At 43.6% G+C, this 57671-nt stretch carries 50 protein-coding genes and 1 tRNA gene (1 of these 51 running past the window's edge); 18 read left to right on the plus strand and 33 right to left on the minus strand.

From position 1 onward, the window contains the following. From C8R11_RS13095 to purE, 7 genes are all read right to left on the minus strand, one after another. The coding region (locus C8R11_RS13095; protein ID WP_280523906.1) for a methane monooxygenase/ammonia monooxygenase subunit C at nucleotides 1-161 on the minus strand (161 nt) is incomplete at its 3' end. Nucleotides 162-513: 352 nt separating this feature from the next. After that, nucleotides 514-4056, minus strand: a complete 3543-nt coding sequence (locus C8R11_RS13100) for a UvrD-helicase domain-containing protein (protein ID WP_107796092.1) — start codon at nucleotides 4054-4056, stop codon at nucleotides 514-516. Then, nucleotides 4049-6856 (minus strand): PD-(D/E)XK nuclease family protein, encoded by a 2808-nt coding sequence (locus tag C8R11_RS13105; protein ID WP_107796093.1) that lies wholly within the window; start codon nucleotides 6854-6856, stop codon nucleotides 4049-4051. The genes C8R11_RS13100 and C8R11_RS13105 overlap by 8 nt, the downstream gene beginning before the upstream one ends. A 26-nt stretch (nucleotides 6857-6882) precedes the next feature. Beyond that, nucleotides 6883-7206 carry a ferredoxin FdxA gene (fdxA, locus tag C8R11_RS13110; RefSeq protein WP_090701152.1) on the minus strand — a complete coding sequence of 108 codons (324 nt, stop codon included), beginning with the start codon at nucleotides 7204-7206 and terminating at the stop codon, nucleotides 6883-6885. A gap of 171 nt (nucleotides 7207-7377) precedes the next feature. Next, nucleotides 7378-8274: a phosphoribosylaminoimidazolesuccinocarboxamide synthase gene (locus C8R11_RS13115; RefSeq protein WP_244907687.1), complete on the minus strand. Its 897-nt coding sequence runs from the start codon at nucleotides 8272-8274 to the stop codon at nucleotides 7378-7380. 22 nt (nucleotides 8275-8296) lie between these two features. Continuing rightward, nucleotides 8297-9439 (minus strand): 5-(carboxyamino)imidazole ribonucleotide synthase, encoded by a 1143-nt coding sequence (locus C8R11_RS13120; protein WP_107796094.1) that lies wholly within the window; start codon nucleotides 9437-9439, stop codon nucleotides 8297-8299. Between the two features lie 21 nt (nucleotides 9440-9460). Beyond that, nucleotides 9461-9949 carry a 5-(carboxyamino)imidazole ribonucleotide mutase gene (purE, locus tag C8R11_RS13125; RefSeq protein WP_107796095.1) on the minus strand — a complete coding sequence of 163 codons (489 nt, stop codon included), beginning with the start codon at nucleotides 9947-9949 and terminating at the stop codon, nucleotides 9461-9463. 174 nt (nucleotides 9950-10123) lie between these two features. On the opposite strand from purE, the gene C8R11_RS13130 reads away from it, so the two are divergent. The 6 genes from C8R11_RS13130 to C8R11_RS13155 all read left to right on the plus strand — a co-directional run bounded on the left by C8R11_RS13130 (nucleotide 10124) and on the right by C8R11_RS13155 (nucleotide 14627). Continuing rightward, nucleotides 10124-10555 (plus strand): ExbD/TolR family protein, encoded by a 432-nt coding sequence (locus C8R11_RS13130; protein ID WP_107796096.1) that lies wholly within the window; start codon nucleotides 10124-10126, stop codon nucleotides 10553-10555. Nucleotides 10556-10669: 114 nt separating this feature from the next. Next, the gene (locus C8R11_RS13135; RefSeq protein WP_107796097.1) at nucleotides 10670-11311 is read left to right on the plus strand and encodes a superoxide dismutase; all 642 of its coding nucleotides are present in this window, start codon (nucleotides 10670-10672) and stop codon (nucleotides 11309-11311) included. Between the two features lie 29 nt (nucleotides 11312-11340). Further along, nucleotides 11341-11985 (plus strand): ATP phosphoribosyltransferase, encoded by a 645-nt coding sequence (gene hisG / locus C8R11_RS13140; RefSeq protein ID WP_090701140.1) that lies wholly within the window; start codon nucleotides 11341-11343, stop codon nucleotides 11983-11985. Between the two features lie 43 nt (nucleotides 11986-12028). Beyond that, nucleotides 12029-13333 (plus strand): histidinol dehydrogenase, encoded by a 1305-nt coding sequence (gene hisD, locus C8R11_RS13145; protein WP_107796098.1) that lies wholly within the window; start codon nucleotides 12029-12031, stop codon nucleotides 13331-13333. Nucleotides 13334-13362: 29 nt separating this feature from the next. Beyond that, nucleotides 13363-14172, plus strand: a complete 810-nt coding sequence (locus C8R11_RS13150) for a TrmH family RNA methyltransferase (RefSeq protein ID WP_107796099.1) — start codon at nucleotides 13363-13365, stop codon at nucleotides 14170-14172. Nucleotides 14173-14273: 101 nt separating this feature from the next. Then, a complete protein-coding gene (locus C8R11_RS13155) occupies nucleotides 14274-14627 on the plus strand; it encodes a hypothetical protein (RefSeq protein WP_107796100.1) in 354 nt (117 codons plus the stop codon). 2 nt (nucleotides 14628-14629) lie between these two features. On the opposite strand, the gene uvrB is transcribed toward C8R11_RS13155, so the two are convergent. Beyond that, nucleotides 14630-16660, minus strand: coding sequence for an excinuclease ABC subunit UvrB (gene uvrB, locus C8R11_RS13160; RefSeq protein WP_107796101.1), 2031 nt, complete (start codon nucleotides 16658-16660; stop codon nucleotides 14630-14632). 83 nt (nucleotides 16661-16743) lie between these two features. Here uvrB and C8R11_RS13165 point away from each other — a divergent pair, with 83 nt between their 5' ends. Beyond that, nucleotides 16744-17940, plus strand: coding sequence for a pyridoxal phosphate-dependent aminotransferase (locus C8R11_RS13165; protein ID WP_107796102.1), 1197 nt, complete (start codon nucleotides 16744-16746; stop codon nucleotides 17938-17940). A gap of 78 nt (nucleotides 17941-18018) precedes the next feature. Here the strand turns inward: C8R11_RS13165 and flhC are convergent, their stop codons facing one another. From flhC to C8R11_RS13190, 5 genes are all read right to left on the minus strand, one after another. Next, nucleotides 18019-18558 (minus strand): flagellar transcriptional regulator FlhC, encoded by a 540-nt coding sequence (gene flhC / locus C8R11_RS13170; protein WP_107796103.1) that lies wholly within the window; start codon nucleotides 18556-18558, stop codon nucleotides 18019-18021. 32 nt (nucleotides 18559-18590) lie between these two features. Then, nucleotides 18591-18914, minus strand: coding sequence for a flagellar transcriptional regulator FlhD (flhD, locus tag C8R11_RS13175; RefSeq protein ID WP_107796104.1), 324 nt, complete (start codon nucleotides 18912-18914; stop codon nucleotides 18591-18593). A 289-nt stretch (nucleotides 18915-19203) separates the two neighbouring features. Next, nucleotides 19204-20922 (minus strand): putative bifunctional diguanylate cyclase/phosphodiesterase, encoded by a 1719-nt coding sequence (locus C8R11_RS13180; RefSeq protein WP_107796105.1) that lies wholly within the window; start codon nucleotides 20920-20922, stop codon nucleotides 19204-19206. 130 nt (nucleotides 20923-21052) lie between these two features. Beyond that, a complete protein-coding gene (putA, locus tag C8R11_RS13185; protein WP_107796106.1) occupies nucleotides 21053-24238 on the minus strand; it encodes a bifunctional proline dehydrogenase/L-glutamate gamma-semialdehyde dehydrogenase PutA in 3186 nt (1061 codons plus the stop codon). A 166-nt stretch (nucleotides 24239-24404) separates the two neighbouring features. Beyond that, entirely contained in the window at nucleotides 24405-28046 is a 3642-nt protein-coding gene (locus tag C8R11_RS13190) for a hydantoinase B/oxoprolinase family protein (protein WP_244907688.1), read from the minus strand. 250 nt (nucleotides 28047-28296) lie between these two features. On the opposite strand from C8R11_RS13190, the gene C8R11_RS13195 reads away from it, so the two are divergent. Then, a complete protein-coding gene (locus C8R11_RS13195; protein ID WP_107796108.1) occupies nucleotides 28297-30690 on the plus strand; it encodes a penicillin acylase family protein in 2394 nt (797 codons plus the stop codon). On the opposite strand, the gene C8R11_RS13200 is transcribed toward C8R11_RS13195, so the two are convergent. Further along, a complete protein-coding gene (locus tag C8R11_RS13200) occupies nucleotides 30675-31004 on the minus strand; it encodes a hypothetical protein (RefSeq protein ID WP_107796109.1) in 330 nt (109 codons plus the stop codon). The two genes, C8R11_RS13195 and C8R11_RS13200, sit on opposite strands and share 16 nt — an antisense overlap. Next, nucleotides 30994-31272 carry a hypothetical protein gene (locus C8R11_RS13205; protein ID WP_107796110.1) on the minus strand — a complete coding sequence of 93 codons (279 nt, stop codon included), beginning with the start codon at nucleotides 31270-31272 and terminating at the stop codon, nucleotides 30994-30996. Before C8R11_RS13205 ends, C8R11_RS13200 begins: the two co-directional genes overlap by 11 nt. A gap of 663 nt (nucleotides 31273-31935) precedes the next feature. Between C8R11_RS13205 and C8R11_RS13210 the strand changes: the two genes are divergently transcribed. Further along, on the plus strand, nucleotides 31936-33117 hold the full coding sequence (locus tag C8R11_RS13210) for a type III PLP-dependent enzyme (RefSeq protein ID WP_425320588.1): 1182 nt from the start codon (nucleotides 31936-31938) through the stop codon (nucleotides 33115-33117). A 90-nt stretch (nucleotides 33118-33207) separates the two neighbouring features. On the opposite strand, the gene C8R11_RS13215 is transcribed toward C8R11_RS13210, so the two are convergent. After that, the gene (locus tag C8R11_RS13215; protein WP_107796111.1) at nucleotides 33208-33741 is read right to left on the minus strand and encodes a dihydrofolate reductase; all 534 of its coding nucleotides are present in this window, start codon (nucleotides 33739-33741) and stop codon (nucleotides 33208-33210) included. Beyond that, nucleotides 33738-34532, minus strand: a complete 795-nt coding sequence (locus C8R11_RS13220; protein WP_107796112.1) for a thymidylate synthase — start codon at nucleotides 34530-34532, stop codon at nucleotides 33738-33740. Before C8R11_RS13220 ends, C8R11_RS13215 begins: the two co-directional genes overlap by 4 nt. Nucleotides 34533-34924: 392 nt before the next feature. On the opposite strand from C8R11_RS13220, the gene C8R11_RS13225 reads away from it, so the two are divergent. After that, the gene (locus tag C8R11_RS13225; protein WP_107796113.1) at nucleotides 34925-36394 is read left to right on the plus strand and encodes a M17 family metallopeptidase; all 1470 of its coding nucleotides are present in this window, start codon (nucleotides 34925-34927) and stop codon (nucleotides 36392-36394) included. A 13-nt stretch (nucleotides 36395-36407) separates the two neighbouring features. On the opposite strand, the gene C8R11_RS13230 is transcribed toward C8R11_RS13225, so the two are convergent. After that, nucleotides 36408-37637, minus strand: coding sequence for a cyclic di-GMP phosphodiesterase (locus tag C8R11_RS13230; protein ID WP_107796114.1), 1230 nt, complete (start codon nucleotides 37635-37637; stop codon nucleotides 36408-36410). 233 nt (nucleotides 37638-37870) lie between these two features. Between C8R11_RS13230 and acs the strand changes: the two genes are divergently transcribed. Continuing rightward, entirely contained in the window at nucleotides 37871-39841 is a 1971-nt protein-coding gene (gene acs / locus C8R11_RS13235) for an acetate--CoA ligase (RefSeq protein ID WP_107796115.1), read from the plus strand. Between the two features lie 51 nt (nucleotides 39842-39892). Continuing rightward, nucleotides 39893-40870: an MBL fold metallo-hydrolase gene (locus C8R11_RS13240; protein ID WP_107796116.1), complete on the plus strand. Its 978-nt coding sequence runs from the start codon at nucleotides 39893-39895 to the stop codon at nucleotides 40868-40870. 123 nt (nucleotides 40871-40993) lie between these two features. Here C8R11_RS13240 and C8R11_RS13245 read toward each other — a convergent pair whose 3' ends face one another. Together C8R11_RS13245 and C8R11_RS13250 are read right to left on the minus strand one after the other, a co-directional pair. After that, entirely contained in the window at nucleotides 40994-43210 is a 2217-nt protein-coding gene (locus tag C8R11_RS13245; RefSeq protein WP_107796117.1) for a UvrD-helicase domain-containing protein, read from the minus strand. Between the two features lie 225 nt (nucleotides 43211-43435). Continuing rightward, nucleotides 43436-44305: a phosphoribulokinase gene (locus C8R11_RS13250; protein ID WP_090701078.1), complete on the minus strand. Its 870-nt coding sequence runs from the start codon at nucleotides 44303-44305 to the stop codon at nucleotides 43436-43438. A gap of 236 nt (nucleotides 44306-44541) precedes the next feature. On the opposite strand from C8R11_RS13250, the gene C8R11_RS13255 reads away from it, so the two are divergent. The 6 genes from C8R11_RS13255 (at nucleotide 44542) to C8R11_RS13280 (ending at nucleotide 48136) form a co-directional block, all read left to right on the plus strand. After that, the gene (locus C8R11_RS13255; protein WP_107796118.1) at nucleotides 44542-45078 is read left to right on the plus strand and encodes a hypothetical protein; all 537 of its coding nucleotides are present in this window, start codon (nucleotides 44542-44544) and stop codon (nucleotides 45076-45078) included. Between the two features lie 22 nt (nucleotides 45079-45100). Continuing rightward, nucleotides 45101-45622, plus strand: a complete 522-nt coding sequence (locus C8R11_RS13260; protein WP_107796119.1) for a YMGG-like glycine zipper-containing protein — start codon at nucleotides 45101-45103, stop codon at nucleotides 45620-45622. A 130-nt stretch (nucleotides 45623-45752) separates the two neighbouring features. Then, on the plus strand, nucleotides 45753-46148 hold the full coding sequence (locus tag C8R11_RS13265) for a hypothetical protein (RefSeq protein WP_107796120.1): 396 nt from the start codon (nucleotides 45753-45755) through the stop codon (nucleotides 46146-46148). Between the two features lie 17 nt (nucleotides 46149-46165). Then, on the plus strand, nucleotides 46166-46720 hold the full coding sequence (locus tag C8R11_RS13270; protein WP_107796121.1) for a YMGG-like glycine zipper-containing protein: 555 nt from the start codon (nucleotides 46166-46168) through the stop codon (nucleotides 46718-46720). A gap of 406 nt (nucleotides 46721-47126) precedes the next feature. Further along, nucleotides 47127-47636 (plus strand): hypothetical protein, encoded by a 510-nt coding sequence (locus C8R11_RS13275; RefSeq protein ID WP_107796122.1) that lies wholly within the window; start codon nucleotides 47127-47129, stop codon nucleotides 47634-47636. A gap of 140 nt (nucleotides 47637-47776) precedes the next feature. Continuing rightward, nucleotides 47777-48136, plus strand: coding sequence for an exosortase system-associated protein, TIGR04073 family (locus C8R11_RS13280; RefSeq protein WP_090701062.1), 360 nt, complete (start codon nucleotides 47777-47779; stop codon nucleotides 48134-48136). 78 nt (nucleotides 48137-48214) lie between these two features. Here the strand turns inward: C8R11_RS13280 and C8R11_RS13285 are convergent, their stop codons facing one another. From C8R11_RS13285 to thrS, 13 genes are all read right to left on the minus strand, one after another. Then, nucleotides 48215-48712 carry a protein YgfX gene (locus C8R11_RS13285; protein ID WP_107796123.1) on the minus strand — a complete coding sequence of 166 codons (498 nt, stop codon included), beginning with the start codon at nucleotides 48710-48712 and terminating at the stop codon, nucleotides 48215-48217. 107 nt (nucleotides 48713-48819) lie between these two features. Beyond that, nucleotides 48820-49845, minus strand: coding sequence for a peptidoglycan DD-metalloendopeptidase family protein (locus C8R11_RS13290; RefSeq protein ID WP_107796124.1), 1026 nt, complete (start codon nucleotides 49843-49845; stop codon nucleotides 48820-48822). A gap of 19 nt (nucleotides 49846-49864) precedes the next feature. Continuing rightward, the gene (locus C8R11_RS13295) at nucleotides 49865-50527 is read right to left on the minus strand and encodes a protein-L-isoaspartate(D-aspartate) O-methyltransferase (protein WP_107796125.1); all 663 of its coding nucleotides are present in this window, start codon (nucleotides 50525-50527) and stop codon (nucleotides 49865-49867) included. Between the two features lie 112 nt (nucleotides 50528-50639). Beyond that, a complete protein-coding gene (surE, locus tag C8R11_RS13300; RefSeq protein WP_107796126.1) occupies nucleotides 50640-51383 on the minus strand; it encodes a 5'/3'-nucleotidase SurE in 744 nt (247 codons plus the stop codon). A gap of 171 nt (nucleotides 51384-51554) precedes the next feature. Continuing rightward, nucleotides 51555-51631: transfer RNA gene (locus tag C8R11_RS13305), tRNA-Pro, on the minus strand. A gap of 57 nt (nucleotides 51632-51688) precedes the next feature. Next, on the minus strand, nucleotides 51689-52078 hold the full coding sequence (locus C8R11_RS13310; RefSeq protein WP_107796127.1) for a MerR family transcriptional regulator: 390 nt from the start codon (nucleotides 52076-52078) through the stop codon (nucleotides 51689-51691). Then, on the minus strand, nucleotides 52056-52364 hold the full coding sequence (locus tag C8R11_RS13315) for an integration host factor subunit alpha (protein ID WP_107796128.1): 309 nt from the start codon (nucleotides 52362-52364) through the stop codon (nucleotides 52056-52058). Before C8R11_RS13315 ends, C8R11_RS13310 begins: the two co-directional genes overlap by 23 nt. 246 nt (nucleotides 52365-52610) lie before the next feature. Next, nucleotides 52611-54977, minus strand: coding sequence for a phenylalanine--tRNA ligase subunit beta (gene pheT / locus C8R11_RS13320; protein ID WP_107796129.1), 2367 nt, complete (start codon nucleotides 54975-54977; stop codon nucleotides 52611-52613). A 29-nt stretch (nucleotides 54978-55006) separates the two neighbouring features. After that, nucleotides 55007-56026 (minus strand): phenylalanine--tRNA ligase subunit alpha, encoded by a 1020-nt coding sequence (pheS, locus tag C8R11_RS13325; RefSeq protein ID WP_107796130.1) that lies wholly within the window; start codon nucleotides 56024-56026, stop codon nucleotides 55007-55009. 105 nt (nucleotides 56027-56131) lie between these two features. Next, a complete protein-coding gene (gene rplT / locus C8R11_RS13330) occupies nucleotides 56132-56491 on the minus strand; it encodes a 50S ribosomal protein L20 (protein ID WP_090701040.1) in 360 nt (119 codons plus the stop codon). 11 nt (nucleotides 56492-56502) lie between these two features. Continuing rightward, on the minus strand, nucleotides 56503-56700 hold the full coding sequence (rpmI, locus tag C8R11_RS13335; RefSeq protein WP_090701037.1) for a 50S ribosomal protein L35: 198 nt from the start codon (nucleotides 56698-56700) through the stop codon (nucleotides 56503-56505). 158 nt (nucleotides 56701-56858) lie between these two features. Continuing rightward, entirely contained in the window at nucleotides 56859-57431 is a 573-nt protein-coding gene (gene infC / locus C8R11_RS13340; RefSeq protein ID WP_090701035.1) for a translation initiation factor IF-3, read from the minus strand. A gap of 23 nt (nucleotides 57432-57454) precedes the next feature. Then, nucleotides 57455-57671, minus strand: the final stretch of a protein-coding gene (gene thrS / locus C8R11_RS13345) for a threonine--tRNA ligase (RefSeq protein WP_107796131.1). 1691 nt of this gene lie beyond the right edge of the window; the window shows 217 of its 1908 coding nt (coding positions 1692-1908); its start codon lies off the right edge, out of view — the gene reads right to left on this strand; the stop codon is at nucleotides 57455-57457.

Genomic DNA, 57671 nt, shown 5'->3' on the forward strand with positions numbered 1-57671 from the left:
TCCATGCCATGTGAGTACGCAAACGTACGCTGATACCAGATCCAGAATATCGCGACCGCCAGCATGATACCCATGCCCAGTTTGTAGTACTTGGAGTCGTACCACAATGACATGTCGTAGCCGGCACTTGCCGCACTGCTCGTTCCCATTGTTGTTGCCATGTTTATTCCTCCTTACTTACTTGTTAATTAACACTACTACTTCTCTTGTTCTTAATACTAATTAATTAGTACTGCTCTTTTTGCAACAGCTATTGACACCCCCATAGGCGCCTTTTTCACTGTAACCAACAGGCTAGTCGACCTTGATATATAAAGTCAAGTCATTTGTCATAAAATCTCCACCTGTAGTGTAGGGATTTGCATTATATTATTCGATAATATTTGCATTTTCAATATCCTAAATCAGCCTTAACATCTAAATATAAATTTACAGTGAATTTTATTTATACAGATATTATCCATTAGTCAGTTACAATTTTTTTACTACATTATTTTTAGTTGATCCAAGAATTCAATTACTCCAAGTACGCCACCCTTTCAGCATTGGAAAAAACAAACCCAGCCGTATGGCCCGCGTATCGATTTTTCGAAAAAAATTAGCGTAATTATTAAGCTGGTGTCGGTATCTTTCTTGCTCCCTGTCAAGAAATGATTCAACTCCAGAGCCCTCATGACTGCTTGTTTTATAATCGATAATCCATCGAATATTAGTTGCATCACAAAAAGTTCGGTCTATCACATAATCAACTACATTCCCATCAATCACGCCTGTCAACCTCAATTCATTCTGGGCCTCATACTGTTCACCAAGAATCCATCGTCCACGTCGATCCGATATGGAATTGGTCAGCGCAATCACAATACGTTCAACCGCTTGCTCCAGCGTTTTATCATCAGCACTCAGACCGTTCTTTAACAACCCATATGCAAACTTTTTACGCATTGATTGCACACGCTCAGCATCCCATCCTTTCAGTTTGTCTTCTGCAATTTGTTGCAACCAGCGATGCACAATACTGCCGACATGCTTCGCCACTTCACTAGCCCATGAGAACTCGATTTCATGATTCAAGTTTGTAATAATATGTGATCGCTTCCAGCTAACCGCTTTTGGCGCCACCGGTAGCTGCCAAGCTGTTGTCAATCTTAAAATAGACTGATCAACACATTGTTTTTTATAGCCATCACCTGCTTTTTCACTCTGACAATGCTGCAATTCCTGCGGCTGCATTCTAGCTGCATTGATATAAACGTGCTCAACTGCCGGCCAGAGTCTTTTTAATAAACTGCCTGACCGCGGTTGATGCAATTCTGGCTCGCCATCTTTCGCATTGATTTGAGTATGTCCAAACAAATGCAAGTATTTTTTTGCACGTGTTGCCGCGACATACAGTAAACGCTCCGCCTCATAGTTTTCTTTTTTGCGCTCAAGTGATTCCATCCATATATTAATGGAATCATTTTCTTTTCCAACTTTCTGAATAGGTGCCAGAAATAAATCAGTTTCGCTGACGTCATGTGAATTCAATTCGTCATTATCCGTGTTCTCACGGCGTGGCTGCTCCATCCAATTGAGCAGTTGTCTACCTCTTGTTTTTGAGGTATAACCTAGTCCTGGCACCAACACCGTATCAAATTCAAGTCCCTTAGACTTATGGATGGTCATAATCTGCAATTGCACATCCGCATTAAAATCTGCAGACGCAAAAAGCTTTGCCAACTTTTCCTCAAACTTTACAAAATCCAGTATATTTCCAGCTTTCTCATGTTTTTCAAGATATTCAAAAAAAATCATTGCGTCATTCAGCGAATCTCTAATCGATTTATCCTGCACAATTTGAGCATCCGCAGTCGCATTCACATTCGTGCCTCGTAGATGACTTATGGAAGATTTATCAATGCAACCGGGCCCACCCAGCGCCTTCCAGGCGAACTCAACCGTTGTGCGCAGCAATTGACGATATCGATTTTGCATACATTGCACGAATACTTTACTGACACGCCGCAATCTTTCAATACCATCACGTGAAAGGGAGTGCCAACAGTTTTCATCACTCACAAGCTCCCAGATTGTCTCTGTTTTCCACGTTGATTGCCCATCATGATCAATTGTTTGAACAGATATCAGTGACTGCAAATCGTCAAGCTGCAAACCACACCATGGCGCACGTAATACTGCCAGCCATGCCAGGCGATCAGCCGGGTTCGATAATGCACGTGTAAGCATCAACAGGTCCTGCACGATAGGCTTATGGTAAAGCGCATCAATTTCCACTGCATGAAACCGCAAACCAGATAATTTCAGAGTTGTAACAATTTCACTCAAATGACTGCGATTACGCACCAAAACCGCAATTGAATCTGTCGGATTACTTTGTCTGGATTGCAATATAACCGTCAGTACTTTGGCTGCCTCAGCAAATGACTCTTTCTCAAAAGCCGGATGAACGGTAACCGCCTGGCCAGACTGTTCAGCATGTACTGCTATTGACGGCGTATATGGCACCGCACCAACGGCAATATCCTCATGAGCGGGCATAATTTGCTTGAAAGCATTATTAATCCAATGGACAATTCCCTGTTGTGAACGGAAATTACTGCGTAATGTAATCGGATGTAGTTTCACACCTCCGATTCCTGTCTGGCGTGATTGTAAAAACAGGCCTACTTCCGCTTCCCGGAATCGATAAATCGATTGCATGGGATCACCCACTGCAAACAAACTTCGGCTGTCACCAAATTCCCATGCAACCACCAGTTTTTCAATCAGCTGATATTGACTAATTGAAGTATCCTGAAACTCATCAATCAATAAATGTTTAATACGATAGTCCAGCGCTAGCGCAAGATCTGTAGGCATCTCAGAATCGCCAAGCGCTGCAAGCGCACTTTGTGATACCTCAATAAAGTCTACTTGACCGGTTAACTGAAATATTATTTTCAGTTGCGCCACTGCATATGGCAGCAACCGTGTGATAGCACCCAGTATCTCCCATTGACTATCACTGTAGACAGGTAATGGCAACTGTCGTATATCCTGCAGAGCCTGCTGCAAAACATTGTTCGTTTTAAGCGCATTGATTACATTTATAATGCGTATTTTCCACGCTTGCGCGTTTTCTTTCTCCTTTTTGGTCTTACCTGCCGGGAAACCCTGCCTTGTATCCAGTTTTTTACGCCACTCGCCATTGGCTTGTAACAATAAATCTGCAATAGCACACCATTGTTCAACATTTTCCGGCAATGCAATAAGATCACGGCCAGCAATCATCACAGAAGATTGTTGTAGCGTTGAGAGATTTGCCGCGGCATAACGCACTAACGCAAGCAGTTCATCCTGTATTTCACCGGGAATCAAACCGCACAGATGATCAACAACATTCTGGCGAAAGTTTTTAAGTGATGTTTCCAATTCATCGCGTGTTTTTCGGTGAATATGCCGTAACCAATGGTCGCGTCGCGCCAGCATACCTACTAACAGATTCTCAATACGAGCCATATCGTTATCCAGATGCGTCAGCAACATTTCAATATCATCTGCGATGTCGTGATCTTGATTCAACAACGCGACTGTTGCACGAACCGCTTCAAGATAGTATTCCTCAGGGTTTTCTGTTGTTTCAGGTTGCGAGCCAAATTTTGACAATACCGGCATTTGCTGTGTTAACGAGGCACATAATGAATCGATGGTTTGTATCCGCAATCGTGCCGGATTTTCAACTATATGCCAACCTGCCTTGCGATCCCGCTGTATAGCAGCAATGGCAAGTTCGCAGGTCAATCGATCAAATGCATTCTCGGGTCGGGCTAAGGTATTGTTTGCTTTTTTTAGTGCATTCAGAATACGTTCACGCATCTCGGCGGCAGCTTTCCGGGTAAATGTAATTGCTACAATTTCTTCAGGGTTGTCAACGCATGTTAAGAGACGAAGGTAACGTTGTATTAACAAACCAGTCTTACCTGACCCTGCCGGCGCCTGAACAATAAATGAACCTGCCGGATCAAGTGCGCGCAAACGATCAGCTGCATCAGGTGCGCTTTGAAATTCAGTCATGCTCAGTATCTTGTTCTTCGGTGATTGACTCAATACGCTCATAAATACGGCAAAATGGCTTAATTTCGCAATACTGGCAGGTGAGCGGATAATTTTTTGGTAAAACACTGGCATCACCATTCAAAAAACCATCTGCCAGATTTATAAAATCCTGCTTCCATCTTGCGATTAATTTATCCCACGTTGAAAAATTTGCGCATGCTTTTATTTCGTTAAATGCTTTTACACCCGGTAACAATTCCTGTTCGCGCGCAATTCCTGAAAAATCCATTTGCCCTGGTTTTACCGAAGCAAATACTACGCCTGCTGCATCAGGTATGTCAGGCTGTACCATAACCAGATAAAGTGGCAACTGGGGCTCGTCAGGACGCTCTCCCAGCATTGTATTAATTCCATGCAAACGGGTTTTGTAATCAATGATGAGCCGCTGCCCATCATCGAGTTTGTCTACTCTGTCCAATCGCACTTTCAATACCAGTTGCCCTACCTGGACGGTGCTTTGTTCCTCAGTCGCAACAACACTGAAACCCCCACGCTTTCTTTCTTTATCCAGCCATTCGCGCACCAGATTTATTAATCGTCGCTGTTCAATTGCTGCTAAACGTTCCGTCAAAGCAAAAGGCCGTCGTTGTTTTATTACCAGAATCGCTTTATTGGCCGCATCTGTCAGCATCCTCGTTAAATCACCAGAAGCAATAGTATCGAGCGATTCTTTTGTTTTCAGTTGTCGCCATATCAGGCACAAAGCATGATGCACTAGTATTCCACGTTCCATCGCATTAAATCCCACATGCGGCTCTTCTCTACTTTTGATTTTCACTCGGTGACGCGCCCACGCACGAAACGGACAAGCCGCATAATCTTTAATAACTGTCACACCACCCTTGATTTCCCGTTTACCGGCCGGCTGTACAGCATAATCCACAATACTTTCAAGACATGCTGTTGCTATGATTGAGTCAAGATGATTCATATATTGAGGCAAATCAAGCGAGCAATCCGGAATTGACCGTATCATCTGACTCGGCGCCATTTCCTGCGCATCGGCGCGATTACTGAACTTAGGGTGACTTAAAACCACTTCTCCGGCACAGGACAGCCAGCCGTCTTTCAATTGGCGTGAGTAATTCAGTGCTTCGGCTGTCGACGCCATGGGTATCCGAACTTTTTTTTGTAGTTCGTATGGCAGAAATGGATTCGGTCGTGGACGCAATGGCCATTGCTCGTCCGACAGACCCATGACCCATAGATGATCAAAAGTCATACCTGCCGCTTCCAATACGCCTAATATTTGAATAGGAACACTTGGTGTTTGCGGTTGAAACAAAGTATTCTGTGCCATATATTTCAACCGTTTGAATGCTTCTTTATATAGCGATGTGGATATTACCCGATCCAGCGTTGCAAAATCTGCCAAGACCTCATGCCATTTTTGTAACGTCTGGTACTCTGTAGAATCCAGAGTACGCTCTCCTGGAAACCCCATTATCTGCAATACTTGGGAAATTAACTGCGCATAAACGGCATGCTGACCCTTGCGTGGCAAATTATGCTGACGGAAAGCGCGAAGTGATAACAGATTTTTGATGAGTATCGGGCACTTGGGTCCACTACTTTTGGCACTCCCCTCGTCTGTGCTCTCTATTTGTTGAATGAGCATCACTAGTTGTTCCAGTGTAATGAACGGCTCAGCGTATTGACACAGTTGCATGTCCAATAAAGCCCGATGATTCAATTCAGACTCACCACCTTCCAGAAAAGGGGAACGCAACAAACAACCAGCACGATCAAACGGCAAACCCTGTCCCATCAATTCCAATATCGAAAAAGCGGTATCAACAAGAGGATAAGCAGTCAGCGGCAAACCCAACGATATATTAAAAGGCATATTCTGCCGTTGTTGCGAATTTTTTTGTGGCAATGCATCCTGCACATCCGGTTGCATTACCTCACCAAAAATTCGCAGAACAGCATTTCGATAATTTCCCAATGCAGGCACGATTACACCGATTGATGCCGCATGATTAGCTTCGAGTCGCGATCGCGCCCATACAGCCGCTCGATAAATTTCTTCCTGCCCGTCAACATAACAGGTACGGCTAATACCTGCGACTCCTGATTGGTCCTGTAAAATAATCTGGGGTTTTACCTGAATGACTTCACAACCTGCTTTCTGCAATTTATCCAAGAAAAACAATTGTTGCGGCGTCAAATTTTCGAAACCATAGCAAAACAAGTAGTTAAATTTTGCCATGTTCATCTGTTCAAATGAATTGACAATCAGATCAACAAGACAGGCTGGATCAATCAGATGTTTTTCTGCAAGTAGCGTTTCGTAATTATCAGCCCATATTTGAAACACTTTGCTGTCATCATTCAGCACATAATGTTTGCCTTCAGCTGATAAACGCCAGACATGACGCAACTGCCAGGCTTCATAGGCATGGCGGGCTGTCTGTGTAATATTTAATAATGCTCTGCCAATGTCAGAAGACTGAATCACCTTTTCCCACAGCACATGTGCTTGCGCTGATGTTAATAGCAGCGGTATATCCTGAAAATCGCTGGAATAAAGTACATCCAGATAAATACGCTCAAGAAAAGATGTAAATGGAAGTATATCGGCTGAGTGCCAGACTGCTTTGTGTTGATTGGTCTGGTGCTGATTAAAGCTGTCTTTAAGCGCCTGAGCAAGTCTGCGGTTTGGCGTTACAACTGTTGTTGTTACCGTTATACCGCTATTCAGGCGCTTAAAAAACGCATCAAAAGGAAGTTGTGGAAATTGAGATAGGTCTAGCATGCGGCACTAAGATACCGCAATTCTGGTTAACGCTGCAATTCATCCAGTTTATCAGTCACGCTGGCCCACTCATCAGCATCGGGCAATGCGTCTTTTTTTTCAATAATTGGCTGCCACTCTTTAGATAGCTCAGCATTTAACGCGATAAAATCCAGTTGCGAGTCAGGCACATCATCTTCTGCATAAATCGCCTCAACCGGACATTCAGCAACACATAACGTGCAATCGATACATTCATCTGGATCAATTACCAAAAAATTAGGTCCTTCACGAAAACAATCAACAGGACATACATCTACACAATCAGTATATTTACATTTTATACAATTTTCTGTTACTACATAAGCCATGAAACTATTCCTTGCGTGACACTAATAGAATCCGCTATTTTAGCAGAATTTTATTCTTCATCGCCAATATATGTAAGGCAATAATGAATAACTGTATAGCCGCAAACGTTTAGTGATAGCGACAATAGTTCTCAGCTTTGTCAGAAGCAGCATCAGTGATCAGTGGTAATTCTATGCGGTTAATAATCTAAGCGCTTCCCAATACTTTTCTACAGTCTGCCGAATCACCTCATCCGGCAAAACTGGAACAGGGGGCTTTTTGTTCCAATTCTGTTTTTCCAGCCAATCTCGTACAAACTGTTTATCATAGCTGGGAGGACTGATGCCTGTCTGATATTGGTTTACAGGCCAGAAACGGGACGAATCCGGTGTCAGCACTTCGTCTATCAGATATAATTCGCCAGCATCATCGAGTCCAAATTCAAATTTGGTATCCGCGATGATAATACCTCTTTGTACAGCATATTCTGCTGCTTCAGTGTAGAGCTGAACTGCTTTGTTCTTGACTCGGGTGGTCAACGCTTGCCCCAGCTGGCGTTCCACTTCTGGCAATGCAATATTTTCATCATGCGCACCCACTGCTGCTTTGGTAGACGGCGTAAAAATAGCACCGCCAGGTAATTTTTCCGCCTGTTTCAGTCCTGGAGGCAACGGGATACCGCAGACTGCAGCGGATTGTTGATAATCTTTCCATCCTGAACCGGCGATATAACCACGCACAATGGCTTCGACCGGTAACGGTTTGAGTTTTCGAATGACAAAAGCGCGGTCAAGGACCTGCTCGCGTTCATTTGCCGCCACAATTGATTCGGGTGCAATACCGGTCAGGTGGTTGGGAATGATGTGGGATAATTGCTTAAACCAGAATGCAGATAAAGCGGTTAGCAATTTTCCTTTGCCGGGCACCGGATTAGGCAATATCACATCAAATGCTGAAATTCTATCTGTCTGTACAATCAATAATTTGTCATCGTCTACTGCATAAATATCTCGCACCTTGCCGCGATGCAGGAAAGTCAGACTTTTGATATGCGTTTCAAATAACGCGCATTCCTTTGTGGATATCAATACAGATTCCTTTGCGTTTAATCTAGTTAGATTCTATTACCTGTTTAATATGCAACGCTTTTGTTAACGCCTGATCAGCGGTTTCACCAAGCACAGTGAAATGCCCCATTTTACGTCCCGGCCGCGCTGCCCGCTTACCATACAAATGCAGTTTAGTGGATGGTTGCTGTAACACAAGCAACCAATCCGGTTCGCCATTTTGCCACAAGTCACCAAGCAGATTAACCATCACGCTCGGCTTATGCAATGCTGTATTACCTAACGGCAACTCACATAATGCGCGCACTTGTTGTTCAAACTGCGAGGTTATACAGGCATCAATGGAAAAATGCCCGCTATTATGCGGGCGCGGTGCAATTTCGTTTATAACCAGCTGACCATCTTCAAGCAAAAAAAATTCAACACATAACACGCCCCGGTAATTCAAGGTATCGGCTACATTTCCGGCAATTTCCAGAGCCTGCTTTGCAGTTTCTGCAGAAACCCTGGCCGGCACAATGCTGATATCGAGTACGCCGTTCATATGCTGATTTTCCACAACAGGGAAACACACCATTTTGCCGTCACCCCCCCTTGTCAACACAACGGATACTTCACATTTCAGTGGTAATTTCTTTTCCAAAACGCAGGGAACCGACTTCATTTCAACAAATGCTGCACTTAGCTCGGTCTCATTATTTACATGCTTTTGACCTTTGCCATCGTAGCCAAACTGGCTGACTTTCAGTATGCCTGGAAACAGACCGGCAGTAGAATTTGTGAAATTCCTGAATTGCCCAGCTTGTTCAATGATTGCAAATGATGCAATGGAAAAATTATTTGCCTGTAAAAATTGTTTTTCGGAAATTCTGTTTTGCGCGATTGACACACTTTTTGCATCCGGACTGACAATACAAAATTCTGATAATTGTGCAAGTACCGCAGCAGGAATATTTTCAAATTCTGTCGTAATGGCGGCGCACTGTTTGCCAAGCCGTTGTAATGCTGCCCGATCAGTATATTCGGCGCAGATGAATTGATCGGCTATCCGACCTGCCGGACTATCAGGATCAGAATCCAGCACAGTTACTTGATACCCCATCTGGTGAGCAGCCATGACAAACATACGACCAAGCTGGCCACCTCCTAATAATCCCAGCATTGCGCCTGGTAAAATAGACCTCATTCAGTTCATTCTTTCTGTATGTTATTCCGGCAATTGCATAGCCGCAACACTGTCAGCCTGTTTCTCACGAAACGCGCTCAATTGTTTTCTTATTTGATCATCATTATTTGCGAGGATGGCAACTGCAAACAGCCCGGCATTGGCAGCGCCCGCTTCCCCAATTGCGAAGGTCGCCACAGGGATACCTTTGGGCATCTGCACAATCGACAACAATGAATCCATTCCTTTCAAATAGCGTGAATTCACAGGAACACCCAATACCGGCACTGTTGTTTTAGCAGCAATCATACCCGGTAGATGCGCTGCACCACCGGCACCGGCGATGATACATTGAATCCCGCGTTTACTGGCATTTTCTGCGAATTCAAACATAGTGTCCGGCGTACGATGCGCCGAAATCACGCGTGCTTCGTAAGAAATATTGAAATCTTTTAAAATGGCGACAGCATATTGCATAACGTCCCAGTCACTGTTACTGCCCATGACCACGCTAATCAGTGAATCTTTCATTAAAAAGGTCGGTGTTTAGTAATTTGAAAAAATGAAACAAAAACAGTTGAAAATTTATATGTATTAAGACATGCAAAATATCTTTCAATTATTTCTTTTATAACTTGCTTGTTTATAATACTTGCTTCAAGCTATATAATTTTAAACCATATCTATAAATAAAAGCGTATTACTATGAATTTTCAACGTGGCCGACAAAAAGAGGAACCGGAAATCAACCTGGTTCCGATGATTGATGTCTTACTGGTCATATTGATTTTTCTGGTCATTACTACAACTTATTCAAAGTTTGCCGAACTTGAAATCACGTTACCTGAAGCCAATACGGAAGAGGTCGACAAAAATATAGAACAACCCAAGACCATTGATATTACTGTCAATGCGATGGGAGAATACACTATTAACTTAATACCTGTTAAAGCAACCAGTATTGAAAACCTGCGCGATGCGCTAAGCGCCGCCGCTGAAAATCAGCAAGATCCGCTGATTATTATTAACGCTGACGCAAAGGCAACACATCAATCGGTCATTACTGTGATGGAAGCCGCCCGTCTCACAGGATACAATAAAATCACCTTTACTACAGAAATGAAGCGTAATGATTAATTTCATTATGGCCTTACCAACAAAATTAAACAACAACACCCATAAAAACAGACATAACAATAAGAACAACGCTCGTTACATTTTAATTTGAAACTATTAACATAGGAGATTAGCATGTCAACTCAAAATCTTGATAATTTTTCAAGCGCCGCATTATCGGGTTCTCAATACGTTTTAGCCCCCCTGCCCTATGCAGATAATGCATTGGAGCCTGTTATCTCTGCAAACACACTCAGCTTTCACTATGGCAAACATCACAAAACTTATGTCGACAACTTAAACAAACTCGTCACAGGTACCGATTTTGAAGGTCAGTCACTTGAACAGATTATCCGTACGGTTGCAGGAAAAGCCGACAAAACAGGTATTTTTAACAATGCCGCACAGGTATGGAATCATATGTTCTACTGGCATAGCCTCAGCCCAAATGGCGGTGGCGAACCTTCATCAGATCTTAAGCAAAAAATCGAACAGTCATTCGGCAGCCTAGACGCCTGTAAAAAAGAATTTGCAAATGCTGCCATGACACAATTTGGCAGCGGCTGGGCCTGGCTGGTACAGGACGGTGACAAAATCGCTGTCGCCAAAACCAGCAATGCCGAATCGCCCATTACACAAAATATAAGACCCCTGCTAACGATTGATGTCTGGGAACATGCGTACTATCTTGATTACCAGAACCGCCGCGTAGATTATGTCAATACAATCCTGGATAAACTGATTAACTGGGAATTTGCGCAAGCTAATCTCGGATAATTGCACGATATAAAATTAAAACAGGTTTTATGACTGATATAACCATCGCTCTTTCAAAGGGGCGAATTTTTGACGATACAGCACCGTTATTAGCAGCCGCCGGCATCATAGCTCAAGATGATCCTGAAGCATCACGCAAACTGATACTCTCAACCAACCGTGCTAACGTGCGGTTGGTAATTGTACGGGCTTCCGACGTACCAACCTACGTACAGTATGGAGCCGCTGATTTGGGCATTGCGGGCAAGGATGTTTTACTTGAACATGGCGGCGACGGCCTTTATCAGCCGCTTGATCTAAATATTGCTCGCTGCCGGATGATGGTTGCTGTACCCGATGGGTTTGATTATGAATCAGCTGTTCGTCAGGGCGCACGGTTAAGAATCGCTACCAAGTATCTGCAAACAGCCCGTGAGCACTTTGCCGATAAAGGGGTGCATGTCGATCTTATCAAACTATATGGCTCAATGGAGCTTGCGCCATTAGTCGGACTTGCAGATGCTATTGTTGATCTGGTATCAACCGGTAGCACACTGAAGGCTAACTATCTGCATGCTGTGGAAGAAATCATGCCGATTTCCTCCCGGCTGATTATCAATCAAGCAGCCTTAAAACTGAAACGCAAAGCGATTCAGCCCATATTGAATGCATTCTCGAATGCCATCAAAAATTGACTTGATATAGCTTCTCGCTAACCTATCTGGACGCCTTATTCGCATGGTACAAATAAAACGACTCAATTCAACCGACAGCAGCTTTAATCAGGCGCTGCAGCAGTTACTGGCTTTTGAAAATGCGATGGATGAATCAATTGACACCACCGTCGCACAGATTCTGTCCGAGATAAAAAAACGCGGAGATGAAGCGCTGATTGAATTTACCAATCGGTTTGACCATGTAAATGTCACTTCAATGACAGAACTGGAGTTAACGCAGGATAATCTGCAACAATCATTGTCATCCTTGTCGATAGCACAACGCCAGGCGCTTGAACATGCAGCCGAACGAATCAAAACATACCACGATAAACAGGTCGCCGCTTCATGGCATTATCAGGAATCTGACAATACCATACTCGGCCAGAAAGTCACCCCACTGGATCGTGTCGGACTCTATGTTCCGGGTGGCAAAGCTTCTTATCCATCTTCAGTACTGATGAACGCTATTCCTGCCAAGGTTGCAGGTGTTCAAGAACTCATTATGGTCGTACCAACACCCAATGGTGAAAAAAGCGACTTGGTTCTGGCAGCAGCGGCAATTAGTCAGGTCGATCGTGTTTTCACCGTTGGTGGTGCTCAGGCCGTCGCCGCACTTGCTTATGGCACGAAAACCATACAACAAGTCGATAAAATCGTGGGACCTGGCAACGCCTATGTCGCTGCCGCTAAACGCCGCGTTTTTGGTATTGTGGGTATCGACATGATCGCCGGTCCATCTGAGATTCTGGTTATTTGTGATGGTAAAACCAATCCGGACTGGATAGCAATGGACTTATTTTCTCAGGCTGAACATGACGAAATGGCGCAGTCGATTTTGCTGTCGCCCGACGCTGGTTTCCTCAATCAAGTCGCACAAAGTATTGATAAACAGATCAATGACATGCCTCGGAAAAATGTAATTCGTGTTTCGCTCGAGAACCGAGGTGCATTGATACAGGTCCAGGATTTAGATGAGGCGTGTGCAATTGCCAACAGAATCTCTCCTGAACATCTGGAGCTCTCCGTTGATAATCCTGATAAATGCCTAGAAAAAATCAGGCACGCTGGCGCCATATTTATGGGACGGCATACTTGCGAAGCATTAGGAGACTATTGTGCGGGCCCCAATCATGTGTTACCGACTTCACGCACAGCACGTTTTTCTTCCCCACTGGGTGTATATGATTTTCAGAAACGCAGCAGCCTCATACAGGTTTCCGAGCAAGGCGCCACCAAGCTGGGTAAGATCGCTTCCATTCTGGCCAATGGCGAAGGACTATCGGCACATGCCAGATCGGCCGAATACCGCTTCAAGGTTGAGTAGCCTACAACAACCCTGCGGCAGTAGCAGAAATGCATCTGATAACTTCTCGCGAACACCCGGTCGTAAAACAATTCGTCAAGCTGCAAAAATCCGCTCAGTTACGTAAAAAGTGTGGCGCCACCATCCTTGATGGCGTGCATCTAATACATTCTTGTCTCTTCACTGCTGGAACACCGGTAGTGCCGAATTATCTTGTGGTCAGTGAGTCCGGTCAGAACAACAAGGAAATCAAATCGCTGCTGGAAGTCTGTATATATCACAAAGAAACACAAGTGTTTTTGGTTATTGATAGTCTTTTTCAAAGAATATCTCCAGTAAAAACGCCCACAGGCATCCTGGCACAGATCACCATTCCCGAGCCGGAGAAACCGCCCATTTCCACTAATCGGGATTCAATTTTCTGCGTTTTGCTTGAAGCAATTCAGGATCCTGGTAATTTAGGCACAATACTGCGTTCTGCTGCCGCTGCCAACGTCACCGATATCTATTTATCCAAAGATTGTGCTGACGCTTGGTCTCCCAAAACGCTACGCGCAGGAATGGGCGCGCATTTCTTGCTAAGGATTCATACTGATTGCAATCTCGTTGAAATTGTCAGGCATTTCCGAGGACAAATTTTAGCTACATCACCCCGTGCACCCAAAAGTCTTTATCAATCTGATTTAACAAAGCCTACTGCTTTTATTTTCGGGAATGAAGGAGCAGGATTGTCAAATGAAATCCTTCGGGCCGCAAATGAGATTATTTCTATTCCGATGCCCGGAAAAACGGAATCTCTCAATGCCGCAACCGCCGTAACGATTTGCCTGTTCGAGAAAGTACGCCAAGATATATATTAGCAACCCGATTATCAAACCCGGCATAGACATATGGATTGGAACTTAAAATCGTTGCGGTGTATCATAACTGTGATTCATTTATGCATTAATTTGGAGGAAACATGAGATTTACTGTTGCATCAATCGCGGTTTTAATAAGCAGTTTGCTTTTTTATCCCTTTAATACACTGGCATTACATCATGAGGAATCGCGCACAGCCGCAGCCGCAGCCGATAAACAATATCCCAACAATGAGGGTAAAGTTGTTGATGTCCTGGACACCACAGGCTACACCTATATGGAACTTGAAAACGGAGACAGACGCTTCTGGATTGCCGCACCGACAACAAAAGTCAATAAGGGCGATCATATCCGCTTTGTAGAAAGCATGTCGATGGAAAATTTTACAAGCAAAACTTTAAATCGCACATTTAGACGCGTTATTTTTGTCTCATCTACAATGATTAAAAAATAAGCTCATTCAATTTCAGCAGCACCAATAAATAATTTGTTCTTCAAACGTTTGATTTCATCCCGATACTGTGAAGCCTGTTCGAACTCCAAGTTTTTGGCTGCATTCAGCATGAGTTTTTCCAATCGTTGAATTTCCTTGCTGACTTGGCGCGCATCCATTGATTTATAATTTGCCAGCAGTTCACTTGCTTTCAGTTCTTTTTGCGCTGTATCGAAACTGTAGACACCGTCAATTAAATCTTTAATACGCTTGTGTACAGTACGGGGTGTAATTTGATGCTGCTGATTAAAAGCGCATTGTTTTTCGCGGCGACGATTTGTTTCATCTATTGCCAAACGTATCGACCGTGTAATCCGATCTGCATACAGAATAGCAGTCCCGTTAATATGACGGGCTGCTCTGCCAATGGTCTGAATTAAAGAACGCTCTGAACGTAGAAAACCTTCTTTGTCGGCATCAAGTATCGCCACCAGCGAGACTTCCGGAATATCCAGCCCCTCGCGCAACAGATTAATGCCTACCAGCACATCAAATTCACCCAGCCGCAAATCACGAATAATTTCTACACGCTCTACAGTGTCGATGTCCGAATGAAGATAACGCACTTTGATCTGGTAGTCCGAAAAATAATCAGTTAAATCCTCAGCCATTCGCTTAGTCAATGTTGTCACCAACACACGTTCATTCTTGGCAACGCGTAGATTTACTTCAGACATAAGATCATCCACCTGAGTGGTTACCGGGCGCACCTCTATGACCGGATCGACAAGCCCTGTCGGACGCACCACTTGTTCAACGGTTTGTCCGCTATGTTTGTGCTCATAATCCGCTGGTGTTGCGGATATAAAAATAGTTTGCGGCATCATTTTCTCAAATTCTTCAAATTTGAGCGGGCGGTTATCCAATGCCGAAGGTAAGCGGAAACCATATTGAACCAGGTTTTCCTTACGGGAACGATCTCCTTTGTACATGCCGCCAATCTGAGGCACTGTTACATGACTCTCGTCGATATACATGAGTGCGTTTTTTGGTAAATAATCGATTAGTGTAGGCGGCGGTTCGCCTGGTTTTTTACCCGAAAGATGCCGGGAATAATTTTCGATACCTTTGCAAAAACCGAGTTCGTTCAGCATTTCAAGATCAAAACGAGTTCGCTGTTCGAGACGTTGTGCTTCAACCAAATGATGATTCTGGTAAAGATAATCCAAACGCGCTCTCAATTCGATCTTAATGGATTCCATTGCGCGTAGCGTTGTGCTTCTAGGTGTCACGTAATGACTGGAAGGATAAACGGTATAGCGTGACAATTTTTGCAAAACACGCCCGGTCAATGGATCAAATAATGACAGGTCTTCGACTTCATCATCAAATAACGAAATACGCACAGCAGCCTCAGAACTTTCTGCCGGAAAAACATCCAACACATCCCCTCTGACACGAAATATTCCGCGCGAAAATTCCAGTTCATTACGGTTGTACTGCATTTCAATCAAACGTTTGATAATGTCACGTTGCGAATATTTTTCGTTCACCCGCAAATGCAAAATCATGCCATGATAATCAACAGGATCGCCTATACCGTAGATGCAGGAAACGGTGGCTACAATAATGACGTCTTCTCGTTCGAGTAACGATTTGGTCGCCGACAATCGCATTTGCTCGATATGCGCATTGATACTTGAATCTTTTTCTATGAACAGATCTCGCGATGGTACATATGCTTCGGGTTGATAGTAATCATAATAGGAGACAAAATATTCAACAGCATTTTCCGGGAAAAATTCGCGCATTTCTGCGTACAGCTGCGCCGCCAGCGTTTTATTCGGCGCAATCAGTATCGCTGGTCGACCCAGTCGGGCGATTACATTCGCAATGGTAAATGTCTTGCCCGAACCCGTAACACCCAACAAGGTTTGATAGGCTAATCCATCGTTAATACCATCAATCAAGTTTGTAATTGCATTCGGCTGATCGCCGGCTGGTTCGAACGATTGATGTAATTTATATAAACTATTGGGGAAGGTCTCAATCACAGGTATAATTCCAAAGTCTTGAATTTCGTTTACCAGTTTATTCTAACATGCCGGTCTGCCTATTTTAGAGTGAGGAATTTGTTGTGCAACTTTCTAACCGCGTACAAGCCATTAAACCTTCTCCAACACTCGCTGTTACAGCCCGTGCAGCGCGATTAAAGGCTGAGGGTAAGGACATTATTGGTTTAGGTGCCGGAGAACCTGATTTCGATACACCCCAACATATCAAAAATGCTGCGATCGAAGCAATCAACAAGGGGCTCACGAAATATACTGCCGTAGGTGGAACACCGGGCTTGAAAAATGCCATTATTGCAAAATTCAAACGTGAAAATAACTTTGAATATGAAGCCAAACAGATATTGGTTTCCTGTGGCGGCAAACAAAGTTTCTTTAACCTGGTATTAGCCACACTCGATCCTGGCGATGAAGTCATTATTCCCGCGCCCTATTGGGTCTCATACCCGGATATCGTCCTTATCGCCGAAGGCAAACCAGTATTTATCGAGACAGGTATTGAACAAGGCTTTAAAATTACAGCCGGGCAACTCGAGAATGCCATTACACCCCGAACTAAAATGTTCGTTATCAACAGCCCCAGCAATCCTACAGGTGCTGTTTATACTCTGGAAGAACTGAAATCATTAGGTGAAATACTAAGAAAACACCCACAAGTTCTGATTGCCACCGATGATATGTACGAGCATATCCTTTTATCTGATAATCAATTTGTCAATATTGTGAATGCTTGTCCCGATTTACACTCACGAACAGTTGTTCTGAATGGTGTATCTAAAGCCTATTCAATGACTGGATGGCGGATTGGATATTGTGGAGGACCCGCTGAAATCATTACAGCGATGGAAAATATACAGTCTCAAAGTACTTCCAATCCATGCTCTGTATCACAAGCTGCTGCCGAAATGGCACTTAATGGCGATCAATCCTGTATTAAGCCCATGATTACTGCATTCATAGAACGCAATAATTTTGTTACTGAGCATTTAAATCAATGTAACGGAGTTCAATGCTTAAAATCAGATGGCGCTTTTTATGCTTTTGCAGATGCACGTGAAGCGATTGAGCGTTTACATACAAGAGGGATTATTAAAAATAAAAACGACTTGGAATTCAGTGAATACCTTCTGGAAAAATCGGGTGTGGCGATTGTTCCAGGTTCAGCATTCGGCAGCGAAGGTTACATGCGATTATCATTCGCGACCTCCTTGGATAACTTAACAAAAGCACTTGAGCGCATAAGGAATGCTTTAAACCACTGAATTATCATATCTTATTAAACCATAATTTTTTTCCAATCGAACATCTTATTGAAAATTACCTTGCTGATAACTTACTCATTAACACAGCTCCGATTCGGCGGCCGCCTTCTTGGTCTTTCCTGCTCTGGAAGGAATATTACATAATCCGCATACATGATTTGAATGTATATCAAGCGAATGTACTAAGAATTTTCCACCACATTGTACACAGGGTGTCACACATAATACTTCGCTTTCTACGAAACGAATCAAGGTCCATGCACGCGTAAGACTTAACACCTGCTCCGGCTTATTTGCCTCAATATGCTCCAAGTATAATTTATAACTCTTTATAAGAGTATCAATACTATTCGTATCGGAGTAAGTAGTAATGTAATTATAAATATTAAAGAATAATGAAGAGTGCATGTTAGGCTGCCAACTCATAAACCAATCTTCCGAGTATGGCAACATACCTTTCGGCGGAGATACTCCTCTGATTTCTTTATATAATTTAACGAGCCTTTCGCGACTTAGGTTGGAATTTACTTCCAACACCTGCAGACGTGCACCCAGTTTGATCAGATCCGAAGCCAGTTGAATCTGCTTAGCTTCGGTAAGTATGCTTCGATTACGCATTTCTACTTCCTCATAGAAGAACGACCAAAAACTTAAGCAACCGCTTCAGCGAGTTGTCCAGCCATTAATATCGCAGCATGTGATTGAGAAACCGCATTATTATCATCTCGATTATTACCGGATAGTAATTCAGCAATGAGGGTATCATTGAATCTAAAACGACAGAGCAGGCTGTTGGATGAAGCCATTTTGAGGAGTTGACTTGTAGTTAGTTTCTCAATAATATCAGCGACATCTTGGTTGACACCCAGTCGATACATTGCTGCAACTTTATCTTCACGTATCAATTGTTGAGCCAATAACAAATAACCTAAATTGATTTCTCTGATTTCATCAAGAAGCTGCTTTGTTTCCATCTTAAATTTCTCCTGTTTACAAAACACAACGATCAATACAACTAATATGCGTGTATTTTCGATCCTCACAGAATATAAGTAAATGGAAACAAAACCAAAACAACACTAGGAAAATCTCTTATCACCCTATAGGAATTTTTCCTACATACTAAAAATAATCAAACGAATTTAATATGTTAAGTTAAATATTTAAGGTTAACTATAAGATAAATTGTTACAGCTTGATAGTTTATTGACATACTGATGACTGCAGCCAGATGCATTGTTATATAGAAAACCCCCAATAGAACTAGGAAAGGGTCCCGGTTTTTCGCCGTTCTAACAGCGCAAGAAAATCTTCAGCAATAATCGGTTCACTAAAAAGATTTCCCTGCGCATAGTCACATTGTATTTCACACAAATATTCAAATTGTTCCTTGGTTGCTACACCTTCGGCTATAACAGATATTCCCAGGCTTCTTGCCAATGCATTGATTGCAGTCACAATAGCAGTATTATCTGAATCAATTCCCAAATCTGAAGTCAATGCACTATCAATTTTCAAGCTATTAATTGGCAATTTTATTAACGATCCGATCGCAGAACCTCCTGTACCATAGCAATCAATCGAAAGCTTTATACCCATACCACCCAATTCTTGCAAATTATTCATGCTGATTTCAGCGTCTTGCAAAAAGGATTCGGTAAATTTTAATTCTAGCAAATTAGGGGCAAATCCGGTCTCAACAAGAACATCCTTGACATATTTTACAAACTGATTCTGATCGAGTTCAATGCTCGATATACCAATTGTTACAGATAAAGCGCCATGCCCCATTTCATTCCATAGCTTAGTCTGCAAGCATGCCTGTTTAAGCATCCATTTACCAATTTCGAGAATCAAGCCGGTTTCGTAAGCCAGCGCAATAAATTTGCTTGTCGACAGTAGATCAATTTCTGGGTGATTACATCGTAAGATAGCTTCTGTTCCCTTTATATCACCCGTTTTAAGATCGACAATCGGTTCGTAATACACAGCAAACTCGTTATTTAAAAATGCTTTTCGCAATATTTCTCCAAGTTTCAGTTGCCTTGTTGCAGTCTCACCAACCTTATTCATAAAATACCGACAGCTGTTACGCAGGTTATCCTGAGATTCAGAAAGCGTTTTTTCTGCAATTGCCAACAACATTGAAACATTACTGCCATGAGCAGGATACACACTTACGCCAATATTTATTGTGGCGCAAAATTCAAAACCGTTAATCAAAATAGGTGTTGATACCATTTTCATGATCCGATCTGCAAACTTCTGAATATCTGCCAAACTGCTTACTTCGCAATTGAAAAAAGCAAATTTACTGCTTTCTATTCGAGACAAAAGGCATTTACTATTCGCATAAACCGACATGCGATAAGAAAGTTGTTGAATCAACATGTCGCCAACATTATATCCATAGGTACTATTGATATAGGGAAGGCGGCCTATCTTTATAAAATATACTGCCGCCAGCTTGTCTGTATTAGATTCTTTGGACAAAATACTGGTAATCTTTTCACAAAACAAATTACGTTTAGGAAAACCCGTTAAGTCATCATAATAAGCCAGCCTATAAACTTTACTCTCAGCCTGCAACTTTGCCCGTCTTGTTTCTACATCCTTTAACTCTCTTTCGATTGCAAGCACTAGTCTAGCAACTTGACCCTTATAAATATAATCATGCACGCCATGGTGTATCGCAGAAATGGCTTTCACTTCATTCATTTCATCTGAATAAATAATAAAAGGTACATTACGACCAATCTGCTTCCAGATTTCCAGTGCATCCATAAAGTTAAAGGAATGTTCAGTATGATTACAAATCAGTACTTGCCAGTCATTCTCATAAAATACAGCCCGAATATCTTTTACATCCGTTATCGCTTTATAATGTATTCTGATATTAATCTTTGACAGATCAGCGTACAGAAGAGAAGCTTCAGCTTCTGAATACCCAACCATTAAAATCTTTAAATTAATCCGTAACATAACTAGATTTACAATGTTTTATCATATTGTTTTTTACGGTTCTTTTTCAAGAAACTTTAAAGAGAACAAAAATCCTATATAACTAGACTCCTTTGCGTAATCGGTGGAGAGTGGAGTGCCTCAATTTTCCCTAACGCAAGTCTTGCTCAAGTAGTCCCGTATTGCCACCAATTGCTGCAATATTGTTGGTCACCGTCTGTTCGACGGCAAAGCGGCGCAAATAATCTGGTCCACCCGCTTTGGGCCCAGTACCGGACAAGCCCATACCGCCAAAAGGTTGCACGCCTACTACCGCACCGATCATATTACGATTGATATAAATATTTCCGACTCTAACTTGCTGCTGGATTTTGTTAATAGTGCTCTGAATACGGCTGTGAATCCCAAGCGTCAATCCATAACCAGTTGCATTGACAGTATCGATTACTGCATCCAGATTACTCGAAGAATAACGGATAACATGAAGTATCGGGCCAAACACTTCTTCCTGTAAATATTTCAAATCATTGATTTCAATCAATGTTGGTGAAAAATAATTGCCTATATAACAACCTGTTGCATCAACAAATGGCGGCAGTTGAAAAATTATATTGCCATGTGTGCGCATATGTTCAACATGTTGTTCAAGTCGTTCTAATGCAGCGCGGTTAATAACCGGGCCTATATCCGTAGCATAGTCACCAGGATTGCCAATTCGAAGTTGTTGAATTGCTCCAACCACCAGTTCAACAATTTTGTCTGCGGTTTCTTCGGGTAAAAATAACGCCCGCAAAGCAGAACAACGCTGACCAGCACTGTTGAATGCAGACAAAATAACATCTTGAACCAATTGTTCTTTGTGTGCCGAAGTATCTGCAATCATAAAATTCTGCCCACCGGTTTCGGCAACAAACGGTACAATAACTGGATGACCCGCCAACTCCCGGTTTATCCGATGTGCGGTCGCGGTAGAACCTGTAAAAGCAACACCGGCAATTCGAGAATCCTGCAACAACTGTGCTCCGATTTCCGAACCTTTACCCGGCAGAAATTGTAATACCGATTCGGGAATTCCGGCCTGATGCAAAATGCGGACACAGGCCATCGCTGTGAGTGTTGTGCTTTCCGCCGGTTTAGCGATAACAGTATTGCCAGCTGCCAGTGCAGCGGCAACCTGCCCTACAAAAATAGCAATTGGAAAATTCCAGGGACTGATACACACAAAAATACCACGTCCAAAATATCTCAGGTTATTTTCTTCACCAGTAGGCCCTGGTAAATTAATTGGATATCGAAACAATTCGAGCGCAGAAACAGCATAATAACGGCAAAAATCAACCGCTTCACGTACTTCTGCCAAAGCATCTTTGATGGTGCGCCCGCCTTCTCGCACACTCAGTGCTACCAACTCCATGCGTTGCTGCTCCATCAAATCAGCGGCTTTGAATAAACATCCGGCACGCTGCTCCACCGGGTAAAGACGCCAGTCATTAAAAGCAGATGCTGCCGCATCCAGTGCATCAACTATCGCTTGGGGATTACTATTTACAACTTCCCCAACCACTTCACTGCGATCATACGGTGCGATAATTGCCTGTGTTCTCCCTGTATAAGCTGTGCCGCTGATTAACGGCACAGCTTGATGTTGTTTATAAGCAAGTTCAGCCAGATTCTGTTGGAACTGTCGCCGCACCCTGGAATCTGCCAGGTTGCATCCTTGCGAATTGCGACGATGCTCACCATAAAGCGCTTCAGGCAAAGATAATCCCATTGGCGTACCGTCTTGCCAGGTGGTCACCGGGTCACAAACAACATCTTCAACAGCAATATCTGGATTCTCTATTTGGTGAATGAATGAAGTATTTGCACCATTTTCAAGCAAACGTCGTACCAGATAAGGCAACAAATCTTGATAACAACCCACAGGTGCATACACGCGGCAAACCACAGAGTGATTGTACTGTTCCAGAACAGCCTGATAAAGCGCCTTACCCATACCATAGAGGCGTTGGAACTCATAATTTGAATGATTGCGCACCATCTGCAAAATAGCAGCAACCGTATGTGCATTATGTGTGGCAAACTGAGGATAAAAACAATCCGGCTTGCTGATCAACAACCGGGCACAGACCAGATAGCTGATATCAGTAGCCGATTTGCGCGTAAACACTGGATAACCAGTCAGACCATTTTCCTGCGCACGCTTGATTTCGCTGTCCCAGTAAGCACCCTTGACAAGCCGTACTGGAATTTTACGTTGTTTATTTTTCGCCAATTTGGCAAGCCACTGTATAACATAGGTCGCACGCTTCTGATATGCCTGTACTGCCAATCCAAGTCCGGGCCATCCATCCAATTTCTCATGAACAAAAACAGCTTTAAAAATATCCAGCGACATTTCCAAACGCTCGCTTTCTTCAGCATCAACGGTTAATGAAATATCCCCAGCGCGTGCATATTGTGCTAGTTTAAGCAGTTTAGCCGTCAATTCAGGTACTGCATGTCGGTGTTGTAGTGGTTCATAGCGTGGATAGAGCGCGGATAGTTTCACGGAAACACTCGGCCTGATATAAAGATCATAATTGTCATTATCATTCCCAGCTTGGACTTTCGTTGCCAGTTGTCCAATCGCGTGCATATATGCATTAAAAAAACGGTCGGCATCAGCTGCCGTAATGGCTGCTTCTCCCAGCATATCGAAAGAATAGCGTATGCCTGAACGGGACTCAGTTTCACTAACTGCAGTGGACTTGTTGACAGCGTCTTCAATTGTCTCCGCCATCACAAACTGCTCACTCAGCAAAAACATTGCCTGCTTGAGAGCTGCACGAATGACCGGTTGTCCCAAACGCACGAGTAAGTTTTCAAACATTGATTGAAAACTTACAGGATGATTCGATTGTAACTGACGCTGATGCTGCTTAAGTGACCCGGACAACGCCAGCGCATCCGAAGCCAGATTTACCAGCAATGAATTGCTGTGGCCCAGGTGCTGATGCCAGTCGGCTGCTATTATTCGGTCTGCCAGAAACCGGTCCTGAGTAGCATGATCCGGAATGCGCAATAACGCTTCGGCAATGTTCATGAGCACAATACCTTCATCACTATTTAGCTGGTATTCGTGCAAAAACGCTTGTATTACTGATTGTTTAACAGAATGCCGGGACTGGTTTCTCTTTGCACGCACTTGCATTAGCAAATGGCGCGCATGATCCATCACCCCTGCCGCCTGATAGTGTGTCAACTGCCTCAACAATTCCTTTATCAATATTGCTTCGTCGGCTAAATAGCCATTATTGATTGCTTGACCGACAGAATGAGAGAAGTCTAAATGCATATAAACATCAGAGTGTTGTTTAAGAGTTTTTTACTAAATCAATGATCCTTACGCTGATGTTCTTATCCATATCTTCAAAAAACTTTTTCAAGCAGATCTTCAGCGCTTTAAAATTGCTTAAATCATTTTATACCCACAACCGGCATATACAAACGTTGTCACCGGATTATTTTTTGTTATGAATTGCTTTGCCATACCCTCCTCCTCCCGGAGTTTCAATTACCATCACATCACCTGGCTCAAGCTGCACACCTGCGCAAGCACCCAGTTCTTCAACAACTGCATTTTTCCGCTCAACCCGGTTACAGCCTGTCACTCCATTTTCACCGCCATGCAATCCAAAAGGCGCAATCCTTCGATGATTGGATAAAATCGCGGCGTGCATTTTGTCGTTAAATCGTATACGTCGGATGACGCCGTCGCCACCTTTATAATAGCCGTTGCCACCGGACCCTTTACGTATCGAAAAGCTTTCAACCAACACAGGATAACGCGATTCGAGTACTTCCGGATCGGTCAGACGTGAATTGGTCATGTGGGTATGTACAGCGCTCTGACCATCGAAATCCGGTCCCGCGCCTGCACCGCCGCAAAGGGTTTCGTAATACTGATACCGGTCGTTACCGAAGGTCAAATTATTCATCGTACCCTGCGCAGCAGCCATTACACCAAGTGCGCCATAAAGCGCATCAGTCACACATTGACTGGTTTCCACGTTACCCGCCACAACAGCCGCAGGAAAAACGGGATTAAGCATGCAACCCTTGGGCACGATGATTTCAATGGGTTTCAGGCAGCCAGCGTTGAGTGGGATCTCGTCCTTAACCAGTGTACGAAAAACATACAGTACAGCGGCGTAGCACACCGGTAACGGCGCATTAAAGTTGTTGGGTCGTTGTGCAGATGTACCGGTGAAGTCGACAATGACTTTGCGTACATGCTTATCAATACGAATCGCCAAGCGGATAATGGAACCGTCGTCCATTTCATACGTGAATTCTCCATCAGAAAGCACATTGAGCACGCGACGCACGCTTTCCTCAGCATTATCCTGCACATGCTGCATATACGCTTCGACGACATTGAGGCCGAAATGATCGGCCATGCTTTTGAGTTGCTGCACACCCTTTTCATTGGCGGCAATCTGTGCGCCGAGATCAGCGATATTCATTTCGGGATTACGCGCCGGATAGGGTTTGCTGGTCAGTAATCGATGGATTTCAGTTCGCAACAATCGATTGTTGCGAACAATCTGAATATTGTCTAATAAAATGCCTTCTTCTTCCACCGTAGTACTGTCCGGCGGCATGGAACCGGGTGTCATGCCTCCGAGATCGGCATGATGGCCGCGTGACGCAACATAAAAAATAATATCGCTATTCTTTTCGTCGAATACCGGCGTAACAACGGTAATATCTGGCAAATGCGTACCGCCGTTATAGGGCGCATTAATGGCATAGACATCACCTGTTTTCATTCCAGGGTGGCGCTCAATCACAGCCTTGACACTTTCTCCCATGCTACCGAGATGTACCGGCATATGTGGCGCATTAGCCACCAGATTACCAAGACGGTCAAATACAGCACAGGAAAAATCGAGTCTTTCCTTAATATTCACTGATAACGCCGTATTCGCAAGTGTTGCACCCATTTGCTCGGCGATCGACATAAACAGGTTGTTGAACACTTCCAGCATCACAGGATCGGCGCATGTGCCGATACTTTCACGTTGCGGCCGCGGTGCATGACGGGTCATCACCAGACTGCCACTCATTTTTCGTTTCACTTGCCAGCCAGACTCAATTACAATTGTGGCATTTGCGTCACTGATAATCGCCGGACCTCGAATGCCATCACCCTCGACTAAGGCTGTCATCGCATATACAGGCGTCTGATGGTTTTGTCCGCCACTGAGCATTATGACGTTTTTCATCGATTGTAACTCCTGACGTTCAACCGTTTTCAACGGAGAAAAATCTACTGTATTATCATTAATATCATGGGTTAAGCCAACTGCCTCAACCGTAGCTGTAGCAATAACAAGGCTGCATTCTGGCTGAACAAAACCAAATTGATGTAGATGCAATGCGACAAAATCTGTACGCAATTGTTCCAGCGGCGCAATCGGCAGCGCCAACGCGGTATCGGCGCCTTGATAGCGCAAATGAATTTTTTTGATGAAGGTAATATTTTTTTCCGCCACGCCCTGATCAGCAACTTCTTTAAAAGTGTCCTTCGCCAGACCATCAAGTATACAATTAGCAGCCCGCAGTGATTCAATGTTGAGTAACGTTTCTATGGTGACGGTTCTGATTGTAGAAATATCGGCGAGTCCCATGCCATAAGCTGACAACACGCCCGCCAATGGGTGGATGAGTATGGATTCCATACCAAGCGCATCAGCCACCAGACAAACATGCTGACCCGCCGCGCCGCCAAAGCCATTGAGTGTGTAACGGGTAATGTCGTGACCTTGTTCAACGGATATCTTCTTGATAGCGTTGGCCATATTTTCAACTGCTATATGGAGAAAACCTTCCGCCACTTGCTCAGGCGTATATTTTTTCCCGCTTGCCACTGTTACATCATTAGCCAGTTGTTTAAACTGCTGCCTTACAACGGCAGCGTCCAGCGGTTCGTTCGCACCCGGTCCAAAAATTCGTGGAAAAAATTCCGGCTGGATTTTTCCAAGCATCACGTTGCAATCCGTAACCGTCAATGGTCCGCCACGGCGATAACATGCCGGTCCGGGATTGGCACCCGCACTGCCGGGACCAACACGGAAACGACTGCCGTCAAAATGCAAAATGGAGCCGCCGCCTGCGGCGACAGTATGAATCGCCATCATCGGTGCACGGATACGTACACCGGCCACATTACCGTCAAAAACACGCTCAAATCCGCCAGTATTGTGATTATAATGACTGACATCGGTTGATGTTCCTCCCATGTCAAAACCAATAATTTTACTGAACCCTGCTTTCACAGCAGTACGCGCCATACCCACCACACCACCCGCTGGACCCGATAAGATACTGTCTTTACCTTGCAGCTTGTCTGCCTGGATCAGGCCGCCACTGGACTGCATAAATAGCAGCCGCGTATCGCCCAGTGTGACTGCAACCTGTTCGACATAGCGTCGCAGTATAGGCGACAGATACGCATCCATCACCGTGGTATCACCGCGCGAAATCAACTTCACTAACGGACTGATCTGATGACTGACGGAAATCTGCGTAAAGCCGATTTGTTCGGCGACACGCGCCGCCGCCAGTTCATGCGCATAAAATCGATAACCATGCATAAATACAACCGCCACAGCCCGAATACCCTGCTGAAAAACACTGTTCAGTGCATCCATGAGCGCCGCTTCATCAAGTTCTCGCAATACCTTACCGTCTGCACTCATCCTTTCATTTACCTCGATCACAGTCTCATACAGCATCTGCGGCAACTGTATATTAAGTTCAAACAATCGCGGGCGATTCTGATAACCAATACGCAAAGCGTCAGCAAACCCTTTGGTGATCACCAGGGCAACCCGCTCGCCTTTACGCTCCAGCAAAGCATTAGTCGCAATGGTGGTGCCCATTTTGACATGATCAATCTGTTGTGAAGGTATGGGTGCATTCGAGACTCCGCCTAAAATTCTGCGAATCCCCTCCAGTGCCGCATCAGAATAATGCTCCAGATTCTCGGAGAGCAGCTTCTGGGTACAATACGTTCCTTGTGGCGAGTGGGCAACAATGTCGGTAAAGGTACCGCCCCGGTCTATCCAGAATTGCCATTTTCCCTTTATTTCCTGCACTTTTATCTCGTTTCTTTATGAAAAATAATTAGTATTGCTTCCATTATCCCGGATTTTCAATTATGCGTAATCGATTACTCCAATTGAATACGCCACACATCTGTTTGCATACTTGACACACTCGTAACCTCGTTTTTTTTCAAAAGAAAAAAGTGTTACAGTATTGATTCTGGTAGGCAGGCACCATGATTCGAGCACTTATTTTAGATAATTTGTTTTCATTATTTTACAAACCTGATATTCATCCGTAATGACACGATTTTTCAGATTTTTTCGCAATGCCTTCATTGTATTGACATGTTGTGGTCTGTTGTTAATCATACTTGCAGGGACACTGTTACGCGGCAGTCTACCGCAGTATGAGGGGAAAGCGCATTTATCCAGCCTGAGCGCACCAGCCACCGTTGAACGCGATACACTTGGCAGTGTGACGATCCGTGGGCAAAATCGGCAGGACCTCGCCAGTACACTCGGGTTTGTGCATGCACAGGAACGTTTTTTTGAAATGGATTTGATGCGCCGACAGGCCGCCGGCGAGCTTGCAGAAATATTTGGCGACAGCGCGGTGCCGCTTGACCTGGAAGCGCGCAAATACCGCATGCGTTCACGTGCCCAGCAAATACTGCGGCAATTACCGGATGATCAGCAACATTTGTTGACCGCGTACCGTTCCGGCGTGAATGCAGGACTTGATGCACTGTCGATGCGTCCTTACCCTTATCTGCTCACACGCACTACACCTGTCAAATGGCGCGAGGAAGACAGCCTGCTGGTTATTTTTTCCATGTTCGTCACACTGAACGAATTTAACAGCAGGCGCGAACTGGGTTTATCTTTCATGCAAGCCGAATTGCCCGATGCGCTATATCAATTTCTGACCGCCAGCGGTGGTTCATTGGACGCGCCGTTGATTGGAGAAGCACTTGAATGGCCACCCATGCCTACACCCGATGATCTCGATCTTAGAAAAAAGAACACACCGTTACCGGTACGCACGTTCATTTATGATGAATCCCTCCCGGGCAGCAACAATTTCGCAGTCTCAGGCACGTTGACTGACGGCGCCGCGCTCGTCGCCAATGATATGCATCTAACACTGCGCGTACCCAATCTATGGTTTCGCACACGATTGATCGAAACCGAAGACAATGACAAAGACAAAAACCATGCTGCAACCCGTATCGATGTCAGCGGCGTCAGTCTGCCCGGTGTGCCATTGAATGTGCTCGGATCCAATCGCCATATCGCCTGGAGTTTTACCAACAGTTACGGCGATTTTATCGACTGGGTACGCGTCAAACTTGACCCGAAGGACACATCGGTTTATCTCGGTTCGTCGGGTTGGCATACTGTTCAGACTTTCGATGAAATCATCACCGTACGCGGGGCAGCTGCAAGAAAAATTACAGTACGTGAAACCGAGTGGGGACCGATTATCACACAGGATTATGATGGCGTTCCACTGGCAATGGCGTGGACGGCGTTTCAGCCCGGAGGCCTTAATCTGAACCTGGTCGAACTCGAGCAGGCGCAAACGGCTGAAGAAGCAGCCGCCATCGCGAAACAAACCGGCATTCCCGCACAAAATTTTATTGTTGGCGACAAAAACGGCCATATCCACTGGACCATTGCCGGCCGTATTCCCGTACGTTCTGGCGACTTTGACTCCAAACTTCCCTCGGACTGGACAGCCCCCGATACCGGATGGCAGGGCTGGCTGGAACCTGTCGATTACCCACATATCCGCAATCCGGAATCGGGCCGTTTATGGACGGCAAACACACGCACCGTAGACCCCGAAACATTAAAAATACTCGGTGATGGTGGGTACGATCTGGGTGCAAGGTCAAGGCAGATTCGTGACAATTTATTTGCTCGCGAACAATTTACCGTAGATGATTTGTATCAAATTCAACTTGATCACCGTGCATTGTTCTTTGTGCGGTGGCATGATTTGCTTACATCCAGCCTAGAGCATGCGGAAAGCACGACAACTTTTCATCAGATGGCAAGCGTTTTGAAGAACTGGGACGGCCGTGCAGCAGTTGATTCTGTTGCGTACAAAATTATACGAAGCTTCCGGCATGAAGTGATCAATACATTATTAAATGCATTTACGGCTGAAATTAAACTTCGCCATCCAGCTTTTGAACTCCCACGTTTAAGCCAGGTCGAGCATGCCATCTGGCAACTCATCGAAGAACGACCCATGCATTTGTTGCCAGCCAACTATGAAAACTGGGATGCACTGATACAGCAATGTATTCAACAGGTAATCGCAAAATTGCAAAAACAATCCGGCGATATCACCACGCGTACGTGGGGAGAAGTCAATGCGGCGAATATCAGGCATCCTCTCAGCCAACACCTGCCTGCGTGGATTGCAAACCAGCTTAACATGCCGCCGGACCCCCTCCCCGGCGACTTTCACATGCCACGTATTCAAACACCTGATTTTGGCGCCTCACAACGATCTGTCGTTGCGCCCGGCAAAGAAGAGGAAGGTTATTTTGATATGCCGGGGGGACAAAGCGGTCATCCGCTCTCACCTTATTATGGCAGCGGGCATACTCACTGGATATCGGAAAATCCGACACCCTTTTTACCCGGAAAAGCAGAACAAACGCTCTATCTTATTCCATAAAATACGCAGTGCTCCCAAAACTGTGTCTGTGACCAAGGCATGATCCAGTCTGCCGCAACTTTCAGCGCGTTTCTTGCGGTTTCATCGGGAGTCAACACATACTTGCCTTTGGACACGGCACGCTGCTCCGGTTCCAGAGCTAATAACGGATAAAGATCCGGTTGTGGGCTGTTCTCAACCTCATGTTCGATACGTTCTACCAAATAATCCCGGTAAAAATGTTCAAATAAATGTCGCGTACTATCACGCAACACATTCATAGCGTAATAGCTGAACGATTGAATTTTCTCATTTTTAACGCCTTCATCCCTCATGGTACACATCCAGCACGCACCCTGAATGCATCGGCCTAATATGCAGATTTTCGGTCATCGCTGCAGACAAATCCGCTCTGATGTGCGTCATTTGTTTTCTGACTATATACGCAGGCACAAACAATGGCCGATCGTTAATACCGGCACGCCGTAGAATTTCCGGTATTTCATCACTTTCAGGATTGCTCCAGACGATGCCCCCTAACGCCAGCTCCGTCTTATCCTTACAGACCTTACAACATTGTGGTGGTTTAATTTTACCGGACACCTGTCCAATCGCAGTTGAAATGCTCTCAGGTATTTAATATTAACCACGAATAATCAGATTCTGGTGTAGTTTTGATTATCTGTCACTCCTCTAAAATTTAATCATTACGGAATGACACAGAATTTCTAATACTCCCGTCAACTGTACTAGCACTTCACCAATTGACGACCCTCTCGTAAATGCTGCAAAGCACATATTACAGATAATTCTGAGTTATAAGGCCAATTTATGGTTTTATTTGAATAATATTCAAACCATAAACGCACTTAAAATTCTCAACACGGCAAAACATTGTCGGTTCTTTTCCACTTGAGAAATTTCACTCTCAGATAGGAGCTTAGTCGCATATGTTCAGAGCATATGTGAGAAATGACGCATGTGGATTCGAAAAACTTGAACCGGATAGTGTCACATGCAGAATCATCCAAATATACTGATAGCTATATCGCTAATTTATATGTTGTCTGGAAATTTGAGTAAGGTTTTTCTGTAGCAGACAAAAAAAGCTTGATTTCAGAAAAATGCAGACTATAATGCGGGCAATTTCAATTTACGGTAACCATGAGGAAATAACATGACATGTTGTAATAATGCTTATATATCCATTGAATTAACCAATATCCACATCCCTGTAACATAGCTTTCTTTAAAAGGAAAATTCGCATGCTCATACCTATCTCTTCCGCCGCTTTTCAAAAGCAGTCTCAACCTGAAGTACTGTTTGACACCCATCCTGAAGTCAGCTTGGACTTCAACCTTGTTAAAGAAAAACTATTACAGGGTTATAACAATCCATTCTTAATGGTTGATAGCAGCATCATTCGTCAGAAAACACGCCGTTTCATGGCTGCCATGCCGCGCGTGCGACCACACTATGCTGTCAAAGCCAATCCGGACCACCGGGTACTTAAAACGTTGATAGAAGAAGGCGCCGGTTTCGAAATTGCTTCTATTGCTGAACTCGATCTTTTACTTGAACTGGGGGTACCCGCTGTAGAAATTTTTTACAGCAATCCAATGAAATCTCGCGCTTACCTGGAGTATGCTGCATCAAAAGGGGTTGAATGGTATGTACTTGATAGCGTGGAAGAATTACAAAAAATCGTAAGCGTCAAACCGGATGCAAAAATGTATCTGCGCATAGACACCCCGAATATCGGCAGCGATTGGCCACTGGCCGGAAAATTCGGCACACATCTAGCCGATATCAGCTTCATCATTGAAACAGCGGTCAAACTGAAAGCTGACCTGGCTGGTGTTACGTTTCACGTTGGATCGCAATGCCGCAATCCACAAAACTGGCGCGTGGGTATTGAACGTGCGGTCAAAGTTTTTACCGACATGCGCCAAGCAGGCCTTAACCCACGTCTGTTGAATATTGGCGGTGGCTATCCGGTTCGCCATCTGAAACCGATTCCATCCATAGAAGTGATCGCAGAAGTGATTAATGAGGCGATTGCCGAATTACCAGAAACATTTCGAATTATTGCTGAACCAGGCCGCTACCTGGTTTCTGACTCAGCCTATTTTGTCTGTCAGGTGGTTGGAACTGCAACACGCAACGGTAAACGCTGGATGTATTGGGATGCAGGTATGTTTGGTGGCATGATAGAAGTCACCGAAGGTCTTAATTACGAAGTAATTACTGATCGCACCGGAAATTCCGTACCCTGGTCTATTGCTGGCCCCACCTGCGATTCAGTGGACATCCTAATGCATGATATCATGCTGCCAGCCGACATACAGGAAGGTGACTTGATTTATGTACCCAATACAGGCGCATATACAACAGCCTATGCCAGCAATTTTAATGGATTTCCGTTGCCTGATGTCGTTGTGATTTAACAATCGGAATTAATCATATAAATACAGTCCAAACTGGTGAAAGAATTCAGTTAATGAATTTTTTCACCAGTTCATATCAACGAAATGTTTTCAGTTATGTTTTTTACGCTCCCATATCACAAAGTGATATTCCAGTTGCGAAGTAGCTGCCGTTTTAACTTCCGAGAAATGCCGCTCACGTGATTTCTCAAACCATTCATTCTGATCAAATTCTGGAAAATAAGTATCGCCATCAAATACTTGCTGTATTTCCGTAATGTACATGCGTAGCGATAATGCTAACGTCTGCTGATAGAGATCAGCACCGCCAATGATAAACTGTTCACATTTATCACCTGATGCGTCGGAGGGTTGGCTTATATTCAGAGCCTCCTCTAGCGAATGAACAATGGTTGCGCCAGCCACATTATAATCTGTCTGATTCGTCACAATAATATTGCGGCGTCCAGGCAATGGCCGACCTATGGATTCATAGGTTTTGCGGCCCATTATGATAGTATGACCCATGGTCAACAATTTGAAACGCTTCAAATCTGCGGGCAAATGCCAGGGAAGACCATTATTTTTTCCGATTACCCTGTTTTTGGCCATTGCGACCAGTATTGATAAGCAAGGTGCGCTCATACAGCAATCGGTGCCTTTATTGCCGGATACGGATGATAGCCTTTTAGCGTAAAATCTTCATATCTAAAGTTAAATATATCTGTGACGGCGGGGTTTAGTTGCATCACAGGCAATTCTCTCGGTTCCCTGGTGAGCTGCGTTTGTGCCTGCTGGATATGATTCAGATAAAGATGCGCGTCACCTAACGTATGCACAAACTCCCCTGCCTGCAAATCACACACCTGAGCAACCATCATTGTCAACAACGCATAAGATGCAATATTAAAAGGCACACCCAGAAAAACGTCAGCACTTCTTTGATAAAGCTGACACGAAAGCTTCCCAGCAGCCACATAAAACTGAAACATCGCATGGCATGGCGGCAGTACCATTTCATTCAAATCGCTCACATGCCATGCCGAAACAATCATGCGCCGGGAATCTGGTGTTTTCTTAATTTGGTCAATAACCTGTTGTATCTGATCTACTGCTTGCCCATCCTTGCCCGTCCATGCGCGCCATTGCCGCCCATATACAGGTCCCAGATCACCACTTTCATCAGCCCATTCATCCCATATGGAAACGCCATGATCTGTTAGATACTGGATATTCGTATCACCTCGCAAGAACCATAATAATTCATGAATAATTGATTTCAGGTGGCATTTTTTGGTTGTTACCAACGGAAAGCCATCAGCCATATTAAAACGCATCTGGTAACCAAAGACAGAAAGTGTCCCTGTACCGGTGCGATCCGTTTTTTTATGGCCATCCGCCAAAATATGACGCATTAACTGAAGATACTGCTGCATGAGCGCTTCTATAAAAAAATATTCGTAATTCGTTATCGAGCCAAGTAATTCGCAGGCAAATTACATACATAATCAAGCTAAGCATAATATAATAGCATTCTTAATTAAAAGACATAAACTTTGAACTTGCGAACTATGATGCACAATTCACTTCTGCCATCGCAGTCAAGAAGCACTGATCAATTCCCCGTTAAGCATTATTTTGCACTGACGTAATCGCTATTCGAATGACGCTCGACGACTTGTTTTTTTTCTTAAACCACTTGCTTTATCATTTTGTGCAGCAAATTGATCATGATCATTCGGTCATATATGCATAAGAAACAACCGTAATCCCAACAATATGACAAACTTCGTCATGCAAAATTTCATATTCAACAGGAAAGCAATCAATGCTGGCTACACTTATCCAGAATTCTTCATTACTTGATCCGACAACGGATGCCTCCCATATACTGGTCATATTACCCAAACTGGAGAAATTACCTAAAAAATATACTATTCCAGGTGAAGACACACTCAAGAAACTGCTGGAACGCCGTCGCTTAAGACTGAGTAAAATCAGTGAAACACCGGTCAGCGCCAATCTGGAAAATGGTGCATTCTGTTCATGGGTCATGATAGATACCAACAAACAGATATTTGAACAGCAAACCGCTGTACGCAAAGCAATTCAACAATTACTGACTGAAAATCCAGAAGAAATACATCTCGCAGTCTATGGCAACAACAACCAAAAACATCACTTCTCTGAAGTCGCGGTTTATACTGCCTGGGTCAATGGCGCGGCACTGCCTGTTCGCAAACAAAAACCAGAAAGATCATCACTTACTCATATCCATTTGTACGGTCACAAAGACGCCGGGAATTTTACATTACAACGTGCACTTGCAGAAGGTAATCTACTGGCGCGTGGCTTAACGATTTTACCGCCAAACGAACTTACCCCTAGAACTTATTGTGAGCAAATCAAAAAACTGGCCAAAAATGAAGGATGGACATATCAGGAACATGCACTCAACGAGCTCAGACAAATGGGTGCTGGCGCATTTGTAGCAGTAGCACAGGGCAGCGACCCTGAAGAGGCTGCGATTGTTCACTTACACTATACAGGCAGCAAAGAAAAACCGCATAAACATATTTCTCTGGTTGGAAAAGGTATTTGCTTTGATACCGGAGGCCATAATTTAAAACCACCCCGCTACATGCAAGGCATGCATGAGGATATGAATGGCTCAGCAGTTGCGCTCGGCATTTTATTAGCGGCGACACGTGCAGACCTGTCTCTCGAAATTGACTGCTGGCTGGCCATCGCACAAAATAATATCGGCCCACATGCCTATAAACAGAATGATGTCATTACTACGTTAAATGGATTGACGATTGAAATCGTACATACCGATGCCGAGGGACGATTGGTACTGGCAGATACGCTAACATTAGCCGAAAAGCAGAAACCTGATATCATCATTGACTTTGCAACACTGACTGGCAGCATGCATACTGCATTGGGTTCACGCTATTGTGGTATTTTCAGCAATCAGGAAAATCTTGCACAAAAAGCTATCGCCGCCGGAAAAAAAAGCGGCGAACGTATTTGTGTTTTTCCGATGGACTCAGACTATGACGAGAGTCTGGAAAGTAAGATAGCAGACATTAAACAATGCGAACTGGGCGGCGAATTTGATCATATTCTTGCAGCACGCTTTCTCAATCGCTTTGTCAACGATGTACCCTGGATACATATGGACCTCTCAGCCAGCAGCCATAAGGACGGTTTGGGTGCGGTAGGCAGTGATGTCACCGGTTTTGGTGTTAGCTGGGCAATTGAATTGTTAAAAGAATTTAATACCTCCAGTTAATAATATGGGAAAGCTAACCGAACTTGTCGTCCCTAAGTTGGTGGAGTATCAGGTAGATTTTTTCTAAATCGAGTCCCCACTGCTGAGGATTTTCCGCACTTACGACGCTATCCGTTGATTTTGACAAATCCACGATTTCAAATGGAATGTGGCAATTTGAGTGAATAGAAAAAAATACTTTTACCACAGGCATAACAAGGCTCTTTTCAGATTGTTCAATCACGATACCCAATCGATCGGATTTTAATTTCAACAATGTCCCAATGGGATAAATACCAATGGTTTTGACAAATGCATGAAATACAGTTTCATCAAAATGACCGCCCTTCCATTCCGCCATCTTTTTAATGGCCTCCGCTGGCTCCCAACCTTTTTTATAGCAGCGTTCAGAACTGATGGCATCGTACACGTCACAAATAGACCCCATTCGAGCGTACAATGTCAAATTATTCGCTGACAGTTTCTCGGGATACCCTTTACCGTCCATTCGTTCATGGTGATGTAAACATACATCCAGTGCAGGTTCATTGACCTGGAATACTGTTTTAAGTATTTCCCACCCTCTGCGTGGGTGATTTTTAACAATTGCAAACTCATCTTCCGTCAGCTTCCCCGGTTTGTTCAGCACTTTGCCAGGGATTACCATTTTACCAATATCATGCAGCAGTCCCGCGACACCCACTTGTTTTAACGCAGCGCCTTGTAACCCCAGTTGCTTGCCAAGTGCGATCATTAGCACACACACCGCAACTGAATGCAGATAGGTATACTCATCTGCGGTTTTCAATCTAATCAAACTGAGCATCGCATTGGCATTGCGCGACATGGAATGGTTGATTTCATCGACCAGAACAACTGCTTCTTCAACCCGAACTGCCTTACCCATACGCACTTCATTAAACATGGCGGTCACGGCTTCTTTAGTTTTTACATGGATCTTTTTCGCTGTCTGCAGTTCCTCTTCAACCGGTACCTTTATGATTTTTGTAGTAACAACCAGTACCGGCTGATCAGTTTGTTTGTCCGGCTGAGCGCGATCAGAAGTAACGGGGTTCATTACGTCCAGACCTTTATCCGAATCTATCCACAATTCTTTCACCTTGCTATTTTTAAGTTTATGCAGATCCTTTTGTTCCGACAGCAAAAACGAATTCGTCCAGAACGGATGCTCCATCCAGTCTCCACCAATTTTATGGATGTACATGCCTAAACGAATATCATTGATACCAATCTTTTTTAGCATAAATTTGAAAAAGCTTTTATCATGATAAACGCATGGATTTTTTATAGTGAAGAATGTTTTTTTGATTACCCATAATCAACCAGCCTGTATACTGCAAACAATAATACTCTACATGCAATAATTATGAACGCTGGAATTGCGCTATTGTTGTTGATAGTCTCTCAGGCATTATCAATAACAAGTTAAATGTCAGTGGTACAATCTTGCCAGGTATCCCTTACTGGAGTCGCACTATGTCAACTATTGAATCTATTTTAAAAGAATCTCGTATTTTTCCACCAAGTACAAATTTTGTCCAGCAAGCCAATGTATCTGGTTTGGAAGCTTATCAGTCACTCTGCAATCAGGCCGAAACAGACTATCAGGCTTTCTGGGCCGAACAGGCCAAAGCACATATCCACTGGCACAAACCCTTCACACAAACACTCGATGATAGCAATCCGCCTTTTTTCAAATGGTTCAATGATGGTGAATTAAATATTTCTTACAACTGTCTTGATCGCCATTTGGCTCAGCAGCCCGACAAAGTCGCCATTATTTTTGAATCCGACGAAGGTGAAGTAATTCATGCAACTTTCCGTGATCTTCACCAGCGTGTCTGCAAACTGGCCAATGCTTTGAAAGCGAAAGGCTTAAAAAAAGGTGATTGTGTCGTGATTTATATGCCAATGCGTATAGAAGCCGTGGTCGCAATGCAGGCCTGTGCACGCATAGGCGCAATTCATTCGGTCGTATTCGGCGGGTTTTCATCCAAAAGTCTGCACGAACGCATTATCAATGCAGGTGCTAAAGCGATTATCACTGCTGACGAACAGGTACGTGGCGGCAAACACCACGCACTCAAGGCAACCGTGGATGAAGCTATCAATAAGGGTGGCACCGAAACTGTCAAAACAGTCATTGTGTATCAGCGTTCAGGTTCCACCAAGGTACCTTTTGAACCACCACGTGATGTCTGGTGGCATGAAATTACGCAAAAGGCCAGTTCCGAGTGCGAGCCGGAGTGGGTCACTGCCGAACATCCGCTGTTTACGTTGTACACTTCGGGATCGACAGGCAAACCCAAAGGAGTTCAGCATTCCAGCGCCGGCTATTTGTTAGGTACAATGATCAGTATGCAATGGGTTTTTGATTACAAACCATCCGATATTTTCTGGTGCACAGCTGATGTCGGATGGATTACCGGTCACAGCTATGTTGCTTACGGACCGCTTGCCGTGGGCGCAACACAGGTTATTTTTGAAGGTGTCCCGACTTTTCCACATGCAGGAAGATTCTGGGAAATAATCGACAAACATCAGGTAACCACATTTTACACAGCACCGACAGCGATTCGTTCACTGATCAAACTCGGAGCGGATTTACCTGAAAAATACAATTTATCTTCACTACGTTTACTGGGTTCAGTTGGCGAACCCATTAACCCGGAAGCGTGGATGTGGTTTTATGAAAAAGTAGGCCATTCCCGCTGCCCGATCGTGGACACATGGTGGCAAACTGAAACCGGCAGTCATATGATTGCGCCGATACCCGGTGCGGTCTCACTTATACCCGGTTCCTGTACTTTGCCGTTACCCGGCATTGTTGCCGCAGTTGTAGACGAAACTGGCCAGGATGTTGAAAACGGAAAAGGTGGTTTTCTGGTAATCAAAAAACCTTTCCCATCTCAAATCCGCACACTTTGGAACGATCCTGAACGCTTTAAGAAAGCTTATTTTCCCGAGGATATCGGCAAGGGTAAATATTATCTGGCAGGAGACTCTGCCTACCGTGATGAACAGGGTTATTTCTGGATCATGGGCCGCACTGACGATGTACTCAATGTTTCAGGCCATCGCCTGGGCACGATGGAAATTGAATCTGCGCTAGTAGCAAACCCGCTGGTAGCAGAAGCCGCCGTGATTGGCAAACCACATGATATTAAAGGTGAAGTAATTGTTGCCTTTGTTGTGCTGAAGGGAGACTATCCACAAGGGGACGATAAAACGCGCATTACTACTGAACTGCGGAACTGGGTTGCTCAGGAAATTGGACCCATCGCCAAACCCGAAGAAATACGATTCGGTGAGAATCTACCCAAAACACGCTCCGGTAAAATTATGCGACGTTTATTACGTGCATTGGCCAAAGGTGAAGAAATCACACAGGATATTTCCACACTTGAAAACCCCGCCATTATGGATCAATTAAAACAAACAAATTAATTGCCTATATATACACGCTTCACTGAATAAAACATTTAAAACTAAAACAGCATGACTTCTTCACTCTCTACTGACTTTACCCATGGCATCAGTGCTATTGATGCCCAGTTTCATCGACCCCAACGCGCCGCCATTCACCTGATTGAAGAAAATGGCAAGATGGCGCTAGTTGATACTGGTACTGCTTTTTCGATCCCGGGTGTACTGAGCGTTCTTGAAGAAAAAAACCTGGCTATTGAAGATGTTGACTATGTCATACTCACCCACATCCATCTTGATCATGCGGGTGGCGCCAGCGAATGTATGCGTTGTTTTCCCAATGCAAAACTGGTCGTACATCCGCGTGGCGCACGCCACATGGCTGACCCCACCAAGCTAATCGCCGGGGCAATCTCGGTTTACGGTGAGGCTGAATTTAAACGTGTCTACGGAGATATACATGCCATTGATGAAAAACGCATTATCGAAGCGCCTGATGAAAGCCGTATCAATCTGAACGGACGTTCTTTGCTATTTATTGATACGCCAGGGCATGCACGCCACCACAACTGTATTTACGATGAACAAAGCAATGCTTTTTTTACAGGAGACACATTCGGCGTGTCCTATCGCGAACTGGATGTCAACGGCAAGGAATTTGTCTTTCCGACCACCACGCCTGTACAATTTGACCCTGATGCTGCACACGCTTCATTAAACCGTATCATGCACTTCAAGCCGGAATACGCTTTCCTCACACATTACAGTCGCATCGGTAACCTGATCCAGCATGCTGAATGCATGCATAACTTGATTGATGCACATGTCGAAATTGCCCGTAATGCTGATGAAATCAATAGTCGCAGAAGCAACGCGAACAGATTTAATGCAATCTCAACAGCACTGGAATCACTACTGTTACAACGCCTCAAGAAACATGGTTGCCAAATGCCACAAACAGAAATCGTCAGCCTGTTAAGCGCCGATATTCGATTGAACACTATGGGCCTCGAACACTGGCTAAACCACTCAGACCAAACTGTCAGTTAACAGTCTCGCTTATTTATGCTCCGTTGCAATTCTGCAGCACTGCCCTTATATAAAAACATGCTTCAGAGTCTTATAACTGCCATCCTCAAATATGAATAGACATCGCGACAAATATAAACTGGTCTAAACCGGCGTTAGTCGCGCATACTCCAGCATCAACCATTTGGTGCCAGCACGACCAAAATTCACTTGTACCCGCGCATCACTGCCACTGCCTTCATAATCAAGAATAACACCCTCTCCAAATTTGATATGCGCCACAGTCTGACCAATACGCCATTGCCCCTCTACCGGTAATTCCCGGTTGAATGGATCTTTTTTTCTAACCTCGACTGCTGATCGTGTACCCAAATCCTTAGTGGTAAACGAACGATCAAAACTGAAACCATCCCCAGCAGGCGATCTGAGCCATTTCAAAAATTTTTCCGGAATTTCATCTAAAAACCGGGAAGGAATGTTGTAACGCGTTTGTCCGTGCAGCATACGGCTTTGCGCAAGACTCAGATACAGGCGGCGGCGCGCACGCGTCATGGCAACGTACATCAAGCGCCGTTCTTCTTCAAGACCGTTTTTTTCGTTCAGACTATTTTCATGTGGAAACAACCCTTCTTCCAATCCGCTCAAAAATACAGAATGAAATTCAAGACCTTTGGAAGCGTGTATAGTCATCAGTTGCAGCGCATCCTGGCCACTGCCTGCCTGGTGTTCACCTGCCTCAAGCGAAGCATGGGCAAGAAATGCCGTCAGACTGCCATCTTCAGCTTCATGTACAAAACTGATTGCCGCGTTGACAAGTTCATGCAGATTTTCCAGCCTGTCCGCGCTTTCGCGCACTGTCTGATAATGCCCCATTAACCCACTTTGAACCAACATACGCTCTACAATTTCCGCCAACGGTAAATTTTCCCAACCTTGACGCATAACTTGAATCAATCCGACAAACCCCGCCACACCTCTTTTATTTTTCGCGTCGCTTTCGACAGCTGTTGCAGCTTCACCACATCGGTGAAGGGCGGCCGCCCACAGGCTACTATTTTGCTGGCGCGCTTCATCCTGTAATTGCTCCAGGCTACGCGCGCCGATACCCCGCGCAGGAAAATTAATAACACGCAGTAATGCATTATCATCTTCAGGATTAGCAATCAAACGCAAATAAGCCAGTGCATGTTTGACTTCCATGCGTTCAAAAAAGCGCATACCACCATACACACGATACGGCAATGCCGCCTTGAACAGGGTGTGCTCAAGCACTCTGGACTGCGCATTGGCACGATATAACAGCGCAATTTGTGATAGCGGAACACCATCTACATGCAATGCCCTGATTTCATCAACGATGAAGCTGGCCTCGTCAAAATCATTGAATGCACGATAGACACGCAGCGGCTCACCCATACCCTCCGCTGTCCATAAATTTTTTCCCAGGCGTTCGGTATTGTTTTCGATCAGTGCATTGGCGGCATCCAGTATATTCCCATGCGAGCGGTAGTTCTGTTCCAGTTTGATCACTTTAGATATACCAAAATCGCGCTCAAAATCCTTCATGTTTCCGGTATCCGCTCCCCGGAATGCATAAATACTCTGGTCGTCATCACCGACAACAAACACAGCTGCAGCATGCTTGGTGCCTACACCCGCCAACAGCTTAAGCCAGTTATACTGCAACCGATTCGTATCCTGAAATTCATCCACCAGGATATAATCAAAACGCTCGCGATAGTGATTACGCAGGATTTCATTTCGAGTGAGCAGTTCATAACTACGTAACAGTAATTCGGCAAAATCTACCACGCCTTCCCGGTTACATTGCTGTTCATAGGCCAGATAAAAATCCAGCAAATGACTGGAAAATGGATCATCCACAATTACATCGGCTGCACGCTGACCAGATTCTTTCGCATTATTGATAAACCACTGTACTTGCCTTGGTGGAAACCGTTTGTCATCGACTGAAAGGCTTTTCAAAATGCGCTTGATCGTGGCTAACTGATCGGCCGTATCGAGAATCTGGAATGTCTGCGGCAACCCGGCTTCCTGATAATGTGCGCGCAGCAACCGATGACATAAGCCGTGGAATGTACCCATCCACATACCGCGTGTATTGACTGGCAGCAGGGCATGAATACGCGTCAGCATTTCTTTAGCAGCCTTGTTGGTAAAAGTTACTGCCAGAATACTAAAAGGACTAACCTGACCTGACTGAATCAAATACGCAATACGCGTGGTTAACACACGCGTCTTGCCACTACCAGCACCCGCCAATACGAGTACCGATTGATGCGGCAGTGTAATCGCTTCTAGCTGTTGAGTATTCAGATCTGCGAGCAACGAAGAAGACATGAAATGCGTTACTTTAAATTAATCGATAAACTGAACAACTTCAAAATGGAAGTTTTCGCGCCATACTATATGCTCTAGAACCACTGTGTATTGCAGACCAAGAAACTAAATACAACTTTTGATTTAGAAATAAAATCACTGATTAATTCTGAATCAGACCAATGACAATAATACCGGCACCACTTAAATCTGACTCATGAATTAATCACTACAAATTGACTGAAGCTAAGCTCTGCTCTTAGCGACAATCTCCAACAAGAGCGGTGTCAATATTAATTCGATCGCCATCCCCATTTTCCCACCCGGAACGACAATTGTATTCCGGCGAGACATGAAGGAGTCATGAATCATAGCCAACAGATTGGTAAAATCCACGTTTCTTGGGTTTTTGAAACGAATCACTACCATGCTTTCATCGAGTGTCGGGATTTCCCGTGCTATGAATGGATTTGAAGTATCCACTGTCGGCACTCGCTGAAAATTGATATGTGTACGGGAAAACTGCGGAGTTATGAAATGCACATAATCATGCATACGGCGCAAAATAGTATGTGTAACAGCTTCAGCGGAATATCCACGTGCACTGGTATCACGGAATATTTTCTGTATCCATTCCAAGTTGACAATCGGCACTACGCCGACCAACAAATCTACATATTTTGCAACATCAGCGGTGTCGCTCTTAACACCACCATGCAATCCTTCATAAAAAAGTAAATCAGATCCAGGGGGAATCGGGGACCAGGGTGTAAAAGTGCCTGGTTTCTGATCCCAAGGTGCTGCTTCTTCTTCATTATGCAAATACAAACGGGTTTGGCCTGAGCCACTTTCACCATATTCTCTGAATAACGTTTCCAGTTTTTCAAATTCATTTGCTTCAGGACCAAAATGACTGATAGCCCGACCGTTATCTTTTTCAGATTCCGCAACTGCCTGTTTCATTGCTTCACGATCATAGCGATGAAAACTATCACCTTCAACGACAGCTGCCTTTAAATTTTCACGCCTGAAAATATGTTCAAAGCTATTTTTAACCGTTGATGTGCCTGCGCCAGATGATCCGGTAACAGCAATAACCGGGTGTTTCTGCGACATATTAAATTTCTCCTAAAAAAATAAAAAACAAAATAAATAATTACCGGTACTGGTAAAAACTATCGACGGCGATTTTACGCTAATATGATACCTGCTTTCGATGTAATTGGGCAGATTGAAAAATTCGTTCAGTTTTTATTCAGGTTGAACACCTTACAATTAAATTATTTTTTTGTAAAAGTGCGCAAAAATTAAAAAAATAATATGCGCCACATAACCTCAGATAGAGGATAAACATGAAAAAACTAACAGGAACATTATTGATTTTAGCATTACTGGTTTTAGCTGCGCACAATTCGGCATGGGCACGTGGGGGTAGCGGTGGCGGAAGCAGTATCAGCGGTGGTGGTAGCGGTGGTGGGGGACACTTCAGAGGCGGCGGCGGAGGCAGCCATTTTGGGGGTGGACGTCGTCACCTTGGCGGCGGCCATGGGCATTTCGGACACGGACATAGTCATAATCGATTTAACTTCGGATTTAACTTTGGTGGGTTTTATGGCCCCGGTTATTATGGATCGGGATTTTACAGCTACCCTTACCGCTATGGGTACCGCAGTCCTTACTATTATCCGCGCGCATATGCCTACCCATCACCAGTGATTATTCCCAGAACGCCACCTGTCTATATACAGCGAGAAACTCCTGTGACAGCATCCACTCAGCCACAGACGAATTACTGGCATTACTGCCGTAACCCGGAAGGCTATTATCCATATATTAAACAATGCCCCGAGGGTTGGCTTCAAGTAGCACCTCAGCCAACACCGCGATGACACTGATGCAGACGAGAAAATAATGATATCCGGACTACGAAAGTCAGCTTTGCTATCTGTTTTGTTGGTTCTTACAGCTTGCGTCACCATGCCTACGGGTCCAAGTGTTATGGTTTTACCGGGCGCAGGCAAAAATTTCGAACAGTTTCGTTATGATGATTATGAATGTAGGCAATACGCCCATGAACAGGCAGGCGGAACTACAGCAAAAGACGCCGCAGTGAGTAGCGGATTAAACAGTGCGGCAATTGGTGCGGGACTTGGCGCAATAGCCGGTCTAGCTATCGGCGGTGGCGAGGGTGCAGCCATCGGTGCCGGCGCAGGCCTGTTGGCTGGCGGGCTTTCCGGTTCAGGAACGGCCAGAACATCTGGACATATCGGTCAAGAGCGCTATGACAACGGATATATACAATGTATGTATGCAAAAGGCCATAATGTCCCGGTCTCCGGAAGCATCAGAAATAATTCAGACTTATATAATCATAACAATAGCGTTTCAACGCCACCACCGCCACCCGGTTACCCGTCTCCTTTTCGATATTGATTGATCACCGACATGACTTCATTGTACAAAAACAAGGTTTGTTTTAAGATTCCCCAAATGACACGAAAACAGAAATCTTTTTTTCAATACTTATAGGAGCTTCTGTTACTCTTCTCAACGGGATACACGTATGAAAAAATCAATTTTATTCTATCTGATAATTGTGCTACCCGCTGTCGGCACCCCTAATCTGTTATCAGCGCATGGTGGGCGAATCGACAGGTTTAATTTTGGAATACACTTAGGCTATCCGGGTTACTATGGATACAACTACTACGATCCTTTCTACGACCCTTTCTTCTATCCGCCTTTTTATAATTATCCACCTGTTGTTGTCCCTTTAGTACCGCCAGTAGTCGTGCCACCGACACCACCTGTTTACATTCAACAACAAGAGGAGCCTGCCGCAGCTCAACCACAAACTAATGACTGGTACTACTGCCAAGATCCGAATGGCTATTATCCATATGTTAAACAGTGTCCCGGCGGCTGGTTGCGTGTAAGCCCTCACCCACCTGCACAATAAATATCACGAGGTATAATATGTTTAAAATTTCAAAATCACGCCTACTATCCCTGCCATTATTAACAACTGTGCTGGCTGCTTGTGTAAGTTTGCCAACAGGTCCAAGTGTCATGGTTCTGCCAGGCTCCAGTAAAAGCTTCGAACAGTTTCGCTATGATGATTATGATTGCAGACGCTACGCTTATCAGCAAGTAGGTGGAACAACGCCAAGGGCTGCATCTATATCCAGCGGCGTTGAAAGCGCCGCTGTTGGCACAGGGCTTGGCGCCGCAGCTGGAGCTGCATTTGGTGGTGGCGAGGGGGCTGCCATAGGTGCAGGCGCTGGCTTATTGGCGGGTGGTTTAGCAGGATCGGGGGCCTCCAGAACATCCGGCTACGAGAACCAGTACCGTTATGATGTCGGTTATATTCAATGTATGTATGCAAAAGGTCACCGTGTTCCTGTATCCGGCAGAATCACAAGCGACCAAACCACAATCAACCAAAAACCAGCTAAAATTTTACCCTCCCCTCCAGGTTTTACACCGCCACCACCACCGCCAGGAAATCCACCACCTGCACCGCCACAATAAATTTATCCAGGGTTGCTTGACATTTTTTGCAACTTTTTCAAGCAAATCTGGAGCATATCTAAATTCTATTTTGCATATAATTTACGCATTTTGAAGTAGCATTGCTTAATATAATGAAGAAAAATGAAGCAAAAGCCATACAGGACAACCAGAATCTCGATAAATAATGCCAGCAAACAAGCTGCTGAATATCTTTAGATACCGTAACTATTTGGTAAAACTGTGCTTTCTGCTTAAGCAATTTAATCAGTACTTCCCTAAATATGGTTTTAAGCTAAAATACAACATTGATATACATCCGTAATTTGACAATAATATATGCAAAGAACATGCGGATTTAACGCATCTCAATTTTTAACTGACACAATTTTAACTATAAATATAATATTCAGGGAGTACGAAAACCGTGAATCCAATTGTACCGATCATAATGGCATTCGGCGCTGTTTTATTTCTTGTTGGAGTAATTGTTCTAGCCAGGCTCACCGTCAAAAAAACCAAAACAATCAAATTTTTTGGCAAGGAATATCGTTTATGGCGCTTTGTATTTACTACAACTTCATCGGGCATGGCGCTCATCATGTTATCAATTTATACACATAAACTTTTACCGCCCGAGTCCATACAATCTGAATCCACTCAAGCAGTGATAGGTGTATCCAGCAATTTAAGATATGAACTTGAAACCATTTTGCCAAACGATCAAAACAATGCCAGAATGTTGAATACTATTACTCGCTTCCAGAAAGAATACCAGGAAGCACTGCAGAACAAAGATAAAATTACATTAGATATTTTAACTATGGAAATGACTCAGATAATCGAACTAGAATTGGAAAAACAAGAGCATCCATCGCACCAAATCAGCTCGGAAATTAATAGAATCATGCGTTTCTTGAAACAAAAACCTGACTGAATAATCAGAATTCTGGGAGGTGATAACAACAGGAAAAATTAACGAGGTTTTCTACTGTATCTGCATAGGGTCTCACAAGCGTATAATCGAGATAATGTCATCATGAAACACGACTCCCCATAAATTTAAGAGGCTAATCCATGAAAAAAACGATCCAAATACTGATCATTCTAGTCACATTATTGCTCTTACCAAATGTGGCGCTAGCACATAACTATCCGACAAAAGTGGGTGAAAAACTAGGTAACGGAATTGCCAATGCAGTCACTGGTGTTGTGGAAATCCCTAAAACCATGATCATAACCGGCCGTAGACATGGCGCTACTTATGGCATGACAGCCGGTTTTTTTACTGGTCTGTTTCACGCTGTCGGACGTAGTGTCACTGGCGCACTTGACATAGCAACATTTTTGGTACCGACAACACCGATCGTCAGACCCAACTATATCTGGGATAATTTTGATCGGGAAACATCTTACAGTGCATGGCAGATGCGTTAAACATTCATATCATTTTTAATCAGGATATTAAGTTTAACCCCTTCCGCATGAAATAATCCCGTGGTTATTTCATGCGTCTCACTCATAGGTTTGCTTCCACTGCCAGCGCAATAACACTCTTAATTGCCTAAATTCTTCAACATCAAGAGTATCGGACATAATAATCACACTACGTGTGGGCCAGCAATGCGCCGGCTGCAAAATTAATACTGTTAAATAAGATGATACAAAAGTTGAACTCAGTACGGTACAATCAATGACCCTACCACTGGCTGTATATAACTCACAATCGGCTTTATCAGAGAATTTTAATAACACGGCGGAATTTGCAAAACTCAGTCGCACAGCATGGCCGAAGTAAAAGCACAAACTAACAATCAATAACAACAAGCCAACCCACTTAACATTAATCGATACCGTCAAAAAACATAATATTAACGCAGCCGCGCAGTGCGTTACCAAGAGTATGGCGGCAAGTTGTTTAGAAGACTTAAGATGGACGGTTAACTTGGACATAACGGTAATAATATAATAGGCAGCTATAAAGAGGTTCGCCGCAAAACGTACAATACTCAAGCAGCTATTATTATCGCCACATGTTAGCTATCATCTATATATTCAATTACTGGAATAACAGCGCATCAGAAATAAAATAGATAATCCGTGCAACCCCCAATGTGCAGTTAATCCGGATTCGCAGGTAAAAATTTCAAGGGATCTACCGGCTTACCATGCCTCCTGATTTCAAAATGTAATTGAGGCATATTGGTGTCCGTATCACCCATTTCCGCTATTTTCTGACCTTGTACGACAGCTTCTCCTTCTTTTACGAGTAACTTACTGTTATGCGCATAGGCACTGAGAAGCGCATCATCATGTTTAATAATAATAAGATTGCCGTATCCACGCAAACCATTCCCACTATAAACAACTTCACCTGCAGCAGTGGCCAAGATTGATTGTCCTAATTGTCCGGATATTTTCACCCCTTTTGAATTATTTGAGAAAGCAGACAGTATCTTTCCCGTTACAGGCCATATCCAATCTGTTTTAGATGAATCTAAAGAAACTTTCGTCTCTTGCTCAACTGGCTTTGGCGCATCTTCAATACGAGTACCCGTTACAGCAACAGTTGAATAATCAGTAGTCTGCTTATTAAATGACGGGTTGACTGAATATTGTAATCGCGCCACATTCTGTTCAGAATATGGCAACTTCAATGCCTTAGGGGATGTTTTAACTTTTTCTATCGCGAAATCCTGCGTTGAACTTACCGCAGAGTTCGGCGCGCCATCAGCCAAATCCAATGCAGGATCGACAACCGACATTACAGCATGTTGCGGCACAGCAAACAGTGTTGGTTCAGCTTCTTTTGAAGGTACTGACAGATTAATTCGTTGACCAGGTTTGATTGTCTCTGGATCGGTGATATTGTTCCAATCAGCCAGTTCTTTCTGATCAATACCATGATTGAGTGCAATGCTATAAAACGTATCGCCTTTTTGAACGATGTAGAATTGATCGATTTGCTTTGCGTTTGAAATATCTGCCGTCTTCTCAGGCGTTATTGTTCGTTCAACCACTGGAGCTGGGCCTTTGGTTGTCTCACAGCCGATAAGTAAAAATAAAAAAACAAATAACCAGCAAGCACTCAGTGCTGTCTTCCTGATACCAACGTATGTTTTCAATTGTACTTGGTCATTATTCATTGCAGTTTTCTCGGCATCATTATTTTTTTATAACACCGGATAGTATGGGCACAAAATTTACTTCTTCCAATACTGTTTCAATAAATCCCTGCGTATTTCTTTCAATGATACACAAGTTTTGTTTGCGGCTCCCTTTAGGGAATACTATACGACCACCTAAAGCCAGTTGATTTAACAAAACGGGGGGAATATGTGCAGTCACCGCAGTTATAATAATACCGTCAAATGGGCCTGATTCGGACAATCCGAGCATACCATCCGCATGTTTCAAGAAAATGTTTCGAATTTGTAATTTATGCAAACGAATACGTGTACGTGTCAATAACGGACCAATGCGCTCAATTGAGTAAACCTGGCGCGCAAGTTGTGCCAGTATAGCTGTTTGGTATCCGCAGCCCGTTCCAATTTCCAACACATTGCCCAGATTTGAATTGGCACGTAATAACTCACTCATACGAGCAACAATCCAAGGACTGGAAATAGTTTGTCCGAAATTGATAGGCAGAGAAACATCCTCATAGGCACGGCTAGCCAATGCTTCTTCAATAAAAAGATGACGCGGAATAGTGTTCATAACCGACAGAACAACTTCATCAGCTATTCCTTGATCACGCAATCGCTCAATCATACGCATGCGTGTGCGTTGCGAAGTCATGCCAATTCCTGAAACATGAGTACTCACAGCTTACTATCCATTCAATTTATGACCACTTCTAACGTTAAATGCGACTTCCAACTTCCTCTGATAAGTGAAGGTGCTTGACACCCCACTACCCTACCAAAATTTCAAGATGCTATTCTTTCAGCCACTTGGTAACGAATTCCATTTGATCAAACCGCGTTAAATCGATTTGTAATGGTGTAATCGAAACATGGTTAAACTGCACGGCATGAAAATCCGTTCCTTCTCCCGCGTCTTGCGCAGCTCCAGCCGCGCCTACCCAATACACCGTTTCACCGCGCGGACTTGAGGATTTTATTACAGGTTCAGCTTTGTGCCTGCGACCCAATCGAGTTACGCGAAAACCTTCTATCTGTGCATACTCGACGTCAGGTACATTAATATTCAGTAAGATAGGAATTTTTGATTGATTTCTATTGAAGCGTTTAACGAGGTCAACTACTACGCGCGCTGCTGACACGTAGTATCCATTCGATGCACTGGCCAAAGATACTGCCAAGGAAGGTACACCTAACAAAAACCCTTCTGTTGCCGCAGCCACTGTTCCAGAATAAATAGTATCATCACCCATATTCGCGCCATGATTGATGCCCGAAACAACCATATCCGGCAACACATCAAGCATACCTGTTACAGCCAGATGAACACAATCAGTTGGTGTCCCGTTCACATAATAAAAACCATTGTGTGAACGGTGCAGACTTAACGGACGATCAAGCGTTAAGGAATTACTTGAACCGCTTCTGTCGCGTTCAGGGGCTACGACAATAATTTCTGCAACACTTGCCAATGCTTCTGCCAAGCACGCAAGGCCCGGCGCAAAATATCCATCATCATTACTAAGTAAAATGCGCATTTTCTAAAATGCTTTCAAGTTAACAAGAGCGGAACCACAAAAAATACGCATCAATAAAATATAATTAAAAATAATCTGAAAAGCGCTCTGAATCAGTCAAAATAAGAAAGATCAATAGATCTTATCAATAGTGAACCATGTAAATTCATTTAAAACCAGTGATATATATCATGGTCGGGGCGAGAGGATTTGAACCTCCGACCACTTGCACCCCATGCAAGTACGCTACCAGGCTGCGCTACGCCCCGTCAACTGGAGATTATAGCAAACAAGCCAAACATAAAAAACAGCAGATGCAATAACTATTATGAAGTGGAATGCAGAATAGACAAGATACTTTTAATTTCGCGTCGAACATAATTCACGTCAACTGAAGACTGTGATATTGAATCTTCTCCTGTTTCGTGAAAGGACCACGAATGCGCTGCATTTTGTTCGAGACGGTTCCGAGCTCCATTAATTGTAAATCCCTGATCGTAAAGGAGTTCCCTGATTCTCCGAATTAATAAAACTTCCTGATGCTGATAGTACCGGCGGTTACCGCGACGCTTAACCGGCCTCAACTGAGTAAATTCTTGTTCCCAATAACGCAATACATGCGGCTTGACGCCACACAATATACCCACTTCACCAATTGTAAAATAGCGTTTTGCTGGAATTGGTGGGAAGCTATTATTTATCTTCTTGTTTTCCATGGTAGTTTTGTTCAACCATGTTTTTTAGTTTCTGACTAGCATGAAACGTAACAACACGCCGGGCGGTGATCGGTATTTCCTCTCCTGTTTTAGGATTCCTTCCTGGCCGCTGCGGCTTTGTTCGCAAATGAAAATTCCCAAAGCCCGATAGCTTCACGCCTTCTCCCTTTTCAAGTGCTGCCCGAACTTCTTCGTAAAAAGACTCCACCATATCTTTGGCCTCACGTTTATTTAGTCCTACATTTTCAAATAACAAATCAGCTAGTTCAGCTTTTGTAAGAGCCATATTATTCTCCGCAAGTTATTAGATTAAAATTTTTATTTTTTATAATGATAGTGCTTACTATGACTTACAATTATTGAAATTGATTTTTTATCCAAGCTCCACGTTATTTGTTATTTCAGCTTGTTCTTTTAACACAACACCATAGGCCATTTTTCATATTATACCAATTACAATTAAAATGATTAATTAATACTGGCTTTATACTTCATTAGATCTCTGATTTTGTGTTATAAAATCATAATAGTTTCAGTTCCTCAATATTGCGTCGAATTTTGTTGCCAGAACTTGAAGTAAATTGGCTATTATTATGTCAGCATCTTCATCAGTTAATGTTCTTCCCACATCTTGCAATATCACCCTGAATGCCAGGCTTTTTTTATTTTCACCAACGGACTTACCACGATAGATGTCAAACAATGCAATCTCAGTTACAACTGCAGGTTTTTTTTCATACAAACTAGATATGATTGACTGTACATTAATCTGATTGTCAACAACCACTGCAATGTCCCGTCTTACAGGTGGAAATTTGGCCGTTTCCTTTACTTGCATTAATTGCATTGGCAATAAGCTGTCCAGTATCAACTCAAACAATATCACTGGCTTCGCAATATCATATTTTTTCTGCCAGTGTGGATGTAATTCTCCTAACCACCCAACAGGTTTGGCACCCATCATAACCTGAGCAGATTTACCCGGATGAAAAGCCGGATGAGAAATTGCTTGAAATTCTACTTCTTTTGAGCGATAAAGCACTTCTATATCAGATTTTACATCATAAAAATCTATCGTGCGTGATGGTTCTCCCCATTGCTCAATATGCACATCACCATATCCAAGTCCCGCCAACCTTTCAATCTGCTGACAGTGGCCGGTCGAGTTTCTTTCAAAGCAACAACCCATTTCAAACAAACGCACCCGGTCCTGCTTGCGATTTAAATTAAACTGTAGATTCGCTATAAGCCCGCCTAGCAAACTACTGCGCATAACATTCAGATTACTTGCAATAGGGTTTTTTAACGCAATTGGATCCTTATTCTGAATCAGATCAGTTTCCCAAACTTTATCAACAAAAGCATAATTAACTACTTCCTGATAATCGCGCATTACAAGCATTTGTTTTATCTGTGCAGGCACACGTAGCGATTCAGGCGCAGCAAGCATAGTCAATCCAGCTGACGGCAATTGTGCAGCAATTTCATCGTAGCCATGAATTCTGGCCAATTCTTCAATAAAGTCTTCTTCGATAGCAAGATCAAAACGATAACTTGGGGGTATAACAGTAAACACATCGTCAGTTTCCGAGTAATCAAACTGCTGGCGCGTAAAATATTCAGAAATCTGATCTCTATCCAGAGTAATTCCTAATACCCGTTGTACTCGACTGGTTCGGACTGAAACTGAACGACGCTGTGGTAACTGATGCCTTATTTCATTTATTGGGCCAGCTTTTCCGCCACAAATGGACTTTATCAATGCTGTTGCGTGTTCCAGTACACTGTGCGTTGCTGCAAAGTCCACGCCCCGTTCAAATCGATAAGCAGAATCAGAACTAAACCCAAGGAGAAAAGATTTACCTGAAATCACATCTGGATCAAAAAAAGCGCATTCCAAAAAAATATCAACCGTTCCTTCTGCTACACCAGTACTGGAACCCCCCATAATACCAGCAAGCGCCAGCGGCTTTCGATCATCAGATATCAATAACATATCGGAAGTCAATTCTACTCGATTCTCATTAAGCAATTGTATTGTTTCATCAATCTTTGCGTAGCGTACATGAATGTGGCCATCAAGCTTTGCCAGATCAAAAGCATGCATCGGCTGTCCGGTTTCCAGTAACACATAATTGGTAATATCCACCACTGCATTAATTGAACGCAAGCCACTACGTTCCAACCGCTGCTCCATCCACAATGGCGTTTCCACATTCGATTTAATACCGCGAATGATTCGACCACAATATAAGGGACATGCCTTCGATGCATGAATATTTATATCGAGCCTGTCTTCTATTTCCTCTTGTACAGGTTCAATCCTTAAAGGAGTGAGTTTTGTATTGGTAACTGCAGATATTTCACGCGCTACACCATAAACGCCCAAACAATCCGCTCTGTTCGGCGTAAGGCTTAATGTAAAGACGTTGTCATCCAATGCAAAATATTTACGAAAATCTTGACCCACTGGCGCTGTTTCAGGCAATAGTAGTAATCCAGCAGCATCTTCACTGATACCGAGTTCACGCGCAGAACAAAGCATGCCGAATGATTCAATACCACGCAATTTTGTTTTTTTAATTACGATACCTGACAACTGCGAACCTACTAATGCACATGGTACTTTAATGCCGACTTGAACATTTGGTGCACCGCAAACAATTTGCAATGGGTTTTCTGCCAGCTCACCAGCATTAACCAAGCAAACGCTCAAACGATCTGCATCAGGATGTCTTTCTACGCTCAACACCTCGGCAACAACAACTCTTTCAAATGGTATCGAAATAGATTCGACATTTTCGACTTCTATACCGGCCATGGTTAAAATATGTGCGAGTTCGTTACTTGAACAGCTTGGATTAACAAAAGTGCGCAACCAGTTTTCTGAAAATTTCATGAGAATGTATGATTAATATTCAGGTTAAATTAATTAAATTGTTTCAAAAAACGCAAATCATTTTCAAAAAATAAACGCAAGTCACTGACACCATATCTCAGCATTGTGAGTCTTTCAACGCCCATACCAAATGCAAAACCAATATAACGCTCTTGATCAATGTTGACATGCTTTAGCACGTTAGGATGCACCATGCCACATCCCAATACCTCCAGCCAACCGGACTGACTACATATACGACACCCGTTCCCATTGCATCTCACACAGCTGATATCCATTTCAGCAGATGGCTCTGTAAATGGAAAAAAGGATGGTCTAAAACGCACTGACAAATCATTCCGCTCAAAAAAGTGAGCCATAAAGTTCTCCAGTACACCTTTAAGTGCGGCAAAGTTCGCCTGCTCGTCAATCCACAAGCCCTCAACCTGATGAAACATCGGTGTGTGTGTTACATCCGAATCACACCGATATACACGCCCTGGCGCAATTAATTTTATAGGCGGTTGATTTTCCAGCATAAAACGTATTTGAACCGGCGAAGTATGTGTGCGGAGCAAATCTCCATTATCAATATAAAACGTATCATGCATTGCACGTGCCGGATGATTCTCAGGAATATTAAGCGCGGTAAAATTATAAAAATCAGTTTCAATTTCCGGACCGGTAGCCACCTCGTAGCCGATAGAATGAAAGAGTGATTCGATCCGCATTAACGTTTGCGTCACAGGATGCAGTCCACCTTTACCATACCCTCTGCCTGGTAGGGTAACATCGAGCGCTTGCTCTTTCAGCTTCTCTTCAAGTTTTTTTTCCTGAAGGAATGACCGACGGTTATTTAGTAATGTTTCTAATTGATTTTTGGCCAGATTAATACGCGAACCCATGGCTGGACGTTGTTCCTCGGGTAAATTACCCAATCCTTTTAGCATATTAGTTAACTCACCTTGTTTACCAAGATAGCGCGCTTTTACCTGTTCAAGTTCTGTCGCATTATTTATAGAACTGAATAAGCTGGTTGCCTCTCCCAGGATTTCATCTAAATCTCTCATGAAAATTTGGACTCGAATTTAATTTCAGTAAAAATATTTTACTTAACAACAAAAAGGGAGGTATGGGCTACAACCCAACCTCCCTGTACACATGATTTCAGTCAGTTAAGCTGCCAAACTGGCTTTAGCCTGTTCAGCAATTTTTCCAAAAGCAGTTTTATCAAATACAGCCAGATCAGCCAAAACTTTTCTATCGATTTCGATACTTGCTTTCTTCAAGCCATTCATGAATACACTGTAAGATAATCCACATTCACGTGCAGCAGCGTTAATACGTGTAATCCATAGAGCTCTAAACTGACGTTTTCGCTGACGTCTGTCTCTATATGCATACTGCCCTGCTTTCATAACCGCTTGCTTGGCAATACGGTATACATTTTTGCGGCGCCCCCGATAACCCTTGGCTAAATTCAGTATCTTTTTGTGTCGCGCATGTGCCGTTACGCCACGTTTTACTCTAGGCATTATTATCTCCTTTAAGCATATGGCAACATCGAATGAACCGCCGCCGCATCACTTGGATGAACCGTCACTATCCCTCTTAACTGGCGCTTATTTTTAGTTGTTTTTTTTGTTAAAATATGGCGCTTGAAGGCTTTTGCGCGTTTGATGCTACCATTTGCGCGTACTCTAAAGCGTTTCGCTGCTCCACTTTTAGTTTTCATTTTAGGCATTTAACTCTCCTTTTTAATATGACTCAGGGTGTTTCTATAACAGAAATCTTCTTAAAAACCCAGGTTCACTTGTTTACTACTGCATGATGTTTGTATAAGTGATACATTTTACTTTGTTTTTTGCCAAAGCCGACAGTAAAAAACATCTCAAAAAATGGCTAAGATGTGGTTGTGGATCCACTTTCTGTTGCTTTTGTTTTTCCCGGTTTTATATCTTTTTTCTTAGGCGACAACACCATCACCATTTGACGGCCCTCCATCTTTGGAAATTGCTCAACCACAGCTTGCGATTCGAGATCATCCCGTACACGTTCAAGCAATCGGACTCCAAATTCTTGGTGGGCCATTTCACGACCGCGAAAGCGTAATGTAACTTTAACCTTATCTCCATCATCCAAGAAATGAGTCAAGTTACGCAACTTAATACGATAATCACCTTCATCCGTATTCGGTCTGAACTTGATTTCTTTAATTTGAACCTGCTTTTGTTTCAGCTTAGCATCATGCTTTCGTTTGCTTTCTTGATAGCGGAACTTACCATAATCCATTAATCGGCATACAGGCGGTTGCGCAGTAGGTGCTATCTCGACTAAGTCTACACCTGCCTCTTCAGCCAATTCACTTGCCTGGGCAAGTTTAACTATGCCTATTTGTTCTCCATCAACACCGATTAAGCGTACCTCTGGCACATCTATTTCATCATTAATGCGCGCTGTTTTCTCTTGTGCTATGGCAATTCTCCAAATAAAAAATATTATACCTTTAAAGCTACTTCTTCTTTAAGGTGCTCAACCAGTTTCAACAAAGTCATTTGACCTAAATCTTGTCCTGCACGATTTCGAACTGAAACTTGACTCGTACTCACTTCCGCATCACCCACAATTATCTGGTAAGGAAGCTTCTGCATACTATGCTCACGAATTTTATAGGTTATTTTCTCATTTCTCAAGTCTTGGCTAACTCTAAAACCA

This window comes from Nitrosomonas aestuarii, from assembly GCF_003046585.1.
GTDB lineage: Bacteria > Pseudomonadota > Gammaproteobacteria > Burkholderiales > Nitrosomonadaceae > Nitrosomonas > Nitrosomonas aestuarii.

Excerpts from the sequence above, each read along its gene's own strand:
- C8R11_RS13130 (WP_107796096.1), top strand. The coding sequence starts at position 10,124 with ATGAATTTTCAACGTGGCCGACAAAAAGAGGAACCGGAAATCAACCTG.
- flhC (WP_107796103.1), bottom strand. The coding sequence starts at position 18,558 with ATGCGTAATCGAAGCATACTTACCGAAGCTAAGCAGATTCAACTGGCT.
- putA (WP_107796106.1), bottom strand. The coding sequence starts at position 24,238 with ATGCATTTAGACTTCTCTCATTCTGTCGGTCAAGCAATCAATAATGGC.
- purE (WP_107796095.1), bottom strand. The coding sequence starts at position 9,949 with ATGAAAGATTCACTGATTAGCGTGGTCATGGGCAGTAACAGTGACTGG.
- flhD (WP_107796104.1), bottom strand. The coding sequence starts at position 18,914 with ATGGAAACAAAGCAGCTTCTTGATGAAATCAGAGAAATCAATTTAGGT.
- C8R11_RS13310 (WP_107796127.1), bottom strand. The coding sequence starts at position 52,078 with ATGGAAAACAAGAAGATAAATAATAGCTTCCCACCAATTCCAGCAAAA.
- C8R11_RS13180 (WP_107796105.1), bottom strand. The coding sequence starts at position 20,922 with ATGTTACGGATTAATTTAAAGATTTTAATGGTTGGGTATTCAGAAGCT.
- C8R11_RS13200 (WP_107796109.1), bottom strand. The coding sequence starts at position 31,004 with ATGAGGGATGAAGGCGTTAAAAATGAGAAAATTCAATCGTTCAGCTAT.
- C8R11_RS13150 (WP_107796099.1), top strand. The coding sequence starts at position 13,363 with ATGCATCTGATAACTTCTCGCGAACACCCGGTCGTAAAACAATTCGTC.
- C8R11_RS13245 (WP_107796117.1), bottom strand. The coding sequence starts at position 43,210 with ATGTCTTCTTCGTTGCTCGCAGATCTGAATACTCAACAGCTAGAAGCG.
- rplT (WP_090701040.1), bottom strand. The coding sequence starts at position 56,491 with ATGCCTAGAGTAAAACGTGGCGTAACGGCACATGCGCGACACAAAAAG.
- C8R11_RS13195 (WP_107796108.1), top strand. The coding sequence starts at position 28,297 with ATGACACGATTTTTCAGATTTTTTCGCAATGCCTTCATTGTATTGACA.
- C8R11_RS13100 (WP_107796092.1), bottom strand. The coding sequence starts at position 4,056 with ATGACTGAATTTCAAAGCGCACCTGATGCAGCTGATCGTTTGCGCGCA.
- hisD (WP_107796098.1), top strand. The coding sequence starts at position 12,029 with ATGGTACAAATAAAACGACTCAATTCAACCGACAGCAGCTTTAATCAG.
- C8R11_RS13105 (WP_107796093.1), bottom strand. The coding sequence starts at position 6,856 with ATGCTAGACCTATCTCAATTTCCACAACTTCCTTTTGATGCGTTTTTT.
- C8R11_RS13250 (WP_090701078.1), bottom strand. The coding sequence starts at position 44,305 with ATGTCGCAGAAACACCCGGTTATTGCTGTTACCGGATCATCTGGCGCA.
- C8R11_RS13135 (WP_107796097.1), top strand. The coding sequence starts at position 10,670 with ATGTCAACTCAAAATCTTGATAATTTTTCAAGCGCCGCATTATCGGGT.
- fdxA (WP_090701152.1), bottom strand. The coding sequence starts at position 7,206 with ATGGCTTATGTAGTAACAGAAAATTGTATAAAATGTAAATATACTGAT.
- rpmI (WP_090701037.1), bottom strand. The coding sequence starts at position 56,700 with ATGCCTAAAATGAAAACTAAAAGTGGAGCAGCGAAACGCTTTAGAGTA.
- C8R11_RS13290 (WP_107796124.1), bottom strand. The coding sequence starts at position 49,845 with ATGAATAATGACCAAGTACAATTGAAAACATACGTTGGTATCAGGAAG.
- C8R11_RS13240 (WP_107796116.1), top strand. The coding sequence starts at position 39,893 with ATGACTTCTTCACTCTCTACTGACTTTACCCATGGCATCAGTGCTATT.
- C8R11_RS13120 (WP_107796094.1), bottom strand. The coding sequence starts at position 9,439 with ATGAGGTCTATTTTACCAGGCGCAATGCTGGGATTATTAGGAGGTGGC.
- surE (WP_107796126.1), bottom strand. The coding sequence starts at position 51,383 with ATGCGCATTTTACTTAGTAATGATGATGGATATTTTGCGCCGGGCCTT.
- C8R11_RS13225 (WP_107796113.1), top strand. The coding sequence starts at position 34,925 with ATGCTGGCTACACTTATCCAGAATTCTTCATTACTTGATCCGACAACG.
- C8R11_RS13210 (WP_425320588.1), top strand. The coding sequence starts at position 31,936 with ATGCTCATACCTATCTCTTCCGCCGCTTTTCAAAAGCAGTCTCAACCT.
- C8R11_RS13280 (WP_090701062.1), top strand. The coding sequence starts at position 47,777 with ATGAAAAAAACGATCCAAATACTGATCATTCTAGTCACATTATTGCTC.
- C8R11_RS13260 (WP_107796119.1), top strand. The coding sequence starts at position 45,101 with ATGATATCCGGACTACGAAAGTCAGCTTTGCTATCTGTTTTGTTGGTT.
- acs (WP_107796115.1), top strand. The coding sequence starts at position 37,871 with ATGTCAACTATTGAATCTATTTTAAAAGAATCTCGTATTTTTCCACCA.
- C8R11_RS13270 (WP_107796121.1), top strand. The coding sequence starts at position 46,166 with ATGTTTAAAATTTCAAAATCACGCCTACTATCCCTGCCATTATTAACA.
- C8R11_RS13220 (WP_107796112.1), bottom strand. The coding sequence starts at position 34,532 with ATGCAGCAGTATCTTCAGTTAATGCGTCATATTTTGGCGGATGGCCAT.
- pheS (WP_107796130.1), bottom strand. The coding sequence starts at position 56,026 with ATGAGAGATTTAGATGAAATCCTGGGAGAGGCAACCAGCTTATTCAGT.
- C8R11_RS13265 (WP_107796120.1), top strand. The coding sequence starts at position 45,753 with ATGAAAAAATCAATTTTATTCTATCTGATAATTGTGCTACCCGCTGTC.
- C8R11_RS13215 (WP_107796111.1), bottom strand. The coding sequence starts at position 33,741 with ATGAGCGCACCTTGCTTATCAATACTGGTCGCAATGGCCAAAAACAGG.
- C8R11_RS13255 (WP_107796118.1), top strand. The coding sequence starts at position 44,542 with ATGAAAAAACTAACAGGAACATTATTGATTTTAGCATTACTGGTTTTA.
- hisG (WP_090701140.1), top strand. The coding sequence starts at position 11,341 with ATGACTGATATAACCATCGCTCTTTCAAAGGGGCGAATTTTTGACGAT.
- C8R11_RS13230 (WP_107796114.1), bottom strand. The coding sequence starts at position 37,637 with ATGCTAAAAAAGATTGGTATCAATGATATTCGTTTAGGCATGTACATC.
- C8R11_RS13155 (WP_107796100.1), top strand. The coding sequence starts at position 14,274 with ATGAGATTTACTGTTGCATCAATCGCGGTTTTAATAAGCAGTTTGCTT.
- pheT (WP_107796129.1), bottom strand. The coding sequence starts at position 54,977 with ATGAAATTTTCAGAAAACTGGTTGCGCACTTTTGTTAATCCAAGCTGT.
- C8R11_RS13315 (WP_107796128.1), bottom strand. The coding sequence starts at position 52,364 with ATGGCTCTTACAAAAGCTGAACTAGCTGATTTGTTATTTGAAAATGTA.